At 66.3% G+C, this 55101-nt stretch carries 58 protein-coding genes and 1 pseudogene (1 of these 59 only partly in view); 22 read left to right on the forward strand and 37 right to left on the reverse strand.

The annotated features are described in order from the left end of the window. Positions 1-235, forward strand: a pseudogene (locus tag ACFXNW_RS10415) (TetR/AcrR family transcriptional regulator); the annotation flags it as partial. Positions 236-285: 50 nt separating this feature from the next. Here the strand turns inward: ACFXNW_RS10415 and ACFXNW_RS10420 are convergent. Together ACFXNW_RS10420 and aztA are read right to left on the reverse strand one after the other, a co-directional pair. Next, positions 286-1284, reverse strand: coding sequence for a diiron oxygenase (locus ACFXNW_RS10420; protein WP_379417381.1), 999 nt, complete (start codon positions 1282-1284; stop codon positions 286-288). A gap of 128 nt (positions 1285-1412) precedes the next feature. After that, positions 1413-2087, reverse strand: a complete 675-nt coding sequence (aztA, locus tag ACFXNW_RS10425) for a zinc ABC transporter ATP-binding protein AztA (RefSeq protein ID WP_379417382.1) — start codon at positions 2085-2087, stop codon at positions 1413-1415. Between the two features lie 60 nt (positions 2088-2147). Here aztA and aztB point away from each other — a divergent pair, with 60 nt between their 5' ends. Genes aztB through aztD form a run of 3 tightly spaced genes read left to right on the forward strand, consistent with a single transcriptional unit; the run spans position 2148 to position 6268 of the window. Then, positions 2148-4142, forward strand: coding sequence for a zinc ABC transporter permease AztB (gene aztB / locus ACFXNW_RS10430; RefSeq protein WP_379417383.1), 1995 nt, complete (start codon positions 2148-2150; stop codon positions 4140-4142). Beyond that, a complete protein-coding gene (gene aztC / locus ACFXNW_RS10435) occupies positions 4139-5053 on the forward strand; it encodes a zinc ABC transporter substrate-binding protein AztC (protein WP_379417384.1) in 915 nt (304 codons plus the stop codon). Before aztB ends, aztC begins: the two co-directional genes overlap by 4 nt. A 57-nt stretch (positions 5054-5110) precedes the next feature. Then, complete coding sequence (aztD, locus tag ACFXNW_RS10440; RefSeq protein WP_379417385.1) at positions 5111-6268, forward strand: zinc metallochaperone AztD; 1158 nt, start codon at positions 5111-5113, stop codon at positions 6266-6268. Between the two features lie 627 nt (positions 6269-6895). Here aztD and ACFXNW_RS10445 read toward each other — a convergent pair. Both ACFXNW_RS10445 and ACFXNW_RS10450 read right to left on the reverse strand, forming a co-directional pair. Continuing rightward, positions 6896-7717, reverse strand: a complete 822-nt coding sequence (locus ACFXNW_RS10445) for a nuclear transport factor 2 family protein (RefSeq protein ID WP_379417386.1) — start codon at positions 7715-7717, stop codon at positions 6896-6898. A gap of 310 nt (positions 7718-8027) precedes the next feature. Then, positions 8028-9674, reverse strand: a complete 1647-nt coding sequence (locus ACFXNW_RS10450) for a class I adenylate-forming enzyme family protein (protein ID WP_379417387.1) — start codon at positions 9672-9674, stop codon at positions 8028-8030. 233 nt (positions 9675-9907) lie between these two features. On the opposite strand from ACFXNW_RS10450, the gene ACFXNW_RS10455 reads away from it, so the two are divergent. After that, positions 9908-10705: a DUF6319 family protein gene (locus tag ACFXNW_RS10455; RefSeq protein WP_379417388.1), complete on the forward strand. Its 798-nt coding sequence runs from the start codon at positions 9908-9910 to the stop codon at positions 10703-10705. A 17-nt stretch (positions 10706-10722) separates the two neighbouring features. Here the strand turns inward: ACFXNW_RS10455 and ACFXNW_RS10460 are convergent, their stop codons facing one another. From ACFXNW_RS10460 to ACFXNW_RS10470, 3 genes are read right to left on the reverse strand one after another with little or no spacing between them, the layout of a single operon-like run. Next, positions 10723-12249, reverse strand: coding sequence for a diguanylate cyclase domain-containing protein (locus ACFXNW_RS10460; RefSeq protein ID WP_379417389.1), 1527 nt, complete (start codon positions 12247-12249; stop codon positions 10723-10725). After that, positions 12249-12818: a hypothetical protein gene (locus ACFXNW_RS10465; RefSeq protein WP_379417390.1), complete on the reverse strand. Its 570-nt coding sequence runs from the start codon at positions 12816-12818 to the stop codon at positions 12249-12251. The genes ACFXNW_RS10460 and ACFXNW_RS10465 overlap by 1 nt, the downstream gene beginning before the upstream one ends. Continuing rightward, on the reverse strand, positions 12815-13369 hold the full coding sequence (locus ACFXNW_RS10470; RefSeq protein WP_379417391.1) for a pyruvoyl-dependent arginine decarboxylase: 555 nt from the start codon (positions 13367-13369) through the stop codon (positions 12815-12817). Before ACFXNW_RS10470 ends, ACFXNW_RS10465 begins: the two co-directional genes overlap by 4 nt. Positions 13370-13505: 136 nt before the next feature. Here ACFXNW_RS10470 and galK point away from each other — a divergent pair, with 136 nt between their 5' ends. From galK to ACFXNW_RS10485, 3 genes are all read left to right on the forward strand, one after another. Further along, positions 13506-14648, forward strand: a complete 1143-nt coding sequence (gene galK, locus ACFXNW_RS10475; protein WP_379417392.1) for a galactokinase — start codon at positions 13506-13508, stop codon at positions 14646-14648. A gap of 96 nt (positions 14649-14744) precedes the next feature. Then, entirely contained in the window at positions 14745-15275 is a 531-nt protein-coding gene (locus ACFXNW_RS10480; protein WP_379417393.1) for a hypothetical protein, read from the forward strand. Between the two features lie 353 nt (positions 15276-15628). Then, the gene (locus tag ACFXNW_RS10485) at positions 15629-16561 is read left to right on the forward strand and encodes a hypothetical protein (RefSeq protein WP_379417394.1); all 933 of its coding nucleotides are present in this window, start codon (positions 15629-15631) and stop codon (positions 16559-16561) included. A 149-nt stretch (positions 16562-16710) separates the two neighbouring features. Here ACFXNW_RS10485 and ACFXNW_RS10490 read toward each other — a convergent pair whose 3' ends face one another. The 7 genes from ACFXNW_RS10490 to ACFXNW_RS10520 all read right to left on the reverse strand — a co-directional run bounded on the left by ACFXNW_RS10490 (position 16711) and on the right by ACFXNW_RS10520 (position 25096). Further along, a complete protein-coding gene (locus tag ACFXNW_RS10490) occupies positions 16711-17412 on the reverse strand; it encodes a hypothetical protein (RefSeq protein WP_379417395.1) in 702 nt (233 codons plus the stop codon). Positions 17413-17600: 188 nt separating this feature from the next. Further along, a complete protein-coding gene (locus ACFXNW_RS10495; protein WP_379417396.1) occupies positions 17601-19055 on the reverse strand; it encodes a PepSY-associated TM helix domain-containing protein in 1455 nt (484 codons plus the stop codon). A 463-nt stretch (positions 19056-19518) separates the two neighbouring features. Further along, positions 19519-20082 (reverse strand): hypothetical protein, encoded by a 564-nt coding sequence (locus ACFXNW_RS10500; RefSeq protein ID WP_379417397.1) that lies wholly within the window; start codon positions 20080-20082, stop codon positions 19519-19521. 72 nt (positions 20083-20154) lie between these two features. Continuing rightward, the gene (locus tag ACFXNW_RS10505; protein WP_379417398.1) at positions 20155-21804 is read right to left on the reverse strand and encodes an acyl-CoA synthetase; all 1650 of its coding nucleotides are present in this window, start codon (positions 21802-21804) and stop codon (positions 20155-20157) included. A gap of 176 nt (positions 21805-21980) precedes the next feature. Beyond that, positions 21981-23606, reverse strand: coding sequence for an acyl-CoA synthetase (locus tag ACFXNW_RS10510; protein ID WP_379417399.1), 1626 nt, complete (start codon positions 23604-23606; stop codon positions 21981-21983). 210 nt (positions 23607-23816) lie between these two features. Further along, positions 23817-24446 (reverse strand): hypothetical protein, encoded by a 630-nt coding sequence (locus ACFXNW_RS10515; protein ID WP_379417400.1) that lies wholly within the window; start codon positions 24444-24446, stop codon positions 23817-23819. A 170-nt stretch (positions 24447-24616) separates the two neighbouring features. Then, entirely contained in the window at positions 24617-25096 is a 480-nt protein-coding gene (locus tag ACFXNW_RS10520) for an ArsR/SmtB family transcription factor (RefSeq protein ID WP_379417401.1), read from the reverse strand. Positions 25097-25348: 252 nt separating this feature from the next. On the opposite strand from ACFXNW_RS10520, the gene ACFXNW_RS10525 reads away from it, so the two are divergent. Continuing rightward, positions 25349-26503, forward strand: coding sequence for a CHAP domain-containing protein (locus ACFXNW_RS10525; protein WP_379417402.1), 1155 nt, complete (start codon positions 25349-25351; stop codon positions 26501-26503). A 202-nt stretch (positions 26504-26705) separates the two neighbouring features. Then, positions 26706-27419, forward strand: a complete 714-nt coding sequence (locus tag ACFXNW_RS10530) for a DsbA family oxidoreductase (RefSeq protein ID WP_379417403.1) — start codon at positions 26706-26708, stop codon at positions 27417-27419. Between the two features lies 1 nt (position 27420). Here the strand turns inward: ACFXNW_RS10530 and ACFXNW_RS10535 are convergent, their stop codons facing one another. The 3 genes from ACFXNW_RS10535 to ACFXNW_RS10545 all read right to left on the reverse strand — a co-directional run bounded on the left by ACFXNW_RS10535 (position 27421) and on the right by ACFXNW_RS10545 (position 29429). Continuing rightward, a complete protein-coding gene (locus ACFXNW_RS10535; RefSeq protein ID WP_379417404.1) occupies positions 27421-27588 on the reverse strand; it encodes a hypothetical protein in 168 nt (55 codons plus the stop codon). Positions 27589-27716: 128 nt separating this feature from the next. Beyond that, positions 27717-28379 (reverse strand): O-methyltransferase, encoded by a 663-nt coding sequence (locus ACFXNW_RS10540; protein WP_379417405.1) that lies wholly within the window; start codon positions 28377-28379, stop codon positions 27717-27719. Positions 28380-28442: 63 nt separating this feature from the next. Continuing rightward, complete coding sequence (locus ACFXNW_RS10545) at positions 28443-29429, reverse strand: GlxA family transcriptional regulator (protein WP_379417406.1); 987 nt, start codon at positions 29427-29429, stop codon at positions 28443-28445. 42 nt (positions 29430-29471) lie between these two features. On the opposite strand from ACFXNW_RS10545, the gene ACFXNW_RS10550 reads away from it, so the two are divergent. Beyond that, positions 29472-30836 carry an MFS transporter gene (locus ACFXNW_RS10550; protein WP_379417407.1) on the forward strand — a complete coding sequence of 455 codons (1365 nt, stop codon included), beginning with the start codon at positions 29472-29474 and terminating at the stop codon, positions 30834-30836. On the opposite strand, the gene ACFXNW_RS10555 is transcribed toward ACFXNW_RS10550, so the two are convergent. Together ACFXNW_RS10555 and glsA are read right to left on the reverse strand one after the other, a co-directional pair. Next, the gene (locus tag ACFXNW_RS10555) at positions 30826-32457 is read right to left on the reverse strand and encodes an MFS transporter (RefSeq protein ID WP_379417408.1); all 1632 of its coding nucleotides are present in this window, start codon (positions 32455-32457) and stop codon (positions 30826-30828) included. The genes ACFXNW_RS10550 and ACFXNW_RS10555 overlap by 11 nt on opposite strands. Further along, on the reverse strand, positions 32454-33464 hold the full coding sequence (glsA, locus tag ACFXNW_RS10560; protein WP_379417409.1) for a glutaminase A: 1011 nt from the start codon (positions 33462-33464) through the stop codon (positions 32454-32456). Before glsA ends, ACFXNW_RS10555 begins: the two co-directional genes overlap by 4 nt. 300 nt (positions 33465-33764) lie before the next feature. Between glsA and ACFXNW_RS10565 the strand changes: the two genes are divergently transcribed. The 3 genes from ACFXNW_RS10565 (at position 33765) to ACFXNW_RS10575 (ending at position 35625) form a co-directional block, all read left to right on the forward strand. Next, positions 33765-34103 (forward strand): MmcQ/YjbR family DNA-binding protein, encoded by a 339-nt coding sequence (locus tag ACFXNW_RS10565; protein WP_379417410.1) that lies wholly within the window; start codon positions 33765-33767, stop codon positions 34101-34103. Then, the gene (locus tag ACFXNW_RS10570) at positions 34100-34429 is read left to right on the forward strand and encodes a hypothetical protein (protein ID WP_379417411.1); all 330 of its coding nucleotides are present in this window, start codon (positions 34100-34102) and stop codon (positions 34427-34429) included. The genes ACFXNW_RS10565 and ACFXNW_RS10570 overlap by 4 nt, the downstream gene beginning before the upstream one ends. 77 nt (positions 34430-34506) lie before the next feature. Beyond that, positions 34507-35625 carry a hypothetical protein gene (locus ACFXNW_RS10575; RefSeq protein WP_379417412.1) on the forward strand — a complete coding sequence of 373 codons (1119 nt, stop codon included), beginning with the start codon at positions 34507-34509 and terminating at the stop codon, positions 35623-35625. A gap of 115 nt (positions 35626-35740) precedes the next feature. Here ACFXNW_RS10575 and ACFXNW_RS10580 read toward each other — a convergent pair whose 3' ends face one another. The 3 genes from ACFXNW_RS10580 to ACFXNW_RS10590 are packed head-to-tail and all read right to left on the reverse strand — an operon-like array spanning position 35741 to position 37641. Next, positions 35741-36541, reverse strand: a complete 801-nt coding sequence (locus ACFXNW_RS10580) for a thioesterase family protein (protein WP_379417413.1) — start codon at positions 36539-36541, stop codon at positions 35741-35743. A gap of 40 nt (positions 36542-36581) precedes the next feature. Beyond that, a complete protein-coding gene (locus tag ACFXNW_RS10585; RefSeq protein ID WP_379417414.1) occupies positions 36582-36905 on the reverse strand; it encodes a branched-chain amino acid transporter permease in 324 nt (107 codons plus the stop codon). Further along, positions 36898-37641 (reverse strand): AzlC family ABC transporter permease, encoded by a 744-nt coding sequence (locus ACFXNW_RS10590; RefSeq protein WP_379417415.1) that lies wholly within the window; start codon positions 37639-37641, stop codon positions 36898-36900. Before ACFXNW_RS10590 ends, ACFXNW_RS10585 begins: the two co-directional genes overlap by 8 nt. A 79-nt stretch (positions 37642-37720) precedes the next feature. On the opposite strand from ACFXNW_RS10590, the gene ACFXNW_RS10595 reads away from it, so the two are divergent. After that, positions 37721-38161: an Lrp/AsnC family transcriptional regulator gene (locus ACFXNW_RS10595; protein ID WP_379417416.1), complete on the forward strand. Its 441-nt coding sequence runs from the start codon at positions 37721-37723 to the stop codon at positions 38159-38161. 99 nt (positions 38162-38260) lie between these two features. On the opposite strand, the gene ACFXNW_RS10600 is transcribed toward ACFXNW_RS10595, so the two are convergent. Continuing rightward, entirely contained in the window at positions 38261-39154 is an 894-nt protein-coding gene (locus ACFXNW_RS10600) for an NAD(P)-dependent oxidoreductase (protein WP_379417417.1), read from the reverse strand. A 214-nt stretch (positions 39155-39368) separates the two neighbouring features. On the opposite strand from ACFXNW_RS10600, the gene ACFXNW_RS10605 reads away from it, so the two are divergent. Beyond that, on the forward strand, positions 39369-39572 hold the full coding sequence (locus ACFXNW_RS10605; protein ID WP_379417418.1) for a hypothetical protein: 204 nt from the start codon (positions 39369-39371) through the stop codon (positions 39570-39572). A 115-nt stretch (positions 39573-39687) separates the two neighbouring features. Here the strand turns inward: ACFXNW_RS10605 and ACFXNW_RS10610 are convergent, their stop codons facing one another. Further along, positions 39688-41016, reverse strand: a complete 1329-nt coding sequence (locus tag ACFXNW_RS10610; RefSeq protein WP_379418090.1) for an MFS transporter — start codon at positions 41014-41016, stop codon at positions 39688-39690. 196 nt (positions 41017-41212) lie between these two features. Here ACFXNW_RS10610 and ACFXNW_RS10615 point away from each other — a divergent pair, with 196 nt between their 5' ends. After that, complete coding sequence (locus tag ACFXNW_RS10615) at positions 41213-41602, forward strand: MarR family winged helix-turn-helix transcriptional regulator (RefSeq protein ID WP_379417419.1); 390 nt, start codon at positions 41213-41215, stop codon at positions 41600-41602. A 96-nt stretch (positions 41603-41698) separates the two neighbouring features. Here the strand turns inward: ACFXNW_RS10615 and ACFXNW_RS10620 are convergent, their stop codons facing one another. After that, positions 41699-42286, reverse strand: coding sequence for a hypothetical protein (locus tag ACFXNW_RS10620; protein WP_379417420.1), 588 nt, complete (start codon positions 42284-42286; stop codon positions 41699-41701). A 356-nt stretch (positions 42287-42642) separates the two neighbouring features. Between ACFXNW_RS10620 and ACFXNW_RS10625 the strand changes: the two genes are divergently transcribed. The 4 genes from ACFXNW_RS10625 to ACFXNW_RS10640 all read left to right on the forward strand — a co-directional run bounded on the left by ACFXNW_RS10625 (position 42643) and on the right by ACFXNW_RS10640 (position 45196). Beyond that, positions 42643-42840 carry a hypothetical protein gene (locus ACFXNW_RS10625; protein ID WP_379417421.1) on the forward strand — a complete coding sequence of 66 codons (198 nt, stop codon included), beginning with the start codon at positions 42643-42645 and terminating at the stop codon, positions 42838-42840. Positions 42841-43032: 192 nt separating this feature from the next. After that, positions 43033-43884, forward strand: a complete 852-nt coding sequence (locus ACFXNW_RS10630) for a DUF5919 domain-containing protein (protein ID WP_379417422.1) — start codon at positions 43033-43035, stop codon at positions 43882-43884. After that, positions 43881-44696 (forward strand): inositol monophosphatase family protein, encoded by an 816-nt coding sequence (locus ACFXNW_RS10635; RefSeq protein ID WP_379418091.1) that lies wholly within the window; start codon positions 43881-43883, stop codon positions 44694-44696. Before ACFXNW_RS10630 ends, ACFXNW_RS10635 begins: the two co-directional genes overlap by 4 nt. Before the next feature lie 59 nt (positions 44697-44755). Next, positions 44756-45196 (forward strand): hypothetical protein, encoded by a 441-nt coding sequence (locus ACFXNW_RS10640; protein WP_379417423.1) that lies wholly within the window; start codon positions 44756-44758, stop codon positions 45194-45196. Between the two features lie 19 nt (positions 45197-45215). Here ACFXNW_RS10640 and ACFXNW_RS10645 read toward each other — a convergent pair whose 3' ends face one another. The 6 genes from ACFXNW_RS10645 to ACFXNW_RS10670 all read right to left on the reverse strand — a co-directional run bounded on the left by ACFXNW_RS10645 (position 45216) and on the right by ACFXNW_RS10670 (position 50277). Continuing rightward, complete coding sequence (locus tag ACFXNW_RS10645; protein WP_379417424.1) at positions 45216-45851, reverse strand: hypothetical protein; 636 nt, start codon at positions 45849-45851, stop codon at positions 45216-45218. Next, a complete protein-coding gene (locus tag ACFXNW_RS10650; RefSeq protein ID WP_379417425.1) occupies positions 45851-46363 on the reverse strand; it encodes a hypothetical protein in 513 nt (170 codons plus the stop codon). Before ACFXNW_RS10650 ends, ACFXNW_RS10645 begins: the two co-directional genes overlap by 1 nt. Positions 46364-46367: 4 nt before the next feature. Then, entirely contained in the window at positions 46368-47090 is a 723-nt protein-coding gene (locus ACFXNW_RS10655; RefSeq protein WP_379417426.1) for a WXG100 family type VII secretion target, read from the reverse strand. Continuing rightward, a complete protein-coding gene (locus ACFXNW_RS10660; RefSeq protein WP_379417427.1) occupies positions 47090-47407 on the reverse strand; it encodes a type VII secretion target in 318 nt (105 codons plus the stop codon). The genes ACFXNW_RS10655 and ACFXNW_RS10660 overlap by 1 nt, the downstream gene beginning before the upstream one ends. A gap of 197 nt (positions 47408-47604) precedes the next feature. Further along, positions 47605-48834, reverse strand: coding sequence for an acyl-CoA dehydrogenase family protein (locus ACFXNW_RS10665; RefSeq protein WP_379417428.1), 1230 nt, complete (start codon positions 48832-48834; stop codon positions 47605-47607). Between the two features lie 33 nt (positions 48835-48867). Beyond that, positions 48868-50277 (reverse strand): acyl-CoA dehydrogenase family protein, encoded by a 1410-nt coding sequence (locus ACFXNW_RS10670; protein ID WP_379417429.1) that lies wholly within the window; start codon positions 50275-50277, stop codon positions 48868-48870. Positions 50278-50566: 289 nt separating this feature from the next. Here ACFXNW_RS10670 and ACFXNW_RS10675 point away from each other — a divergent pair, with 289 nt between their 5' ends. Beyond that, positions 50567-50749, forward strand: coding sequence for a hypothetical protein (locus ACFXNW_RS10675; RefSeq protein ID WP_379417430.1), 183 nt, complete (start codon positions 50567-50569; stop codon positions 50747-50749). 151 nt (positions 50750-50900) lie between these two features. Here ACFXNW_RS10675 and ftsX read toward each other — a convergent pair whose 3' ends face one another. The 6 genes from ftsX to ACFXNW_RS10705 all read right to left on the reverse strand — a co-directional run. Continuing rightward, positions 50901-51806, reverse strand: a complete 906-nt coding sequence (gene ftsX, locus ACFXNW_RS10680) for a permease-like cell division protein FtsX (RefSeq protein WP_379417431.1) — start codon at positions 51804-51806, stop codon at positions 50901-50903. Beyond that, the gene (gene ftsE, locus ACFXNW_RS10685) at positions 51806-52495 is read right to left on the reverse strand and encodes a cell division ATP-binding protein FtsE (RefSeq protein WP_379417432.1); all 690 of its coding nucleotides are present in this window, start codon (positions 52493-52495) and stop codon (positions 51806-51808) included. Before ftsE ends, ftsX begins: the two co-directional genes overlap by 1 nt. Positions 52496-52615: 120 nt before the next feature. Then, a complete protein-coding gene (locus ACFXNW_RS10690; protein WP_379417433.1) occupies positions 52616-52738 on the reverse strand; it encodes a hypothetical protein in 123 nt (40 codons plus the stop codon). Positions 52739-52754: 16 nt separating this feature from the next. Then, positions 52755-53633, reverse strand: coding sequence for a mechanosensitive ion channel family protein (locus tag ACFXNW_RS10695; RefSeq protein ID WP_379417434.1), 879 nt, complete (start codon positions 53631-53633; stop codon positions 52755-52757). Then, on the reverse strand, positions 53633-54748 hold the full coding sequence (gene prfB / locus ACFXNW_RS10700; RefSeq protein ID WP_379418092.1) for a peptide chain release factor 2: 1116 nt from the start codon (positions 54746-54748) through the stop codon (positions 53633-53635). Before prfB ends, ACFXNW_RS10695 begins: the two co-directional genes overlap by 1 nt. Before the next feature lie 50 nt (positions 54749-54798). After that, positions 54799-55101, reverse strand: partial view of a helix-turn-helix domain-containing protein gene (locus tag ACFXNW_RS10705; RefSeq protein WP_379417435.1) — the final stretch only. Its footprint extends 549 nt past the window's final position; only the last 303 of its 852 coding nucleotides appear in the window; the start codon falls outside the window, past its right edge; it ends in the stop codon at positions 54799-54801.

The following is a 55101-nucleotide window of genomic DNA, read 5'->3' on the forward strand; positions in this document are numbered from 1 at the left end:
GCCCTTCGATTCCGTGCCGTTCGCGGTGGTGACGATGGTCGAGGGGGTGCTGTCCACCTGGGCCGCCGACCCGGCACCGGACCGGTCGCGGGCCCAGGTGGTCGACGAGCTCGCCACCATCACCTGGTTCGTCCTCGACGGCGCGGCCCGCACCAGCGGTATCCACGTCGACCCGGACCGCGAACTGACCTCGGTACTGCGCGAATTCACCGAAGCGGGCGCCGCCGGTAGCTAGCGGCGAGGCGCCGAACGCGTGGCCCGCGCGGGTACGCGGGCCACGACTGTTCAGGCCGCGTGGCGGATCCGGCGATCGGGTTCGCTGCGGTAGCGCGCGTGATCGCCACCGATGCCGAGCGCGTTCCACAACCGCCGCGTGACCGGGTTCATCAGCCCGATCTCGTCGGCGAGGGCACGCATATCGCCGAAGTAGCCGGACAGGATCTTGCGTGACTGCGGGCTGCGCCAGAACGCTTCCTTGATCACTTCCCGCGGAATGTCGAACTTCTCGGCGAACGACCGCGGCGGTGCGATGATCTCCCCGGCCAGCCAGCGCATGGCCAGCGGGAAGGCGAGCGCGCAGACCTGGGTGGTCACCGGGTTCATCTTCGCGATATGCGCCTTGAGGAATTCACCGGCGAAGGAGATGTGCCTGGCTTCCTCGGCGATATGGATCTCCATGGTGCGCAGCACCATCGGCGGCAGGTTCGCGCCGTCGCGGATCAGCGCCTTCTGGAAGTGATCGATCGGTTCCTCACCACCGAGGATGCCGATGAACAGAATGACGTGCGCATAGCCGCCCGCCACACCGATGAACGGCGAGAGCGCCTTGAAGGCGGGCCGCATTCCGGGTACATCCACGCCGATCCGGTTGACCAGCTCCTGGAACATCTGGATGTGGTTGCACTCTTCGGTCATCTCGTGCAGGCAGTAGCGGAACTCCGGCGACCCGTTGGGCAGCTTCATGATGTACTGCATCATTCCGCGGATCAGGATCGTCTCGAACGCGGCGCCGACCTTGATGGAGTTGGCGACCCGCCATTTGCCGATCTCGATCTGCCGGTCTACCGACTGGTCTCGGTACCACTGCGTGGCGCCGAGTGGATCGATCTCGGGGGACAGGATCCAGCGTGGATCCTTCGGGTCGAGGGCCAGTTCCGGCGAATCCCAGTCGATGTCCAGATACGGGTCGAAGCGTCGGTTGACCGACCCTTCCGACAGTGTCTGCAGGGCTTCGCGGTAGTCGTTGCCGACATCCTGGGTGAGCGGCACAGTCGACGGCATCATCGGAGTCTCCTCGTGCGTGTGGTGTAGGTCTCGCTAGAACCAATTTACTGAGACTTTGCGTCTCAGTAAACACCTCATACAGGTCGGTATGAAACTGATGCCGTCTTCAGCCGTGGGAAAGGCGCTGATCAGCGTGAATGGGCAAGCATCGCGGTTCGTGGTTCACCTTCGGCGGTGACACGCCCGTCGCGCAGGTGGACGCAGTGGTGCGCACGCATGGCGTCGTCCAGGTCGTGCGTGGCGTGCACCACGGTCACCCCGGTAGCGCTGACCTCGGCGATCGCACGGTTGATCTGCTCGCGAGCCTCGGTGTCGAGTCCGGTCGCGGGCTCGTCGAGGAGAAGCAGTGTCGACTCCTGGGCGAGTGCCTGCGCCAGCACGGCACGCTGCCGCTGTCCGCCGGAGAGGGTGTCGAGGCGGCGATGGGCCAGGTCGGTGATGGCGAGCCGGTCCATGCAGTCCGCCACGATCGCGCGGTCGGCGCTGGTGAGCCTGCGCCAGAACCCGCGGTGGGCCCAGCGTCCCATCGCCACCGTCTCGCGGACGGTGATCGGCAAGGTCGCGGGCACGGCGCTCTGCTGCACGACCAGAGCCGGTCGACGATCGTCGCGACCGGTGATGGTTCCGGCCAGTAATGGCGCCACCCCGGCCAGCACTGCGAGCAGCGTCGATTTGCCGGAGCCGTTGGGTCCGAGCAGCGCGGTGACCTTGCCTGCCGGGATCGTCGCGGTGACCTCGTGCAGCACCCGATTCCCGTGGTAGCCCGCGGCGAGTCCGGCGAGGTGAATATCCGGTGGTTGCACGATGCGACTCCCGTCACTTAACTTGTAATGAAAATCGTTTCCATTCTAGGGTGTCGCATCATGGATTGGCTATTCGCCCCGTTCGAGGTGTCCTTCGTGCAGCGGGCGCTGTGGGGCGGATTGCTGGTCTCCTGTCTGTGCGCCCTGGCCGGGACGTGGGTTGTGGTGCGCGGCATGGCTTTTCTGAGTGATGCGATGGCGCACGGCATGTTGCCCGGTGTCGCGGTGGCCTCGCTGCTCGGTGGCAATCTGCTGCTCGGCGCGCTGGCGAGTTCGGCGGCGATGGCGGCGGGAGTGACTGTGCTGAACCGCAATCGGCGACTGTCGGCCGATACGGGTATCGGCCTGCTGTTCGTCGGGATGCTCGCACTCGGGGTGATCATCGTGTCGCGCTCGCAGTCGTTCGCGGTGGATCTCACCGGGTTCCTCTTCGGCGACGTCTTGGCCACGGGGGAGCGGGATCTGCTGTTCCTGGTGGTTGCGCTGCTGGTCGCGTTGGTGGTGACGGTGCTCGGTCACCGCGCCTTCCTCGCGCTCACCTTCGACGCGCGCACTGCCCAGACGCTCGGGCTGCGTCCGCGCCTGGCGCAGTTCGCGCTGACCGGTCTGCTCACGCTGGCGATTGTGGCGTCGTTCCATATCGTGGGAACCCTGCTGGTGTTCGGACTGCTCATCGCGCCGCCCGCGACGGCGATGTTCTTCGCGCACCGGATTCCGATCGTGATGGTGCTGGCGGCGGCATTCGGGTCGGCATCGACGGTCATCGGCCTGCTCATCTCCTGGCATGCCGGTACCGCGGCAGGAGCGACGATCGCAGCGACGGCAGTGGGGCTGTTCTTCCTGTCAGCGTTGGCAACCCGGCTTCGTGAGCGAGTGAATCTGCGTGCCGCAGCACAGCCTGTCGCGGTGGCCGCGCTGCTGACCCTGGTCTTTCCACTGATCGGATGCGGTGCCGAGAACGAACCCGCGACCGCCGCACCGACGCCGCACGGCTATGTCGCCGGTGCCGAGGAGACCGCCGAAGCGCAGTCGAGACTCGTTGTCGCCGAGCCTGCTTCAGGCGCTGTCCGGGTGCTGGATCTGACCACCGAGGAGGTAGTCGAGCTCGGGTCGGTCGATGGGGTGACCGCGATCGCGGGTGACGGCCGCTACGCGTATCTCTCGACACCGGATTCGACACGGGTGATCGATAGCGGTAGCTGGATGGTCGACCACGGCGATCACGTGCACTACTACCGCGCACCCGCGCGTGAGGTCGGTGTGCTCGACGCGGGCCCGGTCGCGGCGGCGCACAGCGACAAAACCGTGGTGACCGCAGTCGGCGCCTCCGGGGCCGCCGTGCTCGATCGCGCGGCGCTGGACAACGGATCGGTGCGCACACAGGGAGATATCGCGGACGCCACAGCGGTCCCGTATGCGGGCAGGCTGGTAGTCGCGTTGTCGTCAGGCCGAGTCGAGGTGCGTTCTCGCGACGGCGCCGAGGTGACCGAGCTGGGCACGCCGTGTGTGAATCCGCGCGGGCAGGCCATCACTCGACGCGGCGTCGTGTTCGGTTGCACCGATGGCGCTGTGCTCGTCGCCGAACAGGATTCGGTCTTCGTCGCGACGAAGATCCCGTTCGCCGACGGCATGGATGAACCCGCGACCGCGTTCTTCCATCGGCCCAGCAGCACCACATTGGTGACGCGCTCGGGCACTGACGGCATCGGCGTCCTCGATGTCGGCAGCCGACGCTGGTCCCGTATCGCTACCGGGCCGGTGGTCGCCACCAACACCGCGGGCGCGGGCACCGCGATCCTGACGCTCACCGCCGACGGCATCCTGCACGGCTACGACCCGGTGACCGGCGCCGAGGTCGCGCAGACGAAGGTGCTGGCCGCGCCATTGGCGCCGAATGCGGTGGCGCCGGTGATCGTGGTCGATACCAACCGCGCCTACGTCAACGATCCGGCCGCCCGGGTTGTGCACGAGATCGACTACAACGACAACCTGCGTATTGCACGGACTTTCACCCTCGATATCGCACCGGAGCTGATGGTGGAGACCGGCCGATGACACTTCTTGCCCGGGTGATCGTCGCCCTGATCGCCGGTCTGCTCGCACTCACCGGCTGCGCCGCGCCCGGTCCGGAGCGCGGCGGGGTCGTGGTCACCACCGATATTCTCGGCGATCTCACTCAGGTGATCGTCGGCGACGCGGCACCGGTGACCGTCCTCATGCCACGCGCGGGCGACCCCCACTCTTTCGCCGTCTCGGCCCAGCAGGCCGCCGGACTCGAACGGGCCGGACTGATCGTCGCCAACGGTCTCGGTTTGGAAGAAGGCGTGCTCCGCAATGTCGAGGCCGCGGCGGACGCCGGGGTCCCGACGGTCTACGCCGCCGCCGAGATCGACCCGATCAGTTTCGGATCCGGCGCCACCGCCGGGCAGCCCGACCCGCATTTCTGGACCGACCCGCAGCGGGTGCGGCGTGCGGTCGAAGTGATCCGGGACCGGGTCGTCGAACACGTGCCGGGTATCGACGCCGACGTCGTCCGCGCGAATGCCGATCGCTACGTGGCCGAACTGGACCGGCTCGCAGGCTGGATGACCGAGCGATTCGCCACCGTGCCCGCCGAGCGCCGCAAGCTCGTCACGAACCACCACGTCTTCGGCTATCTGGCACAGCGTTTCGGGTTCGAGGTGCTCGGCGCGGTGATTCCGAGCGGCACCACCCTCGCCTCGCCGAGTCCCTCGGATCTGGCAGATCTGGCGGGCACCATCCGCGCGGCCGGCGTGCCCGCCGTCTTCGCTGATTCGGCACAACCGGACCGCCTCGCCCGGGTGCTCGCCGAGCAGGCCGACGTTCGGGTGCGGGTGGTCGGACTGTTTTCGGAATCGCTGACCCCGCCCGGACAGGGGGCGGGCACCTACCTGGAGATGATGCGCGCCAATACCGACGCCATCGTCAGCGGACTGACTCCGTGAACACCCCTCGGTGCCTTCGCGCCGCGAATTTCGGTAGCACTATGGAACGGAGCAAGAATGCGTACTCGGACCCGGACCACGACGGTGGCGCTGTCGGGCCTGCTCACCGCGATGGTCGCGCTGAGCGGTTGCGGCAGTGACGATTCGGAGCAGGCCGAACGGCCCGCGGTCGCCGATCCGCTCGCCGTCACCTACGACGGCGGCATCTATCTTCTCGACCCGAACACCCTCGCGACCACCGGCGACGTTCAGCTGGACGGATTCAACCGGCTGAATCCGGCCGGCGACGACCGGCACATGCTGGTCTCCACCAAGGACGGCTTCCGGGTGCTGGACGCGGCCGCGGGCCGGTTCACCGGCGTCGACTTCCCCGCGGCCAAGCCCGGGCACGTGGTCCGCCACGCCGGTCGCACCGTCCTGTTCGCCGACGGCAGCGGCGAAGTCACCTCCTTCGACCCGGCCCAGCTCGGTGACGACAAGCCCGCCACCGAGATATACACAGCGCCCGCACCGCACCACGGTGTCGCGGTCGAATTGGCCAACGGTGAGCTCGTGGTGACCGTCGGCACCGAGGAATCCCGGGTCGGCCTCGCCGTGCTCGACGCCGAACGCAAGGAGATCGCCCGCAACGAGGACTGCCCGGGCGTGCATGGTGAGGCAACCGCACAGGGTGAGGCCGTCGTCGTCGGCTGCCAGACCGGAGCACTCGTCTACCGCGACGGCACCATCACCAAGGTCACCAGCCCGACCCCGTACGGGCGGATCGGCAACCAGGCAGGCAGCGATGTCTCGCCCATCGTGCTCGGCGACTACAAGCAGGACAAGGACGCCGAACTCGAGCGTCCGCAGCAGGTGTCGCTGATCGACACCACCACCGGCACGCTGCGGCTTGTCGATATCGGTACCAGCTATACCTTCCGGTCGCTGGCTCGTGGCCCGCAGGGCGAAGCGCTGGTGCTCGGCACCGACGGCAAAATCCATGTCATCGACCCGGTGGCGGGTGCGGTCACCACGACCATTCCGGTCATCGAACCGTGGCAGGAACCGCTGGAATGGCAGCAGGCGCGTCCGGCGATCTTCGTGCGCGACGGCGTCGCCTATGTCTCCGATACCGCGACGAAATCGGTGCACCGAGTCGACCTCGCCTCCGGCGCCGTGACGGCCTCGGCCACCCTGCCCGAAAGCCCGAACGAACTCAGCGGCGTGCAGTCCTGACGCTCTCGGCCGCCGGTGGTTTCGGCTGCCGGCGGCCCGGCCGGAAACGAAGAACCCCACCGAAACGGATTCGCGATCAGGCTGCCGATACCCGAGCTGTTCCTCCTGGTGTAGGCCGTTTCGGCGGCGGGAAGTGGTGGATCTGATGAGCGGTGACGTCGGGCTCAGCGGTATTCCGCTGACGATGCTGTGGACGTTGCACAATCGAGCCTCGGAGTCGTTGCGCGCCGATGCCATCTTGCGCGATCCGGACTGCGTGCGGATCTACGAAACCATCGACTTCGACTACGAGAAGACCTTCGGCAAACCCGACGGCACCCACGCGGTCCGTTCGCTGCGCTTCGACGAGGTGCTGCGCCCCTGGCTCGCAACGCATCCCGGCGGCACCGTGGTAGAGCTGGCGGCAGGGCTGGAAACCCAGTTCCAGCGCTGCGACGACGGCTTGGTGCGCTGGCTGTGCGTTGACGTGCCGGAGGCGATCGCGATCCGGGAACGCTTCCTGCCCCCTATACCGCGCCGCCCATGCCGTGGGGTGTCAAGCGCAGCAGTAGGGGCGTGCCCGAACGGCCTGCCCGCCGAGCCGGCTCGCACTCGCCGCCATCCGGTCAGTCAACCGGATCGGGTGTATCAAGCCTGTTCGAGTACCTTCTCGGTGAACACGCCCACGGTATGGATCCGCGGCGCACGCGGATCGAAGTCGAGGGCGATGAGGGCGGGAACGCCGTCTCGCTCGACGCTCGCCGTCACCGTGCGTCCGGCCGCGAGCATCTTCCCGGCGCGTAGGCCTGCCGAAGCCCATTCGGTGAACTCATCGGCGGAAACCACCGTCCCCGCAGGGCATTCGATCACCGTGCCCGCACCGAGTAGTCGGCGCACGTGAGCGGTGTCGCCGGAACCCGCAGCATGGAACAACTCGTCGGCCACCCGTTTTCCCGCCCGGCCGACTCCGGTGAACCCGCGAGCCATCCCTGCCGCGCCCGCCGGCCCTTGGTTACGCACCAGTGCCGCACCGAGCTTCAGGCCCGCACCGCACCCCCGCGTCCCCGTGCGCAGTAGCTGCGCGACCATCGCGGGCAGCTCCCAGTGCGCGGCGAGATGGATGATCCGAAGTGCGTCGTCGACTTCGGCCAGGTCGTAGCGCAAGTGCATCGGCACCAGCACGCGAGCGCCGGTGGACATGGTGGTCTGGATCGTCAGGTCGCGGAAAATGACTGCCGGTCCGGTGAAGTCGTGCTCCACCCGGAATTCGATCGTGTTCGGTGCGATGAAGGTGTCGTAGAACCGTTCGATGGCGCCCTTGCCGATATGCGGGCGCGCGCCGACCGGATCGCGAACTGTCGCTTCCGGGGTGAACAGTCCCACCCATGTCTGCCGGTCGTGTGCGGCGACAGCGCGCGGCGAGGCTTGCACGGCAGCGAGCAGGCTCGCGCCCGATGCGTCGAGTGGCACGGCAACTCCTTCGTCGTACGAACCGCGAACCGCGGCCCTATCCATGGTAGAACCAGTTCTAATTTTATGGCGGCCGATGATGGCTCCGGCACCTGGTCCGGCGCTGGTGCCCAGGCGAACAGGGGCTTTCCTTCCGGCGCCGCTCTGCCACACTGGAGTGATACCGAACCGCTCCCGTTCGGGGGCGCGTGGGCCGAGCGAATCGAGGCCGGGCATGGGCAGCGCCGAAATCCAGCAGAACCTGAACCGTCTTTTCCAGACCGTGCAGACAGCCCTGTTTCTGCTGATCATCTCGTGGTGAGCGGGCCCGTCATGGTTGGAGGCCGGTGCGGATGACCTTGCCGGTGGCATTGCGGGGCAGGGCGGTGGTGGTCAGTCGCCATCGGGCCGGAATCTTGTAGTACGCGAGACGTTCGGCCGCGAACGCGCGTAACGCGTCTTCGTCGGTGGCCGTGAGGTTGTCGACGACCACTACAGCGGCGACCGCCTGTCCCAGGTCGGGATCGGGCACACCGAGTACCGCGCTCTCCAGCACGGCGGGATGCTCGTCGAGGCACTGCTCGATCTCGGTGGGATAGACATTCTCACCGCCGCGCAGGATCAGATCCGATCGGCGCCCGGACAGCCGCAACCTGCCGTCCTCGACGATGCCGATATCGCCGGTGCGCAGCTTGCGATCCGGGGTGATCGCGGCCGCGGTCGCGGCGGGATCGTCCCAATATCCGAGCATCACGTACGGCCCCTGAACCCAGATCTCGCCCTCCTCGCCATCGGGGAGCGGGGCGCCGGTCTCGTCGTGGATCTCCACCGATACGCCCATCACCGGGCGGCCGACGGTATCCGGGAAGGCGGCGAGTTCGGCAGGCGCGGCCAAAGTGGCGGCCGTACTGCATTCGGTGAGGCCATAACTGGTGACCAGTGCGGTGCGGGCGACCGGAAGCTGCTCACGCAGGCGCTTTTGCAATGCCGCCGACGATGGCGCCGAGTTCAGCGAGAACGCCCGCAGCGACGACAGGTCGTACTCGCCGAGGTCTCGCTCGAGCATCCGGGTCGCCATCGTCGGCATGGCGCCCCAGTTGCTGACCCGCTCACGTTCGATCAGGCGCAGCACCCGGTCGGCATCGAACGAACCCTGATGAATGACGGCGGTATCGCCGCTCACCAGGCGCGGAATCACCAGGTTGTGCAGGCTGGCGATGTGGAACAGCGGTGAAGTGAGCAGGAATCGCCTGCCGCCGTTGTCGGTGCCGCCGGTCAGCTCCGCGGCCAGCGCGTCATTGAAGCGGTGGTAGCCGATGGCAGCGATGAGGTTGCGATGCGAATGGGTCACACCCTTGGGGCGTCCGCTGGTGCCGCTGGTGTACAGGATGGCCGCGGGATCGTCTTCGTCCACCGGCGTCGTCGGCAGCTCACCGCCGGCGGACTCGGCGATCAGTGCCGGGATGTCGCGCTCCATTGTCAGGACCGGGACCGCGAGGCCGAGTTCGGCGACGCGGTCGGCGCGCTTGGCGTCGGTGATCAGCACCGACGGCGTGCTGTGGCCGACGCCGTAGGTGATCTCCGGCGGCGCCCACCATGCGTTGTATCCCACGGCGATGGCGCCGAGGCATTGCGCCGCCCAGAACGCCACCACCCATTCCGGGGTGTTCGCGGCCAGGATGCCGACCCGGTCGCCCTTGCCGACGCCGTAGCGGTCGCGCAGCGCCCTGGCCAGGGCGGCCGCGGCGGCCGCGTGCTCAGTGAACGACAGCCGGGTGTCCTCGGTGACCAGGTAGTCACGATCGCCCCACCGGGTGGAGGCCGCGAGCACGTCGGCCAGGCAGCGTTCGCGGTGGATGAGCAGCGGTGTCGGCGCCCCGAGTACCTGCTGCACCGTCATCTCGAACGGCCCACCCGGGCCGGTGAGCCTGCCGATGGCGGCCATGGTCAGCGCCTGCTGATCGACGGTTTCGGTCATCGCGGTTTCCTGCCGTTCATTTCTCCCGGAAACAGTAGAACGTGTTCTATTCTTATCGCAGTCGGCTCGTCGCGGTAGTGGGATCGCCACGATCGATGCGGATTCGCCGGCGCCTCCGGCGGCGTCCGCGCGGGCGGAATTCACCGGGTGCGGGGAGAACCTGTCGGTGGGGTGCGGCATCATCTGTGCACGCAGGCCCTTCATCACACGCGAGAATTGCCCGGAGAGCACCCATGTCGTCGCCGCGAACAAAGTCCAAGAACGCCCAGCAACCCCTGTCGGACACCGAGATTCAGCAGATCGCCACCGAGATCGCCGACGGCCACCCGCCCATGGTGTGGTTCACCGCCGCGGCCGTGGGAATACCGGAAGGACGGTCGGGCAAGGTCATCGCGCTCGGTGAGCCGTCCGACGGTGATTTCCTGCAGATCCGGCCCACCGGTTCCAAAGATGTACTGTCCTTTTCGCCGGCCGAGGTCACCCTCACCAAGCCCGCGCGGGATCGGGCCGCAGGTGCCACGGCACAGCCGAAGTCGACCACCAGGAAGGAACCAACCACCGTGACCAAGCCGTCGGCCCCCACGAGCCCCGCGCCCACCGCTCCCGCCCCGAAGCCCGGGGCCGCCGCGAAACCGGCGCCCGAGCCGGCTGCGTCGAACGGTGCCGCCGCACCGGCGCCCGCACGCCAGCAGCCCGTATCGGCCACCTCGCCCGCTGCATCCACGCAGCCGAAGGCGGCTGCCAAGGCACCCGCGCGCAAGGCGAAAGCGGCCGAGGTCACCGTCACCATCACCGGCACCGCCGACGGTGAGTGGAGCGTCGACGTGGTCAATGGCAAGAAGCGTACGGTGCGTGCCCTGCCCGTCAACGGTTCCGCCGTCGCACAGGCCGCCAAGCTGCTGCATCCGGAGGTCGCCGAGGTGGTCGCCGGGATCATGGAGGCAGTGCGCGGGGCGCAGCTGTCCAAGGTGGAGCAGTTACAGGCCGAGCTGGAGCAGGCCAAGCGGCTGCTCGCCGAACTGTCGGACTGACGGCTCGCCCGTCGCTCTCAGACCGCCGTTTCGCGGCGCCAGGGGCTGCGGGTGGTGTCGGGTGCGGTGCGGGTCTCGTCCCGGAAGGTGCCGAAGAAGGTGTAGCCGAGTGAATACTCCTTGGCGTGGTACATCGCCGAATCCGCCTCGCGGAGCAGGTCGTAGATATCGGCTTCGGCGGCGCGCGGCCCACTGCAGGCCAGGCCGATGCTCGCGGTGATCGGCACCTCGCCCGTGCTGAGTTCGAAGGGGCGGATGAACGTGGCGAGCAGCCGCTTCGCCAGGCCTTCGGCTTCCTGCCGGTCCAGCGGGGCCAGCACGACGAATTCGTCGCCGCCGTAGCGGGCGACGACGTCATCGCGCCGCACCGCCCGCCGGATCCGCGAGGCCGCGTTGGCGATGAGTTCGTCGCCGACGGCGTGACCGTAGCTGTCGTTGATCATCTTGAACCCGTCCAGGTCGATGAACAGCAGGCACAGCGGCCGTTCGGCCCAGTGGTCGCGATTGCGGGTGAGCGCGCGCAACAGCGCCGCCCGGTTCAGCAGGCCGGTGAGCATGTCGTGGTCGGCCTGGTACTGGGCGCGTTTCTCGCTGCGGGCGCTGCGCACGATGGCGCGTTCACTGCGCACCAGCACCCCGATCAACAGCAGCGCGCACAGCGACGACACCACCACCCGGTCCACAGTGCCGAGGCGCGAGCCGACCACCGGGATCAGCGACGCCACGATCAGCGCGACGGCGATGAAACTGGCTCGCTGGCGCGAATGATGTGGATGAATCGGATGCGGCGCGCCCAGAGACGTCATGGTCGGATGCAGGGCGGCTACGCCGACCAGGGTGTATGCCATCAGCAGCGGCACGAGTAGGACGTCGCGGGCAGCCACCGGGGTGCCCGCGACCTCGAGGTTGTAGCCGAGGTCGCCGAGCAGCGCCAGCATCAGCCCGCCGTGGAGCAGCCGCAGCGATGTCTCCGAGCGGGTGGTCGCGGCCACCGAATAGGCAACCAGCGCCAAGAGCAACGCATCGAGGATCGGATAGATCGCCGTCGCTACGGCATGGCCGAGATGGCCCTCGGTGCGCAGGGCGGGCGAGATGAGGAAGGTCCACGACGCCAGCAGTGCACCGAGCCCGATCAACGCCGAGTCGAGCAGAAGATCGTAGTCGGTGTGAATCTGGCGGGGGCGCAACCAGAAGACGGCGGCCACGCCGATGCCGATATAGCCGCCGAGAGTGAAGATGTCGTCGAGGGGGCGGGTGGACGCGTCCGCGAAATCGCGCAGGCCGATGCCCGCGGCGAACAGCACCGCCGACGCCGACAGCAGATACCACGGCAGCGGCTGTTGCGGGTGGTGCCGATGCAGGCCCGCGCCGATCATGGTGAGCGCGCCCGCGACTACAAGGGCCATCGTCGACAGCGATAGCGGGGGCGAATCGATCAGAGTTTGTAGCACGATCAAGACGATCGCGACGCCGGGGACGAACCTGATCCACCGATGTCCGAAGTGCGATCGCCCACCCGCCGACTGCTCTCCGGTGAGTTCCATCAGCCCCCCTTCATCGCTCCCGTTCCGAAGAATCGGGCCGCGTAGTAGGTCTGGGAATCCTCAACTGCTACTTCGACGTCTGCCTGCTCCTCGAGCACCGCTCGGATGCCGTCGGCGAAGGAGAACCGAGTGTTGTTGTACGAACAGATGTCCCAGCCGACCGCGGCACGTTCGGCCACCAGAACCCGGACAACTGATTCGATCATGACATGGAACGCGGCGCCCTGTCGCACACTTGGCGCAACAAGGGTGAAACCCGCATAGTAGATCGCGGCGCGGGCCGCGTGGTCCGGATATCGCGCGATGAAATACTCGGGACTGATCCACGGCACCGTCTCCAGATGCTTGGTCAGGGTGGTGATGCCGACGGGTTCGCCGGTGCGGGTGCGCGCGACGTATTTGAGCACCCGTGAGTCGCCCATTTCGGCAAGGAATTCCGCGCGATACAGCACCTGTCTGGCTGCGGCCTCGGTCCGCAGCGGGCCGAAAGCTTCCTCGTAGAGCCCGTGGAACAGCTCGATGTCCTCGCCGTCGATCGTCGTCTCGACAGTGACGTGTAGGTCGTTCATAGTCGGTCCCATCCGGACGCGCCGAAGGCGGCCAGCACCACCGCGCAGGTCGGCCGACCGTCGGATCGAGTTTCGGTGGTGTGCAAGCGAACCGGGCCGAAGTCGCCGTGCCGGTGTTCGCTCATATCGGCCAGGCTGGCTCGGACAAGGTGTTCGACCTCCTCGGCCGTCGCGGCCTCGTGTTCGACGAACAAGCCTGCGCCGTCGGCGCGCATGGTCCAGCCGATTCCCGCGGCGGCGCGTTCGCCCGCGGCACATGCGTAGCCGGCGGCGTATACGCAATACAGACGGTCACCCCAATGGATCGGCTGACTGATTCGCTGTGTGCGTTCGAGCCGCGCGCCCGGCGGGATCACCGACGACAGCCGGATCAGGTTGGCTTCGCCGACGCCGATCTCACGCAGGGCGGCGTCGAAGGCGGACAGAGCAGTGGATCCGGTGCCGGTGGAAGCCGCGATCTCGATGGTCAGCGGTGCCTCGCGGCGCTGCCGGGACGGGCGCAGCCGCAGCGGCCGAGGCAGGCGCATATGGCGTCGGACGGTGTCGATCACGGAGCTCCCCATGCGGCCGGGCCCGCGACGCGCGGGCGGGTCATCCCTTCGGATCGAGCGTGACCCACCATCGCTCATCGCGCACCGTGTCGCGGCGAAACCACTGCTCGCGCGGCGTGTCTCGTAGGGTGGGGAAGTGCCCGACGACGACCTCGACGATGCCACTGCCACCTGGGTGGCACCGGGGCGCGTCAATATCATCGGCGAGCACACCGACTACAACGACGGGTTCGTGCTGCCCATTGCGCTACCGATGACTGTCGCGTGCAGGGCGCAGCGGCGTTCGGATGGCTGGGTCGGTGTGCGCTCGCGGCAGCGACCGGGCGGGCAGATCGACCTCGCGCTTAATTCGCTCGACACGGCGCGCGATTACGCCCCTGGCTGGGCGCGGTATCCGATCGGCGTGGTGGCCGAGTTCGTGCGGCGCGGGTATCCGCTCGGCGGGGTCGAGTTGCGGATCGATGGCCGGGTGCCGATCGGGGCCGGATTGTCGTCATCGGCAGCGCTGTGCTGCTCCGTGGCAATCGCGTTGCGAGATCTGTTCGATGTCAGGGTTTCCGAGCACGAGCTGATCGAGCTGACGCGCGCGGCGGAGAACAATTACGTGGGTGTGCCGACCGGTATCCTCGACCAGTCCGCCGCTCTGCTGTGCACTGCGGGAAACGCGCTGTTCCTCGATGTGCGGCGTTTCGTCCGGTCGGAACCCGATGCCTATGCGCAGATTCCGTTCGACCTGGGCGCGCACGGCCTCGAGTTGCTCGTCATCGACACCGGGCATCCGCATCGGCTCGCCGATGGCGCCTACGCCCAACGTCACGCGCACTGTGCCGCTGCGGCAGGTGAGCTGGGAGTGCGCTCCCTGCGGGAGATCGATTCGATCGGTGCGCTGGACCGGCTCGATGACCCGGTACTGCGGCGCCGAGCCCGGCACGTAGTAGGTGAGAACGCAAGGGTCCTGGACGCGGTCGCTGTGCTGCGTTCGGGCGCCGACCCGCGCCGGATCGGCCCGATGCTCACCGCCTCCCATGCCTCGCTGCGCGACGATTTCGAGGTGTCGACTCCGGTGCTGGACGCCGCGGTCTCGGCCGCACTGTCGGCGGGTGCCTACGGCGCGCGCCTGGTCGGCGGGGGATTCGGCGGCAGCGTCATCGCACTGGTGGACTATGAGGCCGTCGGCCGGGTCACCGCAGCCGTACGAGAACTGTTCGCTCGAACCGGATTTCCCGAGCCGCGCACGTTCGCGGTGGTCCCGTCCGCCGGTGCGCACCGGATCAGTTGATCGTTGACCCGATCGGTACCTGTCGGGTGGCTGCGCTAGCATCTGTGCTCGGCCGCGCGGGTAGGCCGTAATCATCTGTCGAGGGGGAAAGTTCTGATGCAATTCGTCGACTTGTTGACCGGCCTGGAGCCCCAGGTGTGGTCCGACAGCACAGTCTGGACGGTCGCACTGGAATCGAACCAGGCCCGCCGCGGTGGTGGAGGTGGGGGTGGTGGCGGCGACGGCGAAGGGATCGACTGGTTCTGGGGAGTTCTCTGCATCCTCGTCTTCGTGATCATCATCGGTGTCCTCATCTGGCTCAAGTACTCCGAGCGCAGTGACCAGCAGCGGCAGCAACAGCAGCAACAATTCCCGCCGCCGATGCCGCCGCACCAGCAGGCACCCTTCGCCCAGCAGCACCAGTCCCATCCGCAGTTCCCGCAGCCGCATCAATCGCATCCGCAACAGCCGATGCCGCAATACCCACCGCAGCAGCCGTACCCGCCGCAGCCCTACGGTCAGGCGCCCTACGGTCAGCCGGCGTATGGGCAGCAGCCTCCGCCGCCGTACCCTCAGGGCGCCTACCCGCCCCCGAATCAGCCTTACCCCGCGCCGTACCCGCAGCAGCCGCCGCAATACCGGCCGTAGGTCCAGTGGCTGATCCGATCGATACTCCGGTATCCGGTCGAGCGATGACGACAATTGTTACCGGGGAGTATTTTGCTTTGTTACCGGAAAGTATTGTGTCGCAGCTCTCTTCGTGACGTACACATCATTCAACCTGCGGATCTGATGCTCTAGTCTGGTGAGTGTCGACGATGACAACGGCTCATCGGGGAGCTGACTCAGGCCCCCGAAATTCGCGAAAAAGCGAAATCAGTAGATCCAAAGGTTGAATTCGAATTCAAATGGAAAACGCACCCTACGAGCAAGTCGACAATGCACAACACAACTTTGAAAGCCGATTCGTTTGGCAATGTTGGTCCATCACAGTACTGAGCGTGCTCACGTTCGTGCTGCTCTTTCAGCCGTGGTTGTCTGCCTCGGGTCCGTATGGTGACGTGCACACCGACGCTTTCGGCCGGATCAACGGCTCCGTTCCCGCCCTCCGCATCTTCGGGGAGCCGGTTGTCTCCATCAGTGACTTGTGGGGCATGGTGATCGGTGCGACTGCGGCGGCCACGCTGATCGGGGCGCACCTGCATCGGATATTCGGGGTCGGACGGTCGTTGGCGATCGCCGCCGGTATGGCAAACGTCGTGTTCGTGCCGCTGACACTGCTGTACCTCAACGGCAAGGCGCCTGAGCTCGAGGACATGACCAAAAAAGACAACGACGAACTGAAAGAAACGCTCGGCAACATCCTGAACAGTGTTTTCGGCGGCGGCAAGGAATCGGCAGCCGATACCGCACAGGGCGTAGCGACCGCCACCTTGACGAATCAATCACTGGTCTGCGGCGTCGTCGTAGCGGTCACCGCCGCGATCGCCGTCAGCATGCGGATTCGGATTCGTTCCGCCCGCAGTGAGGCCGAACCGCAGTGTGAGGTGTCCGACGGACCCGCCGCCGGGGTACCGCTGCAGGCACATGATGGTGACGATGTGGTCGAACGGAAGCTCGAACACCAGCTGCATCACGAATACGAGCTGCTCGTTCGGCCCGAGGCCGACGACCTCGGGCAGGTCGAGGACTACGGGATCGGCAAACAACGCCTCCTGCCTCGGACCGAGCGTCCCCACCGTAACGACAGCCAAACCAGGCCGACACGTCGAGAACGTCATCCTCGCCCCCGGCCCGCGAACCCGGCATCCGACAAGCCGCAGTCCGCACGCTGGCTCGCTGCCTCTCGAAGCGGTCGGCTGGCCACCGTTTCGCACGCATCGCCTACGCCCCTCTTCCGCCACCAACCGCGTAACGGTGAACCCCTCGTCTGACCGGCCATGGACTGGCACTCTCTACGCTCGATTCACAGAGAGACCACGGTGTGTTCTTCGTCCGCGTATGCACCTGTTGATACACGGGGGTGACGATCGATGACCGCGTCCCAGGGAGTGGATCTCCCTGGGACGCAGTCCACGTCAGATCACTCGGCCGGGAAGGGCGCGTTGATCGTGGTGATGTACTGGATCGCGGCGCCGATGGCGACCGGTGCGGTGATCAGGATCTGGCCGACGACGGCGCCTAGGCTGCCGACGGCTAGGACGCCGCCGATGCAGCCGATAGCGGCGGCGGGGATGAAGGGGCCGAAGAGGCCGACGATGGTGGCGGAGGCGATGGTGGCGCCCGCGATGCCGCCGAGTACGCAACCGACTGCCGCGCCACCGATACCGCCGACGAGGGCGGCGATACTGGCGCCGTAGCCGACAGTGCTGGTCATTCGGCTCCAGGCATCCTTCTCGCGGTCGTACTCCGATTTGTAGTTGGCCTTGTCTTCGAAGGGCAGGGCGGCCGGGCGGTAAGTGGCGTGGGCGAGGTCGAACTGCGGGGTGAGAGTGGCGGTGCGGCCGGAGATCTCGGCGACGATCGGGAACTCGAAGTCGTCCACCCGGAACGTCAGCGGCATGCCCGCGAGCACGGTGCCGTTGGGCGCCTCGACCTTCAGCACTTGGGCTTCGACAATCAGCGAGCCTGCGTCGGTGCTGATGATGGTGGAGGTATCGGTGGCCGTCGCCGTGAAGCCGACCGCCTCGGGTTCCGGTGCGGGTGCGGCCTGGGCGGTGGCCGCGGTCAAGCTGAAAGCGGTGGTCGCGGCGATGGTCAGCAGGGCGAGTGTGTTGATCCTCATGAGGATTCGTTCCTTGTCATGTGTGAAGAGATTCGAAGAGAGCTCCGGCCAGGTGACGGACACCAGTGCGAGCGCGCACCCGTAGGCCCGTCGGACGAGGCCATGACGGGATCCGGTGCCGTCTTCAGCGCACGGCGGAGCCAGGCCCACGTCGGTCGCGGGCCCATCGGTTGTGAATGTGTGCTGTGCTACGCGGTGGCGCGGCCCCGGACGAGGCCGATCACCACATCGATCAGCAGGAACCCGAGCAGGCTCACCCCGATCAGCGGCGCGAACCAGCCGATCAGCACGGTGACCGCCACCAGCGGCACGATCAGCAGCAACGGACTGCGCCGCAACCAACCACGCTGTGGTGGCCTACCGAAGGCGATGTGCCCGCCGTCGCGGGTGGGGCGCCGCCGCCACCACAGCAGATAGCCGCGCACGATCACCGTGATCAGGCCGATCATCACCGCCAGCAGCAGCAACTGGTTGAGCAGCCCGAACATCAGCCCCATGTGGAATTGGATGCCCCAGTTGGAAAGCTTCGCCATGAGCGGCCAGTCGGTGTAGGGCAGCCGTGCGGTGATCGAACCGGTGGCGCCGTCGATCGCGACGGCGTCGACGGAGTACGTCCCGGGCATGCGCCGTTCTTTGATCGAGAACGCCGTGGAGTCGTCGGCGGGAATCCCGATTTCCGCGGGCCGGTCGATCCCGGCCGCACGCCCGGCGTCGATCACTCGATCCAGTTGCGCGACGCGGTCGCCGGGGTCACCGGTGGGCATGGGCGTCGAACCGCCGTGGTGGTGGTCGCCACCCGCATGGGTCGCCGGTGCGTCCGAGCCGGGCAGCGTGGTGCTGACAGCGGGCGTCGTCCAGCTGAGGTTCTCGCGCAGTGCGGTGATGTTCTCGCCGGCATAGGTCGACCAGGTCATCCCGGTTGCCGCCAGCAGCAAGAGCACCGGCAGAATCCAGAAACCGACCGCACCATGCCAATTCAGGGTGCGTCCACGCCCGCTTCCGGAACGGTCCGGCACCGCCAGCCAGCCCGCGGAATTGCGGTGGCGGCGGGCTCGCACGCGGCGGATCCACAGCAGCAGACCGGCCAATGCGATCACCCACAGCCATGACGCGGCCAGCTCGCTGTAGAGCCTGCCGGGTTCGCCCAGGTGCAGGTCGCGATGCAGCCGGTCGATCCAGGTGCGCATCGGCAGCGCGCCAGAACTGCCGTAGACCACGGATTCACCGACCGGCGCCGCGGTCGCCGGGTCGACGAACACCGCATGCCGTTCGGAATCGCCGAGGGTCGGATCGCTGAAGATCACCCGGGTGGTGTCACCGGATTCGGGTGCCGGTGCGACCGCGACCAGCGCCAGATCAGGGCCGGTGGCGACGGCGGCATCGACCTGGGCGGAGATCGGTTGCGCGGGTCCAGTGGAATCGACGTGCAGCAGATCGCGGCTCACGATCGACTCCAGCGTCGGTGAGATCGCGTACAGCGCGCCGGTGATGGCGGCGATCAATATGAACGGCCCGACGAAAACGCCGGCATAGAAATGCAGCCGCAACGCCAATGCGCGTGCGGCGGCGCCCAAGCCTGACCTTCGTGGTCCGGGTAGGGCAGCGGACTCCTGCTGCGGAGTCTCGATATCAGTGGTACTCATCGTTGTTCGACTACGTCCTGGTGAAAGACGCCCAGCCGTCGCGTGCACCTTCGGCAGGACCTCGGGGTGCTCGCAGACAGCTCGAATGAATGGGCGAGGTGGAACCCGGACACGAGGCGATCGCGGTCGTCGTCGGCGGCGCGAACGTGCGGACCTGCGTCGTATGGATCAGCGCAGGTAGAACGCGCGCCCGGCGAGCCGTGCCGCAGCGTGCGGTGCGACGCGCACGTGCGTCGAACTCAGGCAGAACTGGTCGAGTTCACGCAGAACATGCGATGAGCTCACACGCGACTGTGCTGAGCCGGCGCAGAACTGCGAGCCGACGTGGCACCGCGGTGAGCTCACGCAGAACGTGCGGTAAGACGCGACGGAACTGCAGCGAGATCGAATGCAAGGCGCTCAGCGCTACTTTGCTGACAGCGGCGCGACGCGAGCACATAATCTTGTGTCCGGGGAGGGGAACTCAGAGACGAACAGCCGACGGCGGACCGCGAGTACGCGTGGATTCGGCCGCGAGCACCCACAGGATGACGCGATCACGATGACTGGTGCGCAGCGGCGCGGGCCCGGCGATGGCGGGCGGGTGATACCGCACGGGCAGGACCCGGCCGAGGGCGGAGCCACCGATCCGGTAGGCGAATTCGGCGCCCCGGATGACGATGGCCACCACCACGACGGCAACAAGGTGCGCGGCGATCATCGCGGGCGTCAGCTGGAGGTCGCCATGATGCAGATGGCCGGAACCCCACCCCATGGAGAGGTGGCCGAGTAGCTGGCCCGCGGCCAGGACGGTGACGAGCCCGGCGGATCCGGTCCGCAACGGTGCGAGCCCGGCGACCAGCGCGCCGACCACAGCGGAGGCAGCGACGAGCAAAGCCAGCGTGCTGCTGCTCGGCGCCATCCCACCGGATGCCCAACCGTGCGCCGCAACGGAGACGGCCCCCGACAACGATCCGGCCGCCCCGCCGCGCAATTGCGCGATGCCGCTGCGGTCATCCGCAGGGGGTCGGCCGAACCTGATAATCACGCGCTGATGATAGCTGAGCCACATTCATCCGATGTCTGCGTCCGGTAGGCGGATTTCACCAGATAGAGGCTGCTACTCCGCGTCGACGTCCATCTCGACCAGCGGCTTACGCAGCAGCTTGCCGGTGGCGTTGCGCGGCAGCTCGTCGAGGAAGATCACCTCGCGCGGCACCTTGTAGCGGGCCAGGTTCTCCTTGACGTAGTCCTTGATCTCCTTGACGTCGCGCGCGGAGTCGGGTCCGGGGACGACGAAGGCGCGCAGCCGCTTGCCGAATTCGCGGTCGTCGACGCCGACGACGGCCGCCTCCAGCACATCGGCGCGGTTGGACAGCAGGTGCTCGACTTCCTGCGGGAAGACGTTCTCGCCGCCGGAGACGATCATGTCGTCGTCGCGGCCGTCGATGAACAGCAGGCCGTCGGCGTCGAAATGGCCGACGTCGCCGCTGGACATCATGCCGTCCACCCGCTCCTTGGTGCGGCCGTCGGTGTAGGCACGGAAGCCGTGCGCGTTCTCGATGAAGATCGTGCCGGTGACGTTCGGCTCGGTGATGAGGGTGCGGTTCTCGTCGTAGAGCGCGATCCGGATACCGGCGGGCGGGCGGCCCGCGGTGCTGGGCGCCTTGCGCATATCCTGCGGCGTCGCCACCGTGATCACGGCGCATTCGGTGGAACCGTAAAGGTTGTAGAGCACGTCGCCGAAGTACTCGGCGGTGCGCACCACGACGTCCGGCGGAATCGCCGAACCCGCCGCGAAGATCACCTGCAGCGTCGCCATGTCGTACTCGGCGAGTACTTCGGCGGGCAGGTCGAGCATTCGCTGCAGCATGGTCGGCACCACGACCAGCGAATCCGCGCGGTGGGACACGATATTGGCCAGCGTCTGCTCGGGATCGAAGCGGCGCTGCTGGAAGATCACCCGGTTACCCAGCGCGAGGCCGAGCGTGAACTGGGAGAGCCCGGTGCCGTGGAAGATCGGCGCCGCCATCACCATGGTGCCGTTCTTGGGCAGCGGGACCCGGTCGAGGAACTGGGCCGACATGAACGGGCTGACCCGGTCGCGCGGCGCGCCCTTCGGGGTACCGGTGGTGCCGCTGGTGAGGATCACCATGCCGCCGGGCTTGGCCGGGGCGGGCACGGCTTCGGTGGAGCGGCCTGCGGACAGCGATTCGATGGTCGGGATGGCGGCATCGGCGCCGTCCTTCTCGTCCACCCAGGTCAGCACCCGTGGAATATCGGCGGGGATGGCGCTCATCAAGTCGAAGAACTCGCTGTCGTGCAGCACCGCCTTGATCTTCTCGCGGGCGGCGACGTCGGCGAACTGCGGTGTGGCGAAGCCGGTGTTCATCAGCACGGCACGGACGCCGAGTTTGCCGGCGGCCAACAGGCTCAGCACCATGCCGCGGTGGTCGCGGGCCAGCACCGCGACCACGTCGCCCTGGCCGATGCCCTTGGCGGCCAGACCACGCGCGAAGGCGTTGGAGAGCTCGTCGAGCTGACCGAAGGTGAGTTCGCCCTGTTCGTCCACGATCGCGGCGGCCTGGGGCCTGGTCTGCGCGGCATGCATGACGACGCCGGCGAACGGGCCGTACTTGCGCATGTTGATGAACGAGCGCGCCCCATGATCGAGGCGCAGCGGGTTGAACAACCCGCGCTTGACCATGACATTCACGCCGAGGGCGAGGTCACGTACCTTGCGGACGGGGGCGGGGGTCGACAGAGACATGCGACAACAACCTTCCGCGATCCAGCCACCGTGACCGGCGATGGTGTGGATCGCAACCTCGAGATCCAGTGCTGGTGCTAACAATAGCAAGCATTACTGGCGAGTAGTGGTGCTCGTCTCAGGAACGCCGATGCCGGGGTCGATGTCCACCTCGACCCCGGCATCAGCGCATGCGACTACTGCTCGACCTGGTACTCCACCAGGACCCGGCGCAGCAGCTTGCCGGTCGGGTTACGGGGCAGATCGTCGAGGAACACCACCTCGCGCGGCACCTTGTAGCGGGCCAAGTTCTCCTTGACGAAGGTCTTGATCTGCTCAGCGTCGGGCGTGTGGCCGGGCTCGGGCACGACGAAGGCGCGCAGGCGCTTACCGAATTCCACGTCGTCGACGCCGACGACTGCCGCGTCGAAGATGTCCTCGCGCTCCAGCAGCAGTTGCTCGACCTCCTGCGGGAAGACGTTCTCGCCGCCGGAGACGATCATGTCGTCGTCGCGGCCGTCCACCATCAGCAAGCCGGCATCGTTGAAATGACCGACGTCGCCGCTGGACATGTAGCCGTCGATGATCTGCTTGTGCCTGCCGTCGGTGTAGCCCTCGAACGGCGCGCCGCTGCGCACGAAAATGCGTGCGGTGACGTTCTTATCGTCGACCCGCTGATCGTTGTCGTCGAACAGCCGCACATCGCAGGTGATCGGCGGGCGGCCGACGGTGCCGGGCGCCTGCGCGAGTTCGGCGGGGTTGGCGATGGTGGCGATCGCGACCTCGGTCGAGCCGTACAGGTTGTAGAGCACCGGGCCGAACACCTCGGTGGCGCGGATGCACAGCTCCGGCGCCAGCGCGGAGCCTGCCAGCAGGATCACCTTCAGCGACGACAGGTCGTATTTGGCGCGCACGTCGGCGGGCAGTTCGGTCATCCGGTGCAGCATGGTCGGCACGGCGACCAGCATTTCGGCCTTGTGATCGGAGATCATCTTCAGCGTCGCCTCGGCGTCGAAGCGGCGCCGCATCACGATCTTGTTGGTGAGGACCGTGCCGACCAGCCAGGTACCGAGGCCGGTGCTGTGGAACAGGGGCGAGACGATGACCATCGTGCCGCGCCGCGGGAACGGCACCCGATCGACGAACTGCGCGGTCGCCATCGGTGTCACCTTGGTGCGCGGTGCGCCCTTGGGCAGGCCGGTGGTGCCGCTGGTCAAGATGATGAAACCGCCGGGCTTGCTCGGGGCGGGCAATGGCTCGCCGGCGTTCGCGGCGATCAGATCATCGAAGGTCGTTGCGCCTTCGGGCAGCGCGGCGCCCTCGTCGACCCAGGTGAGGAAGCGCGGCAGGTCCGCGGGCAGTGCGTCGAGCAGGCCGAGGAATTCGCTGTCGTGCAGCACCGCCTTGACCTTCTCGCGTTCGCAGACCTCGGCGAACTGCGGCTTGGCGAAGCCGGTGTTCATCAGCGCGATCCGCACGCCGAGTTTGGCGGCGGCCACCTCGGCCAGGATCAGCCCGCGATGATCGCGCGCGAGCACGCCGACGACCATGCCTTCGGTCAGCCCCGCGGCCTGCAGGCCGCGCGCGACCGCGTTCGACTGCTCGTCGAGCTCGCGGTAGGTGAGCTCACCGCGCTCGTCGGCCAGCGCGACCTGATCGGGAGCGATTCGGGCGGAATGCCGGACCAAGGCGGCGTGCGGGCCGTAGACCCGCGTCTCCTTCATCGTCTTCAGGGTTTCCAGCGGCGCTTTGGGATCGCTGACTCCACGCGAGCGCAGCACCCCCAGCGCTTTGACGGCTTCCAGCGTATGCGCCAGGTTCACCACGAACACCTCCACAGAACTCTCGCGTCGGTTCTCGACCTAGCGAAATCGAACGGGCATATCGGGCTAACCGTAGCAGCGCACGTGTGACAGGTCACAGCCAAAGGCGACATATCGGACTCTATGTCCGCCGCCATGCGAAAACCCCAGATGACGACGGGCGCGCCTGTGACCTCACAGAACGCGCCCGTTATCGGTGAGCGGAGGCTGTCAATTCACGACGGCTCCCAGCGACGGGAAGGAGATGGTTCCCAGCTTGTACTCGAACCCGTCCGGGTGCTCTTCGCTGACCGGAACCGACCAGCGATGCCACATGGTGCCGTAGATGGCGGCCACGGTCATGCCCGGTCCGGGGTCGATCGCGCGCGAGCGAATCGTGGTGTCGACCGGGATGTCGTTGTGCTCGGTCAGCACTTCGGTGCCGCTGCGCCCGCTGGACAGGTTCAGCCAGATCACCTCGAGCTTGGCGCCGGTCTGATTCGGGGCGATGGTGCCCGGTCCGCCGAAGAAGCCGAAGCGGAATCCGTCGATGCCGAGCGCGACGCCGGAACCGTAGACGCCCGCGCCGCCGCCACGGCCGATATCGGATTGGGCGGGAATCTGGAACGGCTGCGCCGGAAGCGCCACTTCGCCGGGGGCGTCGAGGCGCTCCGGATCGGCCAGGAGGCGGTCGATGGCTTGTTCGGCGGCCCGGTTGCCGGTCGCGACGACCCGCAATTGCTCGGCGGCCGATGTCCAGTCGACGGTCTGGGGCTCTGCGGCTGCGTGACCGGTGAACAGCATGGCGGCAGCAGCAGTCGCGGCCAGGCCGGTCGTGAAGCGGGAAATCAAGCGGGGCATTTGCCTGTCTCCTTCGGAAGATTCATTCCTTGGTACAGCTCGAAAACACCATCCGTTTCCTGAGACGAAACGGTCCGGCGGCTACGTTGCCAGCGATATGCCGGACTGTCCAGAGTCGTCGCCTGGACGCGCCGTCATGGTGTTGTGCCAGGCTGTGGCGGTTTGCCCGGTCAGCGTCGCGTAGCGGCCAATGCCACAAGGAGCGGAACCAGCCGCTGCGCGGGCACTTCGAACCTGCCGAGGCCTGCGGTGTGCAGCCAGCCGACCGCAGCGAGCGCGCGCAGATGGTGATAGACCTCGGCGGAACTGCCGAGCCCGTCGACGCCCGCCAGTTCGGCTGCGGTCCTGCGGCCGTTGACGATCTCGCGCAGCAATCGCAGCCGTATCGGATCGCCCAACACGGCAAGGCATTCGGCGGCCTCGGCGAGATCCTCGGCCAGCGCGTCGGCGACGGTGAACTGTGCCTGCCACTCGTACTTCTCGCCGGTCGGCAAATAGCCGGCGCCGGCCAGCAGCACTGCGCCCTCGCCGTCCTCCTCGCGCAGCCGCGTCGCGGCCCATTGCTCGTCCTCGTCGTCGGTGGCCGGGCGCGCCAGCTCCAACGCCGCGACTCGCCGCTCCACTTCCGTCAAACGCTCTGCCAGATCCACACATACAAAATTACGCAGGTGGGGCGGCGGTTGTGTGGCTGCATGACGTGTGGTCGACGCTGGGTCTGCGACCGGAGTGATCGGCGGACCGAGGACTATCCACTGTCCCCAAGGCTGGGGATGGTCGATACTCGAGGCGTCGCAGGTGTTTGTCATCAGGTGGCCTGATGGTTGTGGGCGAGTGAGGATCCGGATGCTCCTGGTTAACTGCTGGCAGGAGAACGCCGTCCCTACGGCCGGGAGGTGCTGTCGATGAGCCTGGCGACCGATCTCGAGGAGATCGATAACCTGCGTGCCCCTGGCAATTCGCCGCCGGGCCTCGTATCCACCGTAAACATGGCCAAGCTGGCCATTCGAGTGCAAGTGTTGCAGTTTGCCTCCGGTGAGTCATCCGGACAACCCGATCTGCTCGAGCAGCTGCGAAAAGCCAAGCTGCTCCGAAACTCCGATATCGACGGAACCGACGCCAAGTCCGTCATGGTCGAAAAGTATGGACAGCGCAAGAGCGACTTCCAGGATATCGAGAACGATCTGCGGACCAAAAGCAAGAGCGTCGACGGCTCGGTTAGCGGCACATTCGATACTGCCAACGCCACCCACAAGAACGTTATGGAGCAGGTCGGCATCTTCCGCGACGGGCTCGCCAATGCCGCCCAACTCAGTAAGGGCAAGGAGGAGATGCCGGCGCACATCGCCGACCGGGTGTCCGCCATCGCGATGCGGGCCGCCGACAAGGTGTACGACCTGGTCGACGGCGCCTTCACCAAGATCAAGAATGACGCCGCCGACATCCGGGCGGCAATGCCGAAGGTGAAGCAGACCCTCGGAAATTCCCCGAGCGCGATGGGTGGAGCGAGTCCGATCAGGATGTCGTCTGGTGGCTCTGCACCGGCGAGCTATTCGGGGGGTGGTGGAGCGAGCAACCCCACTCCATGGACTGCGAATCAGGCCAGCACGATGCCCTTTACCGGACAGGGGCCCATTGCCGACGCGATCGAGCTTGCGAAGAGCGAGGTGGGTACCTCCGAAGTGGGCAGGTCGAACCATGTGCCGGGGAAGGAATACAACATCAACGATGCCTGGTGTTCCTCATTCGCTACCTGGCTCTGGGAGAAGGCAGGAATTACCGGCGACCGCAAAGCGTATTGGGGCAACGAGAACCTGGTTTCCAATGTCTGGGCGAAGGCGCAAGGTAAAGGGCTTGCTGGGAACATATCCACTGCGCAGCCGGGCGATCTGATCGTCTGGGGGCATCAGAACCACATCGGCATGGTGGTCGCGCGAAACGGCAATAGTGTCACCGTTGTCGAAGGCAACGCCGGTGATGCCGTGCAACACAATACGTACGACCTGAGGCGGGGTTTCGCCGGAGTCATCCACCCGCCTGCGGGGCAGGTGGCGGTGTAGGAAGGCGGGGCCGCGCGGCCCCGGTGAGGTCGGCGCGCTGCTGCCCGGTCACTGGAGGCCGGATGATTCCGCGCCGGGAATGCCGGGCGCTGCCTCCCTGGATAAGTGTCCCAACCCACGATACCTGCGGGAACAGATCGGATAGCCGCGATGTTGCCCATTGATCGGGGATGCCGCCGTAACCGATGACGAGAGGACCACCGTGCGGGTCGAGATCTGGACCGATATCAACTGTCCGTTCTGCTATCTGGGCAAGGCGCGGTTCGAGGAGGCGTTGACCGAGTTCGCGCATCGCGACGACGTCGAGGTCGTGCACCGCTCGTTCGAACTCGATCCGACACTGCCCGCCGATGAGTCCGGTCCTGTGGTCGCCGAGATCGCCCGCAAGTACGGCATCAGTGAGGCGCAGGCGGCGGCCAATGAACGCGGTATCGGAGCACAGGCAGCCGAGTACGGTCTGCCGTATCTGACCGAAGGTCGTGATTACGGCAATTCCTTCGATATGCATCGGCTGCTGCATCACGCGCTGGCGCTGGGCGCGCAGGACGCGCTGCTCGATGCGTTCTACCGGGCGAACTTCGCCGACGAGCGGTCGCTGTTCGGTGATCATGAGCGACTGGTCGAGGTCGCGGTCGCCGCGGGTCTCGACGAGGCCGGGGTGCGCGCCGTGCTGGCCGACCCATCCGCCTACGCCGACGATGTGCGCGCCGACGAGCAGGAGGCCGCGCAGCTCGGCGCCAATGGCGTTCCCTTCTTCGTCATCGACCGCAAGTACGGCGTGTCCGGGGCGCAGCCCGCGGCGGTATTCGCTCAGGCGCTGAACCAGGCGTGGGCCGATCGAGTGCCGGCCGTGCAGATGGTCGGCGACGGCGATGCCTGCGGCCCGGACGGCTGCGAGGTTCCGGCCGGGAACTGAGTCAGTCGGCCGATTCCGGTTCGGTGTCCGGCTTCGGCGCGCCGGTCAATCGGATGACGCCCGCAGTCAGGTCGATGTCGAGCTGCGGGCGGTGCGGTTCACCATTGCTGTCGCCGCTGCCTTCGTCGGTCAGCTTCTTGCCGGGGAACAGTTCGCCGATCACGCCCATGCCCCCACCATAGCGACGCCGGGGCCGGCCGCGATTCTCACGCGTGGTCGTAACAGGGCGACGACGACCCCGCGAGCAGCAGAATCACTGCCGACGATGTCACCGGCGCCGCCCATCGTGGCGTGCCGTCAGTCGATGACGACCGCGTAGGCGAACCCATCCCAGCCCTTGGCGCCGACGGTTTGCAGCGCGGTCGCATCCAACCGCGGTTCGCTGCCCATCAGTTCCAGCACTTCACGGCTGGCCCGCACCGCGGCGTCGTCGGACTGCCCGTCGGTGATCCGCCCGCCGCGCACCACATTGTCGACGATGATCACCGAGCCGGGCTTGGTCAGCCGCAGCGCCCAGCGCACGTAGTTGGCGTTGTTGACCTTGTCGGCGTCGATGAACACCAGGTCGAACGGCTGAGGGACTTCTAGTTCGAGTGCAGGCAAGCTGTCCAGCGCCGCCCCGACGCGGATGTCCACCCAGGCGCCGACGCCCTTTCGGTCCAGGTTCTCCCGCGCGACCTCAGCGTGGTTCGGCTCGTACTCCATGGTGACCACCTGCCCATGTGGGCCCACCGCCCGCGCCAGCCACAGGGTGCTGTATCCGCCGAGCGTCCCGATCTCGAGCACCCGCCGCGCCTGCATCGACCGCGCGATCAGGTGCAGGAACTTCGCCTGCGCCGGAGAGACGTCGATGGCGGGCAACCCGGCGGCCGCATTGGCCTCCAGTACATCCGAATCCGCATCCTCGACCAACGTATCCACCAGGTACCGGTCGACCGCACTCCATTCGGTATTCGTCATGCGGAAAAGTCTTCCACGCCCATCGCACCCGTGGGATCCGACAGACCGTTCGTCGACTACCGCTCAGCGCAGCTGCGGTTCGGGCGCGATCCGCCGGAACGTCTTCCGGTAGGCGACCGGTGCGACCCCCAACTCGGTCCGCATGTGATGACGTAGCGACGCCGAGGTGCCCATGCCCGCCGAACGCGCCACCTCGTCCACCGGGAAATCCGTGGTCTCCAACAGGTGCCGGGCATGACGAAGCCGCTGTTGCAGTACCCAGGTTCCCGGCGCGATCCCGGTTTCGGCTTTGAAGCGGCGGGTGAAGGTGCGCACGCTCATCCGGGCGTGATCGGCGAGGGCGGCCAGATCGAGGTCGTGGTCCAGGCGGCTGAGCGCCCAGGTGCGGGTGGGTGCGGTGCCGTCGGTGCCCGGATCGGGGACGTGCTGTTCGATGAACTGCGACTGGCCGCCGTCGCGCCACGGCGGGACGACGCAATAGCGTGCGGCCTGATTCGCGGCCGCGCTGCCGTGATCGGACCGCAGAAGATGCAGGCACAGATCCACCCCGGCCGCCAGTCCCGCTGCGGTGCAGACGTTCCCGTCTTCGACGAAGAGCAGGTTCTCATCGAGCCGCACCTTCGGGTACAGCTCGCGGAAGGCGTCGGCGTGGGCCCAGTGCGTGGTGGCGCGTCGGCCGTCGAGGATGCCCGCCGCGCCGAGCACGAACGCACCGGTGCAGATGGACACGATCCGCGCGTCCGGGCGCAGGGACGCGAACGCGGCGGCCACCGCGGGTGGGAGCGTTCCGTGCCTGCGTGGGCCGGGCATGCGGGTGCCGGGCACGATCACCGTATCGGCGTGCGCGAGAACCTCCGGGCCGTGCGCGGGCACGATGGCGTAGCCGGAGGTCGACGCGATGGGGGACCGGTCGAGGCCGCAGACCCGCACGTCATAAAGCGGAGCGCCGTCGGCGTCGGTGGCGGCGCCGAGTACCGCGGGCGGGATCGTCATATCGAAGCCGACGATCCCTTCCAGCGCGAGGACCGCCACCAAGTGCGGAGTAGACATTGGCACACCCTCTCGAACGTGATGGCTAGATCTTTACGCATTATGGCATTCAGGCCACTCGTATGGCCGGCCGATTTCCGGCACGCTCGGCCGGTGACCGAGATTCGCCTCTCCGATGCCACCGAACCGCAGCCCTCGCAGCCCACCCCTGGCGCACGTCTGCATCCGGCGTGGATCGTCGCCGCAGTCGGCTTCGTCGCGCTGATCGGTGCGGCCGCGTTCCGTTCGGTGCCCGGCGTGCTGATGGAACCGCTGCATGAGGAATTCGGCTGGTCGCACGGAACCATCGGTGCGGCCGTCTCGCTGAATGTGCTGCTCTACGGCCTGATCTCGCCGTTCGCGGCCGCGTTGATGGACCGCTTCGGCATCCGCAGGGTGGTGGCGTGGGCGCTGGTGCTCATCGCCGCCGGCAGCGGGCTGACGGTGTTCATGACCGAGCCGTGGCAGCTCATGGCGACGTGGGGTCTGCTGGTCGGTATCGGTGTCGGCTCGATGTCCATGCCGTTTGTCGCGACGATCACCGGACGCTGGTTCGTCCGCCATCGCGGTCTGGTCACCGGCGTGCTCACCGCCGCGGGCGCGACCGGACAGCTGGTGTTCCTTCCGCTGATATCGGTGCTGGCCCGCGACCACGGCTGGCGAACACCCGCACTGGTCGTGGCCGGTGCCGCGATAGCGGTGGTGCCGCTGGTGCTGCTGTTCATGCGCGACTATCCCAGCGATATGGGCATGACCGCTTACGGCGCCGAACCCGGCAGCGACGCGGGCATGCGAACCACCGTTACGGGCGGGGCGGCCCGGGCGCTCACCGCGCTCGGCACCATTGTGCGTCGTCCGGCATTCTGGTTGCTCGCCGGTGGTTTCGCCGTCTGCGGTGCGTCCACCAACGGGCTCGTCGGCACCCATTTCGTCAGCGCGGCACACGATCACGGCATGCCCGCCACGACCGCCGCCGGTCTGCTCGCTCTGGTCGGCATTTTCGACGTCGCGGGCACTATCGCCTCGGGCTGGCTCACCGACCGGGTCGATTCGCGGTACCTGCTGGTCGGCTACTACACGCTGCGCGGGCTGTCGCTGATGATCCTGCCCGCCCTGTTCGCCCCGCACGTGCAGCCGAGTATGTGGGTGTTCATCATCTTCTACGGCCTGGACTGGATCGCGACGGTACCGCCCACCGTCGCCCTGTGCCGCGAGCATTTCGGCGCCGACGGTCCCATCGCCTTCGGCTGGGTCTTCGCCTCCCACCAGGTCGGCGCCGCCATCGCCGCCGCGGGCGCGGGCGTCATCCGCGATCTACAGGGCAGCTACCAAGTCGCCTGGTACATCGCGGGCGGGCTGTGCGGGCTGGCGGCGCTCATGTCGCTCGGTATTCGCCGCAGGCCCGCACCTGCCCTGGTCAATCCTTGACCGGCGACGGGTCCGGGATCTCGCCCGGCCGGTAGTCCGGCAGCCTGCTGGCGGGCACGATCGCCGTCGCGCTGATGCCTGCCAGGATCAGCAGACCGAATTTGAGGGTCCGCAGGCGAACGTCCTCGTTCACCGAGACGGCGGCGTCGACCTGTTCCGGTGTGGCGTCGGTGCGTTCGAGGATTTCGCGCAGCCGTTCGTTGCTGACGAAGTTGACGTTGTCCAGATCGACCTGCGCGATCAGCGAATCCGGCAGATCGACGTTATCGATGATCTCCTGGCCCACCGTCAAGCTCAGGATGGTCACCAGCATCGCGCCGACCACCGCGGTACCGACGGCTGAGGCCAGGTTCTGGGTGGTGCCGCGCAGCGATCCGACATCACCGGCCAGATTCTTCGGAGCGGAAGTGACGAGCACGTTGAACACCAGCGTGACCAGCGCACCCTGCCCGAGGCCGAACACGATGAGCCCGAAGATCGTCGGCACGGTCTCCCAGTTGTTGGTGACCACATACGCCAGCCAGATGAGCGCGGCCGTGGTGAGCGTGAACGAGAACATCCCGATGACGCGCGGGGTGAACCGTTTGTAGAAGCGCACCACCAGCATCGCGGTGATGAACACCGTGAGGTTGAACGGCATCATCGCCAGCGAGGTGTCGAACGGCGAGCGCCCCTGCACGATCTGGATGTAGAGCGGCACGGTGAAGATCAACGCCGCCTCGAGCGCCACCACGATGAACATCGCGTACACCGCGGCCCGTTCGCGCGAACTGCCGAGCACCGACAGATCCACCAGCGGCGCTTTGCCTTCGCGCATCCGCCGGCGAGTCCACATGATGAATGCCTGTCCCAGCATGATGCCGATCACGATCAACACCGGTGCGGGCGAGACCCCGAGCAGGTTGAACGGCGCGTCCGGGGCGGCGAAGAAGACACCCCAAGCGTTGAGATTGTTGAAACCGATGGTGAGCAGCACGATCCCGGCGCCGATGAGCGCGGCCGCGGTGAGATCGATCTCGATGCCCGGATCGCCGTCGTCGGCGCGCAGGGTGAAGCTGAGGACGAACACGACCACCGCCAGCGCGAGCACGATGCCGAACACCGGACGCCAGCCGATGAGCGTGCCGAGCGCGCCACCGATGAAGAACGCGCTCACACCGGAGATGGCGCGCGCGGACCCGAGCGATCCGATCGCCGTGGCCTGCTGATCGCCGTGATAGTTCTCCGCGATCAACGCCACCAGCGAGGGGACGATGATCGCCGCCGAGGCTCCGGCCACACCCTGGGCGGTGATCGCCCAGCCGACCGAGGGCGAGACGATCATCATGATCGACGACACACCGAACGTCGCGACGACCACACGGAAGATCATCACCCAGCCGATGCGCTGGCCGAGCTTCCCGCCGACCATGACCAGCGCGGCGACGGCGAGGCCGTAGACCACGATCGTTGAGCTGACCACCGTCGGCGCGACCTCGAAGTCCTCGACCATCCCGCCGAGTGAAATGGGCAGGGCGGCGACGTTGAACGACATCAAGACCTGCGCGAAGAACAGGCCGACCATCGGCAGCCACGATGCGCGCTCGGGTGTGGTCGGCGCGGTGGCCGATTCGGTTGTCATGCGGATGCACCCCTCTGATCGTGGACATCGGACGCGAAGACGTTCAAGCCGAGAGTTCGGGACAGATAGGCGGTCGCGCGCTTTCCTCGTTCGCTGTTGCCCGCCGGATCCAGGCGGGGGGAGTAGGTGCCGATCGCGCCCTTACCGGGTGCGATCGCCACGATTCCGCCCGCGACACCGGATTTGGCGGGGATACCGATCTCGAACAGCCATTCCCCGGATCGTTCGTACATGCCGGAGGCGGCCAGCACCGACAGGGTGTCGCGGCAGACCTCCGCGGAGACGACCCGTTCGTGCGTCATCGGGTTCACCCCACCGTCGGCGAGGGTCGCGCCCATGACGGCCAGGTCACGTGAGTCGACCCGCAACGAGCACTGCCTGGTGTACACGTCGACCACTTCGAGCGGGTCGATATCGATGCGGCCATAGCTCTCGAGCAGCCGGGCGATGGCCTTGTTGCGCTGGTTGGTCAGCATCTCGGAGTGATAGACGGCGCCGTCCAGATCGAGTGGGCGTCCGGCGAACCGGGACAGTCCGGACCGGATCCGTTCCCATTGTTCGGCGGGTGTGGCGCCGGGGATCATCGCCGTTGTCGCCAACGCGCCCGCATTGACCATGGGATTCATCGGGTGGCCGTCGTTGAGTTCGATGGCGATCACCGAATTGAACGCCAGCCCCGTGTTGTTCACCCCGACCCGTTCCAGCACCGACTCGTGTCCGAGTGCGTCGCAGACCAGGGCGTACACGAATGCCTTCGCGATCGACTGGATACTGAACTGCGCGTCGGCAGCTCCCGCGGCGTGCATGTCGCCGTTGACCTCGGCGACCGCGACGCCGAACAGTTCGGGGTCGGCTTCGGCGAGGACCGGGATGTAGTCGGCGACGGCTCCGGCCTGCCACGGCCGATACCGTTCGTAGGCCGCACCGACCAGTTCCTCCACCCGGTCCCACCCCGGCAGGGCGCCGGTGGATACGGCTTGCTCGATTCCCTTGATGTCCAGGTCCATCCGGTCTCCTTCTCGGCACCGGGACCGGCCGCACCACAACCTGCGGCCGCGGCGGACGGATCGGTGCCCGAGAGGCGCCGCAGCACGCCGGATCGGCCATCCAGGTCCGGCGGGTGCCGGGCTCGGATGCCGATGGTCGGATCTGGCCCCACGATCAGGTCGAACCTGGGAAGTATGTCTGCCGAGTGCTGTTCTTGTCCGAAGCGACACAGGATCGAGGTGACAATGTTATCGGGACGGTAGACCGCAGCTCACGATCGCGATCTGCCATTGTCGGTGGCGCCTGGAAGAATTCGGCACATGAGTGCCACCGGGGACGACGTCCGCACCTTCGCCCTGTCCTTACCGAAGACCGCGGAGCAGTTCACCTGGGGTATGCCCACCTTCCGGGTCGCGGGCAAGCTCTTTCTCACCCTCCCCGAATCCGAAACCTCGATGGCGGTTCGCTGCCCGATCATCGAACGCGACGAACTCGTCGCCGCCGAACCCGCCAAGTTCTGGATCGCTTCTCATGAAGCGGGCAACGCGTGGGTGCGGGTGCGGCTGGCCGCCCTCGACGATCGAGAGGAACTGGAAGCGATCATTGCCGACTCGTGGCGACAGGCCGCCCCACGCGAGCTGCTCGAGGACGCCGAGTGAAAGACGGCCGCCGCCGGGTCTTGAAAGTAGGTACGCGCCAGTACCTGTGGAAGGCCGGCCACCAGCATCGAGACGGTTGCGAGGAAGTCCGGCCCGACGGAACGCGGCAGGTCGCGGACGGGGGGACGTCGGCGAGCGGTGATATCTGGATCGGCGAACGCATGCTGAACCTGAACGAGCCCGGCGTGGTGCGTGCCTTCGTCGACTCGGCCGTCGACGTGGGTTGGATGGCGCAAACACGCACGGCCGGCCGTCGGGACGGCTGGGAGCTGTTCGATACCGCCTACGTCCGGCATAGCGGGCGGTCATCGCGCGGCCTCAGATGACATCGCCGATCTCGTCGAGAAGGGTCCGCAGCCGTGGGCGTCTCGACCGGCGGAAAGGTCGGCTAGGGTTTGTCGCGATGAATGGGGAGAGACAGACGTGGGCGACCCTCCGATCGGTATTCGGGGTCGTCATGGCCGCGGTTGCCGTTGGGGGATGTACACCAGATGAGACGGCCGCGCCACGGCCGGTCACGATCAACGACTACGGCCAGACGCTCTCGGAAGAAATGCAGCGCCGACTGTGGGTGGCGGCGAAGATTCGGGCGCTGGATCCGTGTGGGTTCATGAATATGGAGCAGGTCAGTGGGCTGGGCGAAGTCGCGCAGTTCGGGCTCGATCCGTACCACGGTCCCGAATCGTGCCGCGCCGCTGTGGTTCCCCCAGGCCGGCAGGCGAAGTCCTTCGGTGTTGCCGAGATCGTGATCGATCTGGACCGGGAAGCGCCTGATGCCGACGAGCATCCGCTGGATTCGGACGATGGAATCGTTTACGCCGACACGTTGTACAACGGCGGCAACCTCGGTTGCGGCCGCCTGATCCGCCTCGACATCCCCGAAGCTCGGGACACGTCCGGCCGCTCGGTCGACGGGGCGTTCATGAGTGTCGTTGCCGATGGCTTCGGCCGTGGCCCCGACGGCGACAACCCACAGCTGAACTGCGAGATCGCAGAGCAGCTCACGACCGGTGTCGTGGGGTTGATTCGCAGCAAGCAGCCCCCGCAGCGCAGCGTTTCGGAAACCGCTGCGCCACTCGGTGACCGCACATCCTGCGACCTTGTCGAACACCTTCCACCAGACTTCCGCGTCACGGACTGGGTTCCGACAACCAGCCCGTATCTGTGCGATTTCGGTGTGGCCGGGCCAGGTGTCGATGCCAACGACGGCAGGGTTCGCGCGCAGATAGACACACGGCCCGACAAGGATGCGATCGACCCGGGCCCGCTGGAGACCGACGCTGAGCCGGCAAGACGCGAAGTCGACGGGCACCCGATTCTGCTGCTGCGCAACGAGGACGACGAGTGCAGGGCACGAATGCCGGTCGGTGACGTCATGGACGGTAACCGGCCCGGGTTCGAACTCGACGACCACGATGTGAGCGTCGCCCGGGTCCGTGCGGTGGTCGAGCTCGACGGCAGCTGCACAGCGCTGGAGTCGCTGCTGCCGGCAATGGTCGAGGCATTCGCTCGAGGAGTCTGAGGAGTTGGCTTGTTCTCGATCGGGCCGTAGGCGCATCGAATCGCGGGGACGAGCACGACAGCTCGTGTGGTCAACCGCGTCGCGACCGCTCTACAGGCATTCGCTGGATCTGAGCCTATCCCTCCAACTGCCGCACCGTGAGAATCTGCTGCGCCTGGCCGACGGGCCCGTGAACGTCGTGCAGGACCGTCGTCGTGAGGCCCTGGCCGTGTTCGCCGAAGACGACCGTCGTATCGAGACCCGTCCACGAGCCCTGGGGTCGGCGGTAGAGGTGGATCGAGAGGTCGACGTTCGGGAACATCCATTTGGTGGGATCTTGGCGGACGGCGATGCCGTTGGCGGTGTCGATGAGGGCGACGTAGTCGGCGAGGAGGCTGGTGGGTTCCCCTTCGAGCAGCGCGATGGGTGTCGAGATCCAGGCGGTCGTGCGGCCGGGTTGGGGTGCTGCGGTCGTGCGGACGTCGATAGAAGCGATGTAGCCGCCGGGCCACAGGTCGCCGATCCGCCAGGGCTCGAGCGATTCGGGTGCGGGCAGCCGGTCGGGTTCGCCACCGGTGACGGCGCTGGTGTCCTGCTCTGCCAGGAGCCAGGCGCGGGCGCTGATTACGGGTCGTCCCGCAATGACGACCGTGGCCTCGGTCAACTCGATGGTGCGGCCGGGCCGCGTGGTCCGGACCTCGATATCGAATTCCTCGAGACCGATCTGGCCGAGGATCTCGAAGGTGATGCGGCTCATCACCAGGTCGGGCCGGTTGTCGCGTGCGCGGGCCGTTTCGATCGCATGGACGATCAAACCGCCGAGCGGACTGAAATGCTGCTCGTCGGCACGCCACGCGCCACCGGTGTGGGCGGTCGGCACGAATCGCTGCTCGCCGATGCGGCGGAAGTAGCTGCGACGATCGTCCGAGTCGGCCATGCGGGCACACTCCTCATTGGTAGCGGTTGGTCTCATCTGATCAGAGCAGATTGAGCAATACGACGTAGACGCCGGTACCGATACCGACGCTGAGCAGGGTGCGCCGTCCGAAGCCGAGATGGACCGCGGCGGTCACGGCCACCGCGATCACGGCATAGAGTGCCGCGCCATCGTCGTCGATGCTGGTGTGCAGGGAGGTGGCGGCCAGGATCGCGAGAATGCCGCCGGGCATCCACACAGCAAGCGTTCGCACCAGATGTGATCGGCGCAGCGGCTTCAGTACGGCGAACGGGATGGCGCGCAGCGCGAACGTGATCGAGAAGACGATCACGAGCACGGCGAGAAGATAACCGGTATCAGGCATGGGCGAGCTCCGTCGATTCGCGACGGCGAGCCATCCGGTACCTGACGAGCAGCAGCACCACGAATGCCAGAAGCGCACCGAACAAGGCGACTTCCGGAACGAGGAGCAACGCGCCACCGACCGCGATCGCCGCGAGCAGCACCGACGGTAGTTCGCGACGGGAACGACAAGCATCGAGTGCGAGCACGGTGAACAATGCGCACAACGCGAACTCCAGCCCCTTGATCGGCCCGGGAATCACCGCGCCGACCGCGACGCCGACCAGTCCACCGCCGACCCAGTAGACCTGCGAGGCGATCTGCATCGTGATCAGCCGCGGCCCCGAACGCTCGGCCGGCGGCAGCGCGGCCGAGACGGCATAGGCCTCATCGATCATCGCGTAGACGCTGTACACCCGCGCGAATCTGTTGCGCACCAGATGGATCGGGAAGGAGAACGCGTAGAACACATGACGGAAGTTCACGACGAACACGGTGATCGCGACCGCGACCAGCGGTGCCGTCGCGGCCACCATCCCGACCAGCAGCAACTCCAGCGAACCCGCGAACGCCGCCAGTGACAACGCCGGTGTCAGCCACCACGGCAGACCCGCTTGGACCACCAGCAAGCCGAGCGCGATGCCCAGCGGGAAGATACCCAGCCCGGCCGATACCGAGTCGCCGATACCCGCGGCGACCTGCTCTTGCCGGGATCTGGATGGCACCGCATGAGCGGGCGCCGGTTCGAGTTGCTGCACCACATCATGGTCCCGCAATCGGCTTGCTCTTTGGTTGCAGAAATTGCACGCCGTAGGGTCCAGCGAGCAATATAGATGCATGGACTCGCTGGATCGAGCAATCATCGCCGAGTTGGAGGTCGACGGGCGCCTGACCAACGTCGAACTCGCCGGACGAGTCGGCCTCACTCCCGGCCCATGCTTACGCCGGGTGCAGCGCCTCGAAGCCGACGGCGTCATCCGCGGATATCGAGCCGTCATCGACCCTGGTTCGGTCGGGCGATCATTCGAAGTGCTGCTCGATCTCACCCTCGAAGGACAGGACGCGAAGACGGTTTCCCGGTTCGAGGAGACGATGACCGGGCTCGATGAGGTCAGGGAGCTGCGCAGGCTTTTCGGTACCCCTGACTACTTCGCACGCGTCGCCGTCGCGGATCTGGATGCTTACGAGGCGTTCCTGAGTAAGCACGTCATGACGATCCCGAAGATCGGGCGCGTCAATTCGCGATTCACGATGAAGAACCTCAAACAGCTCGGGTGACGGACTCTCGGCCCGGATTCGGGCGAGGCAGCCGACGCTAGATCCGGCTGCCCGTACCCGAATCGCTCGAGCACTGGCGGATCGGCGGCCTGTCGAACCCTAGTCTGTGGCTACGGGACCGGACGGCTTTGCGAGCAGTTCGATGAGTGCGGTGATGCTTTGCTTGCCCATGCCGTCGCCGACCGCGCGCCGCAACAACTCATGTAGCGGTGCGTGCCAGGCCATGTCGACGCCGGACTCCGTGCCGAGCTGCACATCCTGATCTATCGCGTTGTGAAACACCTCGATCGAGGCACCGAGGCGGGTGTAGTCACGGTTGTCGATCTCCTCGGCGATGACCGGAAGAATCGACTCGATCATCTGCAACCATTTCACGGAGTAGCCGACCATCGTCTGCGCCTGGTAACCGCGCGTGGCCAATACCGCTGCGCCCTCGAGGAACCCGAGCAGGGCGGGCAACAGCGTCGCGCCAACGGCCGCTTCGTAGAGCACAGCGAGATCTGGTTCCGGGCCGAGGAATTCGAGGTCACCGCCGAGCGCGCGCAAGGTGTCCGCATGCTCGTCGAACACATCCCGGTCGCCGCCGAAGTACAGCAGTGTGTCCGGGTTGCCCACCGCCGACGGGACGTTCTTGATCGCACCACCGAGGTATCGCGCGCCGCGGTCGGTAGCCCATTGCGCGAATTCGCGCGCTTCGGCGGGGCTTCCACTGTTCAGGGTGATGAGGTCGCGCCCTCGCAGACTTGCCTCTGCAAGGCTTTCACGGGTCGCTTCGAATGTGCTGAAGCAGGCAATGATCACTGAGCAGGCTTCGACCGCGTCGGCGATCTGCAGTTGCTGAACCGCACCTTGCTTCACCAGTGCCGCAGCCCGCTCCGGGCTCCGGTTCCACACCGTGGTCGCGTGCCCCGCAGCGACGAACGCCGCGGCGAGCGCGCTCCCCATCGAACCCAATCCGAGGACAGTCACGGGAGCGTGTTCCCGTTCGTTCATGACGACTCCGATCATCGACGTACAGCGGAGAGGTCCACGACCTCTTTCGATATCACCGAGTCTTGGTTCGACGCCTGACCACGACAAGTACCTACTTTTCGGTGGAGTTGCTTACGACGAGGTAACCGACGAGGTCCGGGCCCTGGCACCGTGATCCGGTATGTGAATGGTCACCCCCCGGCCAGTCATGAGACGAGCGCGATCAGGGCGCCGTTTGTCGAACGATGCCGCCTATCAGCCGGACTCGTTCCGCGAGGCCGATGTCGGTTTGTACGGCGGCAGCCATCTGGTCGTCATCCTCGACGTAGATGGCACGTTGATTCAAGCTGTCGCCCAGGCGTATCCGGATGGAACGGCGGACCAGCTGTGCCCGATCGCGAAGGAACTGGTCAACGGATTGGAAGCCGCTCTCGGCTGAGCCTGTCACGCGCCGTCAGAGCAGCAGCGCCATCGCTTCGCGCGGCTGATAACGCACGACAGTGGGGCCGCCGGTACGGCGACCCCACTGGCTGGTATTCAGTTGTCGAATCCGCTTACACGGGTTCGGCGACCGCCTGCTTGCGAGCCAGCACGGCCGAGGCGGAGGCGATCAGGCCGATGACTGCGACCGCGGTGACCAGGTACAGCCCGGGCCGGTAGCCTGCGATGCCGTCGGTGGTGGCGTCGCTGATCAGACCGGTGGCGATAGCGAGCACCACGGCGCCGCCGATCTGGAACGAGGTCTGCACCAGCCCGGAGGCCAGGCCCTGCTCATGGTCGGCGATACCTTCGGTGGCTTGCACCATCACCGCGGAGAAACCGAGCGCGAAGCCGAGGCCGAGCAGCAGGAACGCGGGCAGGTAGTCGACGGCGTAGTTCGGATCGGCGCTGCCGCCGCGCACCAGGAACCACACGTAGCCGGCCACGAACGAAGTGAGTGCGGCCAGGATCATCGGGGTGGTGCCGAACCGGTCGATGAACTTGCCCGCGATCGGCGACAGGATGGCGACGATGATGCCGGTCGGCGCCATCGCCAGCGCCATCTGCAGCGGCTCCCACTCCAGGGTGTTCTGCAGGTAGAGCGACACGATGGTCTGGAAGCTCAGGTAGGAGCCGAAGATGGCCAGCGCGGCCAGGTTGGCCCGCACGATCGACTTCACCTTGAAGATGCTCAGCCGAACCAGCGGGTGGCGCACCCGGTTCTCCACCACGAAGAACGTGCCGAGCAGACCGACCGCGAGGATGGTGGTCGCGATGACGGTGGGGGTGAACCCGGTCTCGGGCCCGGTGACGATCGTGTAGACCGCGGCGAGCATGCCACCGGTCAGCAGCGCGGCGCCGGTGAAATCGATACGGCCCTCTTCCTTTTCGATGTTGCGCGGGATGACGAAGTAGGCGGTGACCGTCACGGCGGCCACGACAGCGACGGGCATGTAGAAGGTCAGCCGCCAGTCGATGCCGGTCAGCAGGCCGGACACGATCAGGCCGGAGGCATACCCGGTGGCGCCGAAGATGGTGAAGATCGATAAGGCCCGGTTGCGGTCCGGACCTTCCTTGAACGTGGTGGTGATGATCGAGAGCGCGGCCGGTGCGGTGAAGGCGGCGGCGACGCCCTTGATGATGCGGGTGGCGATCAGCAACGCGCCGTCATCGACGAGTCCGCCGATCAACGAGGCGATTCCGAAGACCACCAGCGCGGTCAGGAAGACCTGTCTGCGGCCGAGCAGGTCGGCGGCTCGTCCGCCCAGAAGCAGCAGGCCGCCGTAGCCGAGGATGTAGCCGTTGACGATCCACTGCAGCGCGGAGGTGTCCAGGCCGAGGTCCTCGCCGATGGAGGGCAGCGCGACGCCGACCATGGAGACGTCGAGTGCGTCGAGGAACATCGCCAGACCGGCGACGAACAGGATGGCCCACAGCTTGGGCCCCCAACCACTTGCGGTTGGTTCAGAAGTAGTAGGAGCGGTGAGGTTCTGGGGTGCCGTTGTCGTGGTCACGGAAGGTAACTTAAATGCACATGCATTCAATGTCAACACATGCAATGCGCGTGCATATAATGACTTGACATGCTAACCTCGGCTCATGTACCACGACAACGACAAAGATGTCTGCGCGAAGTGGTCCGAAACCCTCCGGCTATACCACGGCACCTCCTGTGAGCTGGAGAGCGCGCTACAGGCACAGCACCAGCTCGGGCTCAGCGAGTTCGAGCTCTTGCAGGTGCTGGGCGGGCGCTGCGGCACAGCGCAGGAAGAAAAGGTCAAGATGAAAGACATCGAGACCGAGATGTACCTGAGCCAGAGCGCACTCTCGCGCACCGTCACCCGGCTGGAGAAGGCCGGACTGGTCGAGCGCGCAGCCTGCGATTTCGACCGCCGCGCCAACTTCTTGCGGCTCACGTCCGAGGGCCGCGACCGTCTCGCTGCTGCTCGCCCGACTCACCAGGAAGTCCTGCGCAAGCACCTGACCTGAGCCGTCCAGGCGACTGCCAACCTCCCGACGAGGGAGACGTCAGGCCGCCCGTCGCGGCGTGTCGCCAGTCCGATGTATCCCTCGTCGGCTCGGCGGCTATGGCCGGATCGAGAAGAGGCTGGCGTCGTAGCAGTAGGTCTCGGAGGTGCGGGGGGTATCGGCTGGGGCGGCGAGTTGTTGGTTGGGGACGGTTGGCCAGTTGTTTTCGGTGACGACTTCGGTATCGTCCGGCACGCCTGAGACGTCGTTCTCGCCACTGCTCAGCACGACCAGCGGGATCCGCACGCCGGGATCGGAGTGAACACGCCACAGCGTCGGCTCGTAGGCGCTCAATACAAGCACTTGCGGCCGGGCGGTGTTGTGCACGTAGACATCCGCCGCTCCCTGTGGGTGATAGCCGAACGAATGGTCGCTTCGGGTTTGGTAGACCTCGATGTCGTGCACATCGAGGTCGGCGACGGCATCGGGATTCCGTTTCTCGGTCACCTCGTATCCACCGTCGTAATCGCAGTTGTGCACCACGACGGGATGGGCACCTGGCGGGAGCGGTGGCTCCGGTCGCGGTTCCGGTAGACCGGTTTCGGTCGTCGTCGGTGGTTCGTCGAAGGGAGTCGGGTAGTCGCGGGGCGTCGGATGACCACCCGTGGTGGACGTCGCACAGCCGACGACCGTGACGGCAGCCAAGATTGCGACACCAACTCGCCGAATCGGTCGCAGATCGCGAGACTCCATCACCCGAGCATGCGCTCCGCGGAAACCGGACGGCAAGGGTGGGACTACTCAATCGACGGTCGAGCAACGCCGAACCACGGCCCGCCGACAGCTATCGTCGACAGTCCGCGATGCCGTCACCCCCTCGGCATTCCTGAGATATGCCGATCCATCGCTCCCCTGTGGTGCCAGCCGTAAGGCTGCCCGACCAGGAGCGAACAGCGAGTCAAGACATGATGAGCCCGGAAACCGATGTGCTCCAACGTCGACACGATGATGCCGTTCGGCCCAGACTTCAAGACCTCATCGAGGGTCCACGGAATCGGATCATGCTGATCGTGCACCACGACACGCTGGATGTGGAAGCCGTGCGCGGCGCCCAACAGCCCGCATTGGGTTTCCAGCAGGGCTCTGCCGTCGCCGCACAGGGCTTGCTCGAGGAATACGATTGCGTGTGGCATCAGAAGACCACCACGCTGGGGGCAGCCGTCGATCCCACATGGTCGGCTGCGTCGGCATCGAGATAGGTCGGTTTTCGGTTGCTCAGGATCACTTCTACTCCTCGGAACAGGCTGAAGATGCTCCGGCAGCGTGTCCCACAGCTGGGTATCGGCGCGACGCCGCGAAGGTCTCTGCTGATCCGTGGAGGTATCATCTATGCCTCGTTCCCCGGTGGTTCAGCGTCGCAAGGCATTCGGCATCACGGAAAGTAGGGGGCTATGGGCACGGTTTTGAAAGTTCTACTGCAACAACGTCATCTGCAGACGGTCTCAGCGTTCAATCGGGAGTACGACAGGATCGCCCGGCAAGTCGATCCTGCCGTCATCGGCTGTGGCCCCAAGAAGGCACAGTTCTATCGCTGGCTATCAGGCGATATCAGCGGCCTGCCGTATCCGCATCACTGCCGAATCCTCGAGGGAATGTTCCCGGCTTGGTCGGTCGCGGAGCTGTTCGAGGCCCATTCCGGCAACCCTTCGGTTCCAGTGGGACGCAACTCGGAGACGCTGTCGCAGCATGCAATACCTGATCGGGCCGCCGACGTTGAGTATGTCTTCCGGAACAGGGCGGACTTCGTGCGGCAGGTGCCGCCGCAACAGCTTCTGGCCGGAGCAAAGACGGTTGATGCCGCAGGTATCTCCTTGAATCTGCTGTGCCAACACTATCCTGACGCGGACACCCTTCAGCTACTCGGTGGCGGGACCGCAATCAGATGCCTCTTCCTCGATCCAGCAGGTGCGAATATCAAGGCTCGGGAGAAGGAAGAGGGACACCGGCCGGGGGCTTTGTCGAGCCTGACCGAACTGAACATCCTGGCTCTCGAGCGGATACGTGGGCAAGCAGGGTCCGATGTTCCAGGAGCCATCCGTATCCGGACCTACGATGAACCGGCCCGGTTCAATCTCACCATCATCGACGCCTCGATCTGCATCATGCAGCCCTATCTTCCCGATGCGCGTGGAGTGGAGTCGCCTACGTTCGTCTCTCGCAAGTCGGAGGTCGCGGGCATCTTCGATACATTCGCGGGTGTTTTCGATGGCATGTGGGCGCGAGGGCAGGAGGTGGGCACGTGATCGATAGCGATGCGCTGCTGTCAACGGCGCGAGCCGCCGTCGCCGAGGGCGTAGCTCTGTTGACCACTGCCGACGCCGGTGCCGTCCGGTCGAAAGGCGATCGCGATTTTGTGACCGAACTGGACCTCCGAATCCAGTCCGCGATGCAGCAGTATCTACATGCAGCCACGCCGTGGATCGGCTTTCTCGGCGAGGAAGCCAACACGACGCCGACCAGTGCGGACACGGAGTACGTGTGGATTCTGGATCCGATCGACGGCACATCGAACTTCATCCACGGTCTTCCGCTATGCGCCGTTTCCCTTGCACTCGTGCAATCCGGTGCCCCCCTGATCGGCGTCGTCGACGCGCCCTTTCTCGGCTTGGAATACCGTGCGGCAGTGGGAGCCGGTGCCTTCTGTAACGGAGAGTCCATCACGACGAGCGCAGCGCGAAACATCAGCGACGCCATAGTGTCGATCGGCGACTACGCGGTTGGCCCGAAAGCCGCGACGGAGAACCTCCGGCGGTTCGCGATCACCGAGGCCCTCGCGGCATCAGTGGAGCGAGTCCGTATGTTCGGCTCCGCTGCCCTCGACCTGGTATGGGTAGCGGAAGGCCGCACTGACGGCACCGTCATCATGTCGAACAAACCATGGGATATGGCAGCCGGTGTGCTGATCGCACGCGAAGCGGGGGCGGTTGTCACCGACTCGGACGGGAGCAGACACACCGCACACGCGCGCCACACCATCGCTGCCGCTCCGGGCCTCTCCGAGGAGTTGACGCGACTGGTTTCCGCTGCGTGGAATTCGTCGCTTACCGGTAGGTGATCGCTGCCGCAGGCGGGCCTTGCGATTCGGGATGATCGGAGCGCGGGGATGATCCAACTATGACGCACGACGCCGCCAACTCTGGTGAATCCCCGACCGCTATCGGCAAACCGCAATGTCGTCTGGTCGTCGAGTCCGCCAGGTACTCGTCCAAAGTCGTGCGGGACTTGCGATACGACGGCGATCTGACCCTCGAAATACAGGGCTCCGGCTTCGCCTACGCCCGAGTGGTCTTCCGTCGGCCGTTGGGGTTTCGAGTGATGGACGAGGGTGACCTCACCGAGTACTGGAACACCTACAGTGAGCCGAACGGCTGGCTGTGGGAGGTTTCAGGCGGCGGGTGGTTGGAGCTCGAACGTCGTCGGCCGTCGTTCTGGAGAGGCCAGGACGGCGCGCTGCGTGAGTACTTAGTTGTCGATGAGACGTGCGTCAACGTCCTGTGCTGGGAGCCACCCGAAATCATCGACCTCGGGACAGATCCCACCGCGCATGTCCGGTAGAGGCCCTGTAGTGCCTGGCTCAACCTCGCTGCTCGGCGACTGCCGCTGCGAAATCGGGGTGCGCTCGAATGGTGAGGGATTCAGCGTTGACGATCGGGCCGAAACGGATGAACTGATCTGCTGTCTGGTAGGTCAGCATGGCCACCAGGAGCCCGACCGGGAACCAGCCGGGGAAGAACGCCACCACCCAGGCGGGGTGGATGTGGTCGACGCCGAGCTGGAGGGCGATCAGGAGTGCGGGTAGCAGGGGGAGGCCGATGATAATCAGGGTTCGCGCCAACCATCGCAACAGTGTCGTGCGCCGAATGCATTTCGCGCACACCGGCCATTCGCCGTGCAGATCGCCGACGACGGGAGGAATCCTATGGCCGGTCCTGACGAGGCCGGATCCGAAGCCACGTAGCGAGACACCGAGGCCCTGCTGTTCGATTCCGCGAGGCGTCCGGCGGAAGAGGATGACCTTGACCCAGCGGTCCACCGCGGGAAGGCCGTGTTCACTGCATATGTCTGGCAGTGGTTGCTGAAGCTCGAGCGAGAACAGGTCGCGCCACTCCCGGGAGTTCGACATACGCAGCATGTCGCCGACGGTTTCCATCCCGTAGCGGGGTTGCGCGGGGACGGCGACCTCGGCTGGTTCGGCCGGGTAATTCGCCATCACACCAGCCAACCGCGCTGCTGACGCTCCTGGAAATACAGGTCGTCCTCGTCGGGTTCGTCCGGGGTGACCACCTGCTCCCGGTTGGGTTTGCGGGTACCGGGATGTAGCCGGGCCGTGGGGTGATCCTCGGGCGCACGGGGTGGCAGCTGTGTGTCCTGTGACGGTGAATACTCGAATGCAGTTGGTTCTGCAGTGGCGGGTTGTTCAGTGCGGAGCTGTTGTTGCTCGGCGCGGCCTTGTTCGGCCATGGTCTCCAGTTCGGACGGCGACAGGGTGCTCATCTTGTTCATCGCGTGAGGGGTCAGCGCCCGATCGAGTATGCCTGCGAACGCGTCGGACTTGCCGAATTCCCGCATGCTCATTCGCCCCGCGATGACGTCGTCCAATTGTTTGCGGACTTCAGGGGCGGCTGCCGCGAATCGGAGAGCTTCGAGAGACTTGCGCAGCTGACGCGACGCACCGGGATCTCCGCCGGCGACATCGTAAGTGGGTTCGGGCCGCTCCTGCATCAGATCAAGCTCCCGGGTGGTCGTAGGACGGTGAAGGCAGCGGCGGGAGTTCCTCGGGAGTTCGGCTGGACAACTGAAGTGCTGTGGCGCAGAGCCCGACGACTACTTTGAACGCGGTCCCTGCCGCGTTCACCATCTGCTGGTACTTCGCGACGATCCGTACGGCGTCGACTGCCGCGGCGGCATAGGTCGCTGCCGCGGTCGGCGCGGTGATAACGGCCGACGATTGGATCGCTGCCGCTGCCATTTTGGCCAGCCACATAATGATCAAATCGGCGATTCCCTGGAGCAGATCGCCGAGGACCCTGCCCAGATTGACCATCGCGTTGCTGATGTTGTTGAGGGTTCGCTCGATCTCCTCTAGCGAACGCACCTGGAACTCGACGGATCCGGCCAGTCCGTGGAAGTAGCTGCGTGCGTTATCGGCGGCGTTGCCTTTCCAGGTGTTCTCGACAGTGTTCTGCCAGTCCGCCTTGACCGTGTCGTGGAAGGAGGAGTTGAACGCGGCCAGGTTCCCCGCGGCTCCGGAGGCCTTCTTCACCGCCTCCCAATCGCCTGCGACCTGTTGGGAGGCCCAGCCGAAGACGTCGATACCCAGCAGCGTTTTCGACGCCTCGTTGAGGTAGTACGCGGGGGATACGAAATTGCCGCCGATGAAGTAGGGGATCCATCCGGGCATCGGGTCCTCGGCCGTCGGTTCCTGCAGTGCTTCGCCGGGACTTGCCATCATTTTCCTTCGCCGTACGTGCTGTCGAGGCGCTTGGCCGTCGCCAGGTCGGTGGTGCGGTACATCTCCGCGCTCTTGGTGAGCTCTGTCGCGGATGCCTCGCCGAGGGCACGCAGCTTGTCGTAGTTGGCTTCCAGATTCTGCCTGACCTGTTCGGCGATACCCGCCACATGCGCGAATATTCGAGCATCATCGCCGGTGATGTTGAACCACTTCGCGACATACTGCTTGGCACTGTCGGAATCCGAGGCCAGATCGCTCATGACGGTCGCGAACCGGTCCAGGTCGTCGGGTTGTACCTGAAGGTCTTCGGTCACCAACACTCCCTATCCATTTCGATGCGCCATGCCTCGCGCACGTTGCGTCGACGGTAGACGATTCGTCCACTTCTAGTACTTGGACGCCGAAGACCACAGATCGGTTCCATCGAATTTCCGCCGGTCCGCCGGCGCGACGAAGGGCCGATGCGCCTGGTACGCATCGGCCCTCGTCGATCTGGTGCTGGACAGCGCCGCTACTTCAGCTCAGCACTGGTCTTCCCCAGCACCCGCCGAGCCACGATCAGCTGCTGGATCTGTTGAGTCCCTTCGAAGATGTCCAGAATCTTCGAGTCGCGGCCCCACTTCTCCAGCAAGGTCCGCTGCGAGTAGCCGATGGTCCCGGCCAGTTCGACGGCCTTGAGGGTGACGTCGGTGCCGGTGCGGCCGGCCTTGGCCTTGGACATGGAGGCTTCCAAGGAGTTCGGCTTCTTGTTGTCGGCCATCCAGGCGGCGCGCAGCGAGAGCAGGTAGGCCGCTTCGTAATCGGCTTCCATACGCAGGAATTCGGCTGCCGCGGCGGTCTGGTTGTTGGCCGGGATGTCGTAAGACGGCTCGATGCCCGCCTCCTTCAGGACCGCGCGCAGCTCTTCGAGGGCGGCGCGGGCCACACCGACGGCCATGGCGGCGACGAGGGGGCGGGTGTTGTCGAAGGTCTGCATGACCCCGGCAAAGCCCTTCTCCACGTTGACTTCCGGGCTGCCGAGGATGTTGTCCTTCGGGATCCGGCAGTCCTGCAGCAGCAGCACGGCGGTGTCGGAGGCCTTGATGCCGAGCTTGTGCTCGAGCCGCGCCACCGACAGACCCGGAGCGTCACGCGGGACGACGAAGGACTTGATGGCCGCGCGGCCGAGGCTGCGGTCGACCGAGGCCCACACGACGATGTGGGTGGAGCGCTCACCCGCGGTGACGAAGATCTTCTCGCCGTTGAGGACCCACTCGTCGCCGTCGAGGACGGCAGTGGTGGTGACGGCCGCGGAGTCGGAGCCGAACGAGGGCTCGGTGATGGCCATGGAGGCCCACACCTTGCCGAAACGCTTGAGCTGCTCGTCGGTGGCGACCGCGGCGATGGCGGCGTTGCCAAGGCCCTGGTAGGGGATCGACAGCATCAGGCCGACATCGCCCCAGGAGGTCTCGAGGGCGTTGAGCAGCGCGGACATATTGCCGCCGTTGGTGTTTCCGAGCAGCTCGGTGGCATGCGAGTTGGTCTCGCTGTCGTCCTCACGGCCACCGGCGGCGCCGCCGATCTTCTGGGTGCCGGAGTCGGCGAGGCCCTCGACCATGGCGGCCATGGTGTCGAGCTCGACGGGGTACTCATGCTCGCCGAGGTCGTATTTGCGCGAGATCGGGCGGAAGATCTGCGAGGCGACCTGATGCGCCTGGTTGGCGCTGGCCCGCAGCTTCTTGGGGAGTTCGAGATTGATCATGGTGGGAATCTCCTGAAGTAACGAACAGGCCGGTTAGACGAGGACGACACCTTCGGCGACGCCGATGCCACGCAGATCGCGGTACCAGCGCTCGACCGGGTGTTCCTTGGTGAAGCCGTGGCCGCCGAGCAGCTGCACGCCGTCCAGTCCGATCTGCATGCCCTTGTCGGTGGCCAGCTTCTTGGCCAGCGCGGCCTCGCGGGCGAAGGACAGGCCCTGCTCGGCGCGGGAGGCGCCACGCAGCGTCACCAGACGCAGACCGTCGAGCTCGATGGCGATATTTGCGACCATGAACGCGACCGCCTGACGGTGCGAAATCGGCTCGCCGAACGCCTCACGCTCGTTGACGTAGGGAATCACGTAGTCGAGCACGGCCTGACCGGTGCCGATGGCCAGCGACGCCCAGCCGAGGCGGGCCAGGCGCACGGCGTCGGCGTAGTCCTCGGCATGCTGCTTGCTGTCACCGTCACCGAGCAGTGCGTCGGTGCCGACCGCGACGTTGTCGAGGATGAGCCGGCCGAGGCCCGCGGCGCGCAGACCCATGCTCGGGTCGGCCTCCACAACCAGGCCCTGCGCGTCGGACTCGACAATGAACAGCGCGGGGCGCCCGTCGAGTTCGGCGGCGACGATGAACAGTTCGGCGTCGGCGGCGGCCGGAACCAGGCTCTTCACGCCGGAGATCCGGTAGCCGCTGGGGGAGCGCACGGCCTTGGTCTGCAGGGCGAAGGGGTCGAACAGCGCGCGCGGTTCGCTGATCACCACGGAGGCTTGTGGAACGTTCTCGCCGGTGAAGGCGGGCAGGTAGGTCTTCTGCTGCGCGTCGGTACCCCACTGCGACAGCGCGACAGCGACACCGCTCGGCGCCAGGATCGGCAGGGCCAGGCCCATATCGCCGTGCGAGAGCGCCTCGGCGACCATCGAGTTGGTGACGGCGCCGCGTTCGCTGGCGGCGCCTTCCAGCTCCTCGGGCACGTTGATCAGGGTGATGCCGAGTTCGGCGGCGCGACCGAGGAGATCCTTCGGCGCGGCGGCGGCCTTGTCGGCATCGTGCGCGGCCGGGCGCAGGATCTCGGCGGCGAATTCACGGACCGTCTCGACGATCATCTGCTGTTCGTCGGAGGGGGTGAGATCGAAGTAGTCCTTGTTCTTGGCCTCGTTGGTGGCCAAACGCTGCGGCTGCCCGCCGCCTGCGACCTTGCTGAACGCGCGAGTGGCCGCGCCGAGGGTGCGGAATCCGGTCTTGGTGCCTTCGTAGGTGACCCGCTCGATCGGCTTGCGCAAGTTGTACTTCTCGGCGAGCTCGGACCCGGTGAGGGTCGTCATCACCCGCATCGCCGCGCCCATCCAATCCCGCTTGGGTTGGGTCAGGCCGACCGCGGATTCCTGGCTCCGGCCGGAATCCGGACGTCGCTTCGTCGCGCTGTCTCGAGTGCTCATCATCACCTGTTTTCTCGGATGGGTGGGTGAGGTGGTCCCAGAATCTTACTCTTGAGTAAGGCTATCTTACTCCAGAGTAAGAAAACCGTCGAGACGTGAATTCTGTTCGGCGTCACAGTTGCCTCGCGGTAGCCACGGCATCGTTGGTAAGGCTTGCCTTACCTGCTGTCGACCGCTCTGATGGGCACCGGCCCGGAACCGCGAGCAAGGGACGGCAGACATCGACAACTACGGGATTTCACCGAACACCGATTTCAATCGTCGTCGGTTCCTAGCAGTGGGAGGTATCGCCGGCATGGGAGCCGCGCTCGCGGCGTGCGGGGTGGGCTCGGAGGGCACGCAGGCGTCGGGCGATGGCTGGAGGTTCACCGACGACCGTGGCAACGCCGTCGTCCTCGGCGCGACGCCGAGCGGGGTCGTGGCCTTCACCGGGTCGGCCGGTGCGAGGAGCTGGCCGCCGCGCTCGGCGCCGATCTGACCGCCGAACCGGTCGTCGGGGCAAAAGCACGTTTCGAGGCCGCCGCGCAAGCAGTGCGCGATGCGGTCGCCCGGGGGCCGGGGAGACCCGAGGCGCACAGGTTCGCGAGGGGGCGATCGCCGGAGCTTTCCCGCGCTCGGCTCCGCCGGTCCTACTCGCGCACGTAATAGCGCAGCGTCGCGTACGCCGTGAGCGCCGCGAACACCACCCCGACCGGCGCGATGATCAATGCTGTCGTCGCGATGTCATCGCCGGTGATCCGGGGGAACACTTTGCTGGCGAACAGATCGCCCAGAGCGCGATCGACCACCAGCGGACGGGCGATGAACAGGCCGACTACGGCCAGCAGCGAACCGGCGAGCGCCGCGACCACCGCCTCGAGTAGGAACGGCAGCTGGGTATACCAGCGCGTCGCGCCGACCAGCCGCATGATGCCGACCTCGGTGCGCCGGGTGAAGGCCGCGATCTGCACCATGTTCGCGATCAGCAGTAGCGCCGCGACGGCTTGCAATATGGCGAGGCCGAACGCCGCGTTGCGCAACCCGTCGAACAGGCTGACCAGCCGGTCGACGATGTCCTTGTCATTGCGCACCATGCCGACGCCGGGCCGGTCGTAGAACGACTCGTAGATCGTCGGGTACAGCTCGGCGTCGACCATCTTGACCCGCAGTGAGGCGGGCAGTGGCGTATCGGCCACGAATTCGGCCAACTCCGGCTGATCCTTGAAGGTCTTCTCTTTGGCCTCGCGGATCGCATCGTCGCGGTTGAGGAACTGCACCGATTCGACGCCCTCGGTGGCCTTGAGGTCGCCCATCAGCGATGCGCACGGCTCCAACGAGCAGTCCGGGTCGGTCGCCGAGACATCCTCGGTCAGGTACAGCCTGACCTCGAGCCGATCCAGGAAGTACTGCTCGGTCTTGTCCGCGATCCGCACCGCGAGCAGGCCACCACCGAGCATGGTGAGCGAGACCGCGGTGGTCAGGATCATCGCGATGGTCATGGTGACGTTGCGGCGTAGTCCTTCGAAGACCTCGCCGAACAGGAAACTCGCCCGCATTATCGATCAACTCCGTACACGCCGGTGGCCTCGTCGCGGACCATGCGGCCGTGATCGAGTTCGATGACCCGTCTGCGCATCGAGTCGACGATGTGGTTGTCATGGGTGGCCATCAGCACCGTGGTGCCGATGCGGTTGATCCGTTCCAGCAGGGCCATGATGTCGGCGCTGGTGTCCGGATCGAGGTTGCCGGTGGGCTCGTCGGCCAACAGCACCAGCGGACGGTTGACGAACGCGCGCGCGATGGCCACGCGCTGCTGTTCGCCGCCGGACAGCTCGCCCGGCAGTCGGTCGGCCTTGCCGCCGAGCCCGACCATGTCCAGCACTTCTGGGACGGTGCGCTCGATGAACTGCCTGCGCTTACCGATCACCTCGAGCGCGAACGCCACGTTCTGCTCCACAGTCTTCTGCTGCAGCAGCCGGAAGTCCTGGAACACGCAGCCGATCCGCTGACGCAGTTTGGGCACCCTGCGGCCCGGCAGCCGGTCGACCCGGAAATCGGCGACCTGTATCTCGCCCGTGGTGGGGGTCTCCTCTTTGAGCAGCAATCGCATGAAGGTCGATTTGCCCGAGCCGGACGGTCCGATGATGAAGACGAACTCGCCCTTGCCCACATCCACCGTGATGTTGTCCAGCGCGGGTCGCGTCGAGGTCTTGTACGACTTGGTGACGTTCCGCATGGTGATCACGGGGAGCCAGTGTAACCACGGGCGACGGTGTGACCTGGGCCCGTGAGTTCCCTCACCGGCAGCGTCAGACCCTGGTCAGGGCCGCGATCGCGGACCCTGCGCCCTGCGACCTCGGGCGGATCACTTCACCGGGGCCGTCGTATGCACCGCTGCCGGAACGGTATTCACCAATGGCGCGGGCGGCGTGGGCGTGTCGGGTTTGATGAACAGATACAGCACGAACGTGGCGACCCAGCTCCCCATGAGGATCGCCGTTGATTTACGCGGTCTCACTGATACCTTCCCGGCGCAGCGCGGCGGCTACCCGTACCCGCAGCTCACGTCCGACTTCGAATTGCTTACCGGGCAGGGTGCGGGCGACCATCCGGATGTTCATCTGATCGACCGTGAGGTCCTCCACACCCATGACCGTCGGCTCGTCGAGCAGCAGCGGCTCGAGCCTGCGGTCACGGTAGGCCTCTTCGCCCACCTTGTGCAGTATCTCGTTGACCCGGGTGATGTCGGCACTGGCCGAGACCGGGACGTCGATCGCCGCACGCGCCCAATCTTTCGACAGATTCGTGACTTTCACAATCTGGCCGTTGGGCACGATGATCACCTGGCCGTCGGCGTCACGCAGTGTGGTGATCCGCAGCGTGACGTCCTCGACCGTGCCTTCGGCCGGGTCGGCGGCGCCGGTGACGTTGATGCGGATCACGTCACCGAACCCGTACTGACGCTCGGTGATCAGGAAGAACCCGGCGAGGATGTCCTGCACGATGCGCTGGGCGCCGAAACCGAGAGCGGCGCCGAGGACAGCGGCCGGTGCGACGAGCCCGGTCACCGCGAACCCGAGTTTCTGCAGCACCTCCATGCCGACCAGCACGTAAACGATGGTCAGCACCACCCAGGTGACAACCTGGGCCAGCGCATGCCGATGCTTGGCCGCCTCGGTGCGCACGAGTGCGTCGCTGCTCTGGAAACCGGCGTCGATCTTGCGGGTGACACGGTCGCGCAGGAAGGTCGCGAACCGGCTGAACAGCACCGCGCCCAGGATGAGCAGCACGATCTCCAGGCCGGACGAACGCAACCACGGGGTGACGTCGGTGGAGATCGACAGCGCGTGGATCCCCGAACTCTGGATCCCGGAGTCGAACATCAGTTGGCCTGCTCCCGCATTCTCCAGCGGATCCCGGACTCGATGAACGCGTCGATATCACCGTCGAGGACCGCGGACGGGTTGTTGACCTCGTAGTTGGTGCGCAGATCCTTGACCATCTGGTACGGGTGCAGCACGTAGGAGCGCATCTGGTTGCCCCAGGACGCGCCCTCGTTGGTCTTGAGTGCGTCCATCTCGGCGCGCTCTTCCTGCCGCTTGCGTTCGAGTAGCTTGGCCTGCAGCACGCGCATGGCCGAGATCTTGTTCTGCAGCTGGGATTTCTCGTTCTGGCAGGTGACCACGATGCCGGTGGGGATGTGGGTCAGGCGCACCGCGGAGTCGGTGGTGTTGACGCTCTGACCACCGGGGCCGGAGGAGCGGTACACGTCGACGCGGACCTCACCCTCGGGGATCTCGATGTGGTCGGTGGTCTCGACGACCGGAAGCACCTCGACCTCGGCGAAGGAAGTCTGGCGGCGGCCCTGGTTGTCGAACGGGCTGATCCGCACCAGCCGGTGCGTACCCATCTCCACCGACAGCGTGCCGTAGGCGTAGGGCGACTTCACCGCGAAGGTGGCGCTCTTGATGCCTGCTTCTTCGGCGTAGGAGGTGTCGTAGACCTCGACCGCGTACTTGTGCCGGTCGGCCCAGCGGATGTACATGCGCATCAGCATCTCGGCCCAATCGGCGGCGTCCACGCCACCGGCGCCGGAGCGAATGTTGACCAGCGCGTCACGCTTGTCGTATTCGCCCGAGAGCAGGGTGCGGACCTCCATGGCCTCCACGTCCGCGTGCAATGCGGCACGTTCGGCGTCGGCGTCGGCCAGCGCGGCGGTCATCGCCTCGCCTTCCTCGCCTTCGGCCAGCTCGTAGAGGACCGGCAGATCTTCCAGCCGCTGGCGCAGGTCCTCGACCCGGCGCAGCTCGCCCTGGGCGTGCGACAGCTCGCTGGTGACCTGCTGGGCGTGGTCCTGGTTGTTCCACAGATCAGGGTCGGCCGCCTGATGCTCGAGTTCATCGATGCGGCGGCGTAGTTCCTCGATGTCGAGGACCGACTCGACGGTCTTGAGCGTGGTGTCGAGTTCGGCTAGATCGGCGGATACGTCGGGATGCACGATGTCCAAGGCTACCGGTCGGGCGCGGCGGGGTGTCACCGCAGGGCAGGCTATCCGGAGACGGCGCGCAAACCGCCGGGACGGCGTCCGTTGAGGGCGTCGAGGGCCGCGGCGGTGGCGGCGTCGGCGGGGAGATAGATGATGAGCTGCTGGTCGTTGTCGGCGGGCAGATCCAGCGTCTCGTAGGCCATCCGCAGCCCGCCTGCTTCGGGGTGTTGCATACGAGTGATCCCGGTGACCGCGGGCAGGCTCGGCACGGTGTCCACCCGATCGGTGAAGGCGGCTCCCGCGGTGATGGTCAGGCGGTCGGCCAAGGCGTCGATATTGGGGTCGGCACGGAACGGGCCTTGTTT

Origin of the sequence: Nocardia sp. NPDC059180, from assembly GCF_042754945.1 — a bacterium.
Taxonomy (GTDB): Bacteria; Actinomycetota; Actinomycetes; order Mycobacteriales; family Mycobacteriaceae; genus Nocardia.

Bases quoted from the DNA above. Each gene is read 5' to 3' on its own strand.
- ACFXNW_RS10580 (WP_379417413.1), bottom strand. From the start codon at position 36,541: ATGGCCGACTCGGACGATCGTCGCAGCTACTTCCGCCGCATCGGCGAG.
- ACFXNW_RS10555 (WP_379417408.1), bottom strand. From the start codon at position 32,457: ATGACAACCGAATCGGCCACCGCGCCGACCACACCCGAGCGCGCATCG.
- ACFXNW_RS10465 (WP_379417390.1), bottom strand. From the start codon at position 12,818: ATGAACGACCTACACGTCACTGTCGAGACGACGATCGACGGCGAGGAC.
- ACFXNW_RS10650 (WP_379417425.1), bottom strand. From the start codon at position 46,363: ATGCAGGAGCGGCCCGAACCCACTTACGATGTCGCCGGCGGAGATCCC.
- ACFXNW_RS10575 (WP_379417412.1), top strand. From the start codon at position 34,507: ATGAATGGGGAGAGACAGACGTGGGCGACCCTCCGATCGGTATTCGGG.
- ACFXNW_RS10610 (WP_379418090.1), bottom strand. From the start codon at position 41,016: ATGTTCCTCGACGCACTCGACGTCTCCATGGTCGGCGTCGCGCTGCCC.
- aztC (WP_379417384.1), top strand. From the start codon at position 4,139: ATGACACTTCTTGCCCGGGTGATCGTCGCCCTGATCGCCGGTCTGCTC.
- ACFXNW_RS10535 (WP_379417404.1), bottom strand. From the start codon at position 27,588: ATGGGCGTGATCGGCGAACTGTTCCCCGGCAAGAAGCTGACCGACGAA.
- aztB (WP_379417383.1), top strand. From the start codon at position 2,148: ATGGATTGGCTATTCGCCCCGTTCGAGGTGTCCTTCGTGCAGCGGGCG.
- ACFXNW_RS10585 (WP_379417414.1), bottom strand. From the start codon at position 36,905: ATGCCTGATACCGGTTATCTTCTCGCCGTGCTCGTGATCGTCTTCTCG.
- ACFXNW_RS10455 (WP_379417388.1), top strand. From the start codon at position 9,908: ATGTCGTCGCCGCGAACAAAGTCCAAGAACGCCCAGCAACCCCTGTCG.
- ACFXNW_RS10615 (WP_379417419.1), top strand. From the start codon at position 41,213: ATGTACCACGACAACGACAAAGATGTCTGCGCGAAGTGGTCCGAAACC.
- ACFXNW_RS10420 (WP_379417381.1), bottom strand. From the start codon at position 1,284: ATGATGCCGTCGACTGTGCCGCTCACCCAGGATGTCGGCAACGACTAC.
- ACFXNW_RS10625 (WP_379417421.1), top strand. From the start codon at position 42,643: ATGCTGATCGTGCACCACGACACGCTGGATGTGGAAGCCGTGCGCGGC.
- ACFXNW_RS10480 (WP_379417393.1), top strand. From the start codon at position 14,745: ATGCAATTCGTCGACTTGTTGACCGGCCTGGAGCCCCAGGTGTGGTCC.
- ACFXNW_RS10450 (WP_379417387.1), bottom strand. From the start codon at position 9,674: ATGACCGAAACCGTCGATCAGCAGGCGCTGACCATGGCCGCCATCGGC.
- ACFXNW_RS10695 (WP_379417434.1), bottom strand. From the start codon at position 53,633: ATGTTCGACTCCGGGATCCAGAGTTCGGGGATCCACGCGCTGTCGATC.
- ACFXNW_RS10525 (WP_379417402.1), top strand. From the start codon at position 25,349: ATGAGCCTGGCGACCGATCTCGAGGAGATCGATAACCTGCGTGCCCCT.
- ACFXNW_RS10545 (WP_379417406.1), bottom strand. From the start codon at position 29,429: ATGTCTACTCCGCACTTGGTGGCGGTCCTCGCGCTGGAAGGGATCGTC.
- ACFXNW_RS10655 (WP_379417426.1), bottom strand. From the start codon at position 47,090: ATGGCAAGTCCCGGCGAAGCACTGCAGGAACCGACGGCCGAGGACCCG.
- ACFXNW_RS10675 (WP_379417430.1), top strand. From the start codon at position 50,567: ATGGGAGCCGCGCTCGCGGCGTGCGGGGTGGGCTCGGAGGGCACGCAG.
- ACFXNW_RS10640 (WP_379417423.1), top strand. From the start codon at position 44,756: ATGACGCACGACGCCGCCAACTCTGGTGAATCCCCGACCGCTATCGGC.
- ACFXNW_RS10600 (WP_379417417.1), bottom strand. From the start codon at position 39,154: ATGAACGAACGGGAACACGCTCCCGTGACTGTCCTCGGATTGGGTTCG.
- ACFXNW_RS10495 (WP_379417396.1), bottom strand. From the start codon at position 19,055: ATGAGTACCACTGATATCGAGACTCCGCAGCAGGAGTCCGCTGCCCTA.
- ACFXNW_RS10550 (WP_379417407.1), top strand. From the start codon at position 29,472: ATGGCATTCAGGCCACTCGTATGGCCGGCCGATTTCCGGCACGCTCGG.
- glsA (WP_379417409.1), bottom strand. From the start codon at position 33,464: ATGGACCTGGACATCAAGGGAATCGAGCAAGCCGTATCCACCGGCGCC.
- ACFXNW_RS10565 (WP_379417410.1), top strand. From the start codon at position 33,765: ATGAGTGCCACCGGGGACGACGTCCGCACCTTCGCCCTGTCCTTACCG.
- aztD (WP_379417385.1), top strand. From the start codon at position 5,111: ATGCGTACTCGGACCCGGACCACGACGGTGGCGCTGTCGGGCCTGCTC.
- ACFXNW_RS10630 (WP_379417422.1), top strand. From the start codon at position 43,033: ATGGGCACGGTTTTGAAAGTTCTACTGCAACAACGTCATCTGCAGACG.
- ACFXNW_RS10505 (WP_379417398.1), bottom strand. From the start codon at position 21,804: ATGTCTCTGTCGACCCCCGCCCCCGTCCGCAAGGTACGTGACCTCGCC.
- ACFXNW_RS10645 (WP_379417424.1), bottom strand. From the start codon at position 45,851: ATGGCGAATTACCCGGCCGAACCAGCCGAGGTCGCCGTCCCCGCGCAA.
- ACFXNW_RS10595 (WP_379417416.1), top strand. From the start codon at position 37,721: ATGGACTCGCTGGATCGAGCAATCATCGCCGAGTTGGAGGTCGACGGG.
- ACFXNW_RS10690 (WP_379417433.1), bottom strand. From the start codon at position 52,738: ATGGGGAGCTGGGTCGCCACGTTCGTGCTGTATCTGTTCATCAAACCC.
- ACFXNW_RS10665 (WP_379417428.1), bottom strand. From the start codon at position 48,834: ATGATCAATCTCGAACTCCCCAAGAAGCTGCGGGCCAGCGCCAACCAG.
- ACFXNW_RS10460 (WP_379417389.1), bottom strand. From the start codon at position 12,249: ATGGAACTCACCGGAGAGCAGTCGGCGGGTGGGCGATCGCACTTCGGA.
- ACFXNW_RS10515 (WP_379417400.1), bottom strand. From the start codon at position 24,446: ATGCCCCGCTTGATTTCCCGCTTCACGACCGGCCTGGCCGCGACTGCT.
- ftsX (WP_379417431.1), bottom strand. From the start codon at position 51,806: ATGCGGGCGAGTTTCCTGTTCGGCGAGGTCTTCGAAGGACTACGCCGC.
- ACFXNW_RS10490 (WP_379417395.1), bottom strand. From the start codon at position 17,412: ATGAGGATCAACACACTCGCCCTGCTGACCATCGCCGCGACCACCGCT.
- ACFXNW_RS10540 (WP_379417405.1), bottom strand. From the start codon at position 28,379: ATGACGAATACCGAATGGAGTGCGGTCGACCGGTACCTGGTGGATACG.